62 protein-coding genes and 1 riboswitch (2 of these 63 only partly in view) are annotated in these 54715 nt (G+C 48.8%); of the genes, 29 read left to right on the forward strand and 33 right to left on the reverse strand.

The features are described 5' to 3' along the window. A protein-coding gene (locus ACWJJ4_RS10420) for an SDR family oxidoreductase (RefSeq protein ID WP_007610477.1) crosses the window boundary here: on the forward strand, nt 1-16 show its 3' end. It extends 842 nt beyond the left edge of the window; the window shows 16 of its 858 coding nt (coding positions 843-858); its start codon lies off the left edge, out of view; the stop codon is at nt 14-16. Nucleotides 17-46: 30 nt separating this feature from the next. Here the strand turns inward: ACWJJ4_RS10420 and ACWJJ4_RS10425 are convergent, their stop codons facing one another. Then, entirely contained in the window at nt 47-280 is a 234-nt protein-coding gene (locus tag ACWJJ4_RS10425) for an IDEAL domain-containing protein (protein ID WP_003155181.1), read from the reverse strand. Nucleotides 281-595: 315 nt separating this feature from the next. Here ACWJJ4_RS10425 and ACWJJ4_RS10430 point away from each other — a divergent pair, with 315 nt between their 5' ends. The 3 genes from ACWJJ4_RS10430 (at nt 596) to ACWJJ4_RS10440 (ending at nt 2086) form a co-directional block, all read left to right on the forward strand. After that, a complete protein-coding gene (locus ACWJJ4_RS10430) occupies nt 596-1174 on the forward strand; it encodes a competence protein ComK (protein WP_003155179.1) in 579 nt (192 codons plus the stop codon). 145 nt (nt 1175-1319) lie between these two features. Continuing rightward, the gene (locus ACWJJ4_RS10435) at nt 1320-1688 is read left to right on the forward strand and encodes an iron chaperone (RefSeq protein WP_063174179.1); all 369 of its coding nucleotides are present in this window, start codon (nt 1320-1322) and stop codon (nt 1686-1688) included. 26 nt (nt 1689-1714) lie between these two features. Next, entirely contained in the window at nt 1715-2086 is a 372-nt protein-coding gene (locus ACWJJ4_RS10440; protein WP_032874386.1) for an iron chaperone, read from the forward strand. 133 nt (nt 2087-2219) lie between these two features. Here ACWJJ4_RS10440 and ACWJJ4_RS10445 read toward each other — a convergent pair whose 3' ends face one another. Further along, nucleotides 2220-2930 (reverse strand): YrpD family protein, encoded by a 711-nt coding sequence (locus ACWJJ4_RS10445; RefSeq protein ID WP_003155170.1) that lies wholly within the window; start codon nt 2928-2930, stop codon nt 2220-2222. Nucleotides 2931-3125: 195 nt separating this feature from the next. Here ACWJJ4_RS10445 and ACWJJ4_RS10450 point away from each other — a divergent pair, with 195 nt between their 5' ends. Further along, nucleotides 3126-3395 (forward strand): excalibur calcium-binding domain-containing protein, encoded by a 270-nt coding sequence (locus ACWJJ4_RS10450; RefSeq protein ID WP_003155168.1) that lies wholly within the window; start codon nt 3126-3128, stop codon nt 3393-3395. 32 nt (nt 3396-3427) lie between these two features. Here the strand turns inward: ACWJJ4_RS10450 and ACWJJ4_RS10455 are convergent, their stop codons facing one another. The 4 genes from ACWJJ4_RS10455 to ACWJJ4_RS10470 form a co-directional block, all read right to left on the reverse strand. Then, nucleotides 3428-3745, reverse strand: coding sequence for a YbjQ family protein (locus tag ACWJJ4_RS10455; RefSeq protein WP_003155166.1), 318 nt, complete (start codon nt 3743-3745; stop codon nt 3428-3430). Nucleotides 3746-3785: 40 nt separating this feature from the next. After that, nucleotides 3786-5255, reverse strand: a complete 1470-nt coding sequence (locus tag ACWJJ4_RS10460; protein ID WP_069013558.1) for a sodium:solute symporter family protein — start codon at nt 5253-5255, stop codon at nt 3786-3788. Beyond that, nucleotides 5252-5452: a DUF3311 domain-containing protein gene (locus tag ACWJJ4_RS10465; RefSeq protein ID WP_003155162.1), complete on the reverse strand. Its 201-nt coding sequence runs from the start codon at nt 5450-5452 to the stop codon at nt 5252-5254. Before ACWJJ4_RS10465 ends, ACWJJ4_RS10460 begins: the two co-directional genes overlap by 4 nt. 120 nt (nt 5453-5572) lie before the next feature. Beyond that, nucleotides 5573-5932, reverse strand: coding sequence for a hypothetical protein (locus tag ACWJJ4_RS10470; protein WP_003155160.1), 360 nt, complete (start codon nt 5930-5932; stop codon nt 5573-5575). A gap of 153 nt (nt 5933-6085) precedes the next feature. Here ACWJJ4_RS10470 and ACWJJ4_RS10475 point away from each other — a divergent pair, with 153 nt between their 5' ends. The 4 genes from ACWJJ4_RS10475 (at nt 6086) to ACWJJ4_RS10490 (ending at nt 9462) form a co-directional block, all read left to right on the forward strand. Further along, nucleotides 6086-6712 carry a TVP38/TMEM64 family protein gene (locus tag ACWJJ4_RS10475; protein WP_003155159.1) on the forward strand — a complete coding sequence of 209 codons (627 nt, stop codon included), beginning with the start codon at nt 6086-6088 and terminating at the stop codon, nt 6710-6712. Further along, complete coding sequence (gene lepB / locus ACWJJ4_RS10480) at nt 6709-7224, forward strand: signal peptidase I (RefSeq protein ID WP_003155158.1); 516 nt, start codon at nt 6709-6711, stop codon at nt 7222-7224. Before ACWJJ4_RS10475 ends, lepB begins: the two co-directional genes overlap by 4 nt. A 145-nt stretch (nt 7225-7369) precedes the next feature. Then, on the forward strand, nt 7370-8851 hold the full coding sequence (locus tag ACWJJ4_RS10485) for a monooxygenase (protein ID WP_182068767.1): 1482 nt from the start codon (nt 7370-7372) through the stop codon (nt 8849-8851). An 89-nt stretch (nt 8852-8940) separates the two neighbouring features. Beyond that, nucleotides 8941-9462 (forward strand): MarR family transcriptional regulator, encoded by a 522-nt coding sequence (locus tag ACWJJ4_RS10490; protein WP_012117244.1) that lies wholly within the window; start codon nt 8941-8943, stop codon nt 9460-9462. Between the two features lie 36 nt (nt 9463-9498). Here the strand turns inward: ACWJJ4_RS10490 and ACWJJ4_RS10495 are convergent, their stop codons facing one another. The 5 genes from ACWJJ4_RS10495 to ACWJJ4_RS10515 form a co-directional block, all read right to left on the reverse strand. Further along, nucleotides 9499-10656 carry an AbrB family transcriptional regulator gene (locus tag ACWJJ4_RS10495; RefSeq protein ID WP_003155155.1) on the reverse strand — a complete coding sequence of 386 codons (1158 nt, stop codon included), beginning with the start codon at nt 10654-10656 and terminating at the stop codon, nt 9499-9501. A 167-nt stretch (nt 10657-10823) separates the two neighbouring features. Beyond that, nucleotides 10824-12020: an MFS transporter gene (locus tag ACWJJ4_RS10500; RefSeq protein WP_003155154.1), complete on the reverse strand. Its 1197-nt coding sequence runs from the start codon at nt 12018-12020 to the stop codon at nt 10824-10826. A gap of 15 nt (nt 12021-12035) precedes the next feature. After that, entirely contained in the window at nt 12036-12656 is a 621-nt protein-coding gene (locus tag ACWJJ4_RS10505; protein WP_070081597.1) for a TetR/AcrR family transcriptional regulator, read from the reverse strand. 250 nt (nt 12657-12906) lie between these two features. Beyond that, on the reverse strand, nt 12907-13416 hold the full coding sequence (locus tag ACWJJ4_RS10510; protein WP_014304752.1) for a ferritin-like domain-containing protein: 510 nt from the start codon (nt 13414-13416) through the stop codon (nt 12907-12909). Nucleotides 13417-13484: 68 nt separating this feature from the next. Then, the gene (locus tag ACWJJ4_RS10515) at nt 13485-14198 is read right to left on the reverse strand and encodes a DUF421 domain-containing protein (protein WP_021734194.1); all 714 of its coding nucleotides are present in this window, start codon (nt 14196-14198) and stop codon (nt 13485-13487) included. A gap of 141 nt (nt 14199-14339) precedes the next feature. On the opposite strand from ACWJJ4_RS10515, the gene addB reads away from it, so the two are divergent. From addB to ACWJJ4_RS10540, 5 genes are all read left to right on the forward strand, one after another. Beyond that, a complete protein-coding gene (gene addB / locus ACWJJ4_RS10520) occupies nt 14340-17840 on the forward strand; it encodes a helicase-exonuclease AddAB subunit AddB (RefSeq protein ID WP_326374958.1) in 3501 nt (1166 codons plus the stop codon). Next, on the forward strand, nt 17827-21531 hold the full coding sequence (gene addA / locus ACWJJ4_RS10525; RefSeq protein WP_265210164.1) for a helicase-exonuclease AddAB subunit AddA: 3705 nt from the start codon (nt 17827-17829) through the stop codon (nt 21529-21531). Before addB ends, addA begins: the two co-directional genes overlap by 14 nt. A 64-nt stretch (nt 21532-21595) precedes the next feature. Beyond that, entirely contained in the window at nt 21596-22768 is a 1173-nt protein-coding gene (gene sbcD / locus ACWJJ4_RS10530) for an exonuclease subunit SbcD (RefSeq protein ID WP_070081600.1), read from the forward strand. Beyond that, nucleotides 22765-26157, forward strand: coding sequence for an exonuclease subunit SbcC (sbcC, locus tag ACWJJ4_RS10535; protein WP_454021635.1), 3393 nt, complete (start codon nt 22765-22767; stop codon nt 26155-26157). Before sbcD ends, sbcC begins: the two co-directional genes overlap by 4 nt. Nucleotides 26158-26172: 15 nt before the next feature. Further along, a complete protein-coding gene (locus ACWJJ4_RS10540; protein ID WP_003155144.1) occupies nt 26173-26466 on the forward strand; it encodes a hypothetical protein in 294 nt (97 codons plus the stop codon). A gap of 43 nt (nt 26467-26509) precedes the next feature. On the opposite strand, the gene ACWJJ4_RS10545 is transcribed toward ACWJJ4_RS10540, so the two are convergent. The 7 genes from ACWJJ4_RS10545 to ACWJJ4_RS10575 all read right to left on the reverse strand — a co-directional run bounded on the left by ACWJJ4_RS10545 (nt 26510) and on the right by ACWJJ4_RS10575 (nt 28858). After that, entirely contained in the window at nt 26510-26728 is a 219-nt protein-coding gene (locus ACWJJ4_RS10545; RefSeq protein WP_003155143.1) for a spore germination protein, read from the reverse strand. Nucleotides 26729-26767: 39 nt separating this feature from the next. Continuing rightward, nucleotides 26768-27163: a spore germination protein GerPE gene (locus ACWJJ4_RS10550; protein WP_367069734.1), complete on the reverse strand. Its 396-nt coding sequence runs from the start codon at nt 27161-27163 to the stop codon at nt 26768-26770. Beyond that, complete coding sequence (locus ACWJJ4_RS10555; RefSeq protein WP_003155141.1) at nt 27163-27339, reverse strand: hypothetical protein; 177 nt, start codon at nt 27337-27339, stop codon at nt 27163-27165. The genes ACWJJ4_RS10550 and ACWJJ4_RS10555 overlap by 1 nt, the downstream gene beginning before the upstream one ends. Further along, complete coding sequence (gene gerPC, locus ACWJJ4_RS10560; RefSeq protein WP_031378472.1) at nt 27336-27953, reverse strand: spore germination protein GerPC; 618 nt, start codon at nt 27951-27953, stop codon at nt 27336-27338. Before gerPC ends, ACWJJ4_RS10555 begins: the two co-directional genes overlap by 4 nt. Nucleotides 27954-27988: 35 nt before the next feature. Beyond that, the gene (locus ACWJJ4_RS10565) at nt 27989-28225 is read right to left on the reverse strand and encodes a spore germination protein GerPB (protein ID WP_003155138.1); all 237 of its coding nucleotides are present in this window, start codon (nt 28223-28225) and stop codon (nt 27989-27991) included. A gap of 12 nt (nt 28226-28237) precedes the next feature. Beyond that, nucleotides 28238-28459 carry a spore germination protein gene (locus ACWJJ4_RS10570; protein WP_003155135.1) on the reverse strand — a complete coding sequence of 74 codons (222 nt, stop codon included), beginning with the start codon at nt 28457-28459 and terminating at the stop codon, nt 28238-28240. A gap of 189 nt (nt 28460-28648) precedes the next feature. Continuing rightward, nucleotides 28649-28858: an aspartyl-phosphate phosphatase Spo0E family protein gene (locus tag ACWJJ4_RS10575; protein WP_025649564.1), complete on the reverse strand. Its 210-nt coding sequence runs from the start codon at nt 28856-28858 to the stop codon at nt 28649-28651. Between the two features lie 215 nt (nt 28859-29073). On the opposite strand from ACWJJ4_RS10575, the gene ACWJJ4_RS10580 reads away from it, so the two are divergent. Further along, on the forward strand, nt 29074-29979 hold the full coding sequence (locus tag ACWJJ4_RS10580) for a fumarylacetoacetate hydrolase family protein (RefSeq protein WP_146283652.1): 906 nt from the start codon (nt 29074-29076) through the stop codon (nt 29977-29979). Between the two features lie 93 nt (nt 29980-30072). Next, nucleotides 30073-30429 (forward strand): YisL family protein, encoded by a 357-nt coding sequence (locus ACWJJ4_RS10585; RefSeq protein WP_105937889.1) that lies wholly within the window; start codon nt 30073-30075, stop codon nt 30427-30429. Nucleotides 30430-30466: 37 nt separating this feature from the next. Here the strand turns inward: ACWJJ4_RS10585 and ACWJJ4_RS10590 are convergent, their stop codons facing one another. Both ACWJJ4_RS10590 and ACWJJ4_RS10595 read right to left on the reverse strand, forming a co-directional pair. Then, the gene (locus ACWJJ4_RS10590; RefSeq protein ID WP_454021636.1) at nt 30467-30646 is read right to left on the reverse strand and encodes a hypothetical protein; all 180 of its coding nucleotides are present in this window, start codon (nt 30644-30646) and stop codon (nt 30467-30469) included. Between the two features lie 35 nt (nt 30647-30681). Then, nucleotides 30682-31224, reverse strand: coding sequence for a DUF2777 family protein (locus ACWJJ4_RS10595; protein WP_166460959.1), 543 nt, complete (start codon nt 31222-31224; stop codon nt 30682-30684). Between the two features lie 175 nt (nt 31225-31399). Here ACWJJ4_RS10595 and asnB point away from each other — a divergent pair, with 175 nt between their 5' ends. Continuing rightward, the gene (asnB, locus tag ACWJJ4_RS10600) at nt 31400-33241 is read left to right on the forward strand and encodes an asparagine synthase (glutamine-hydrolyzing) (RefSeq protein ID WP_454021637.1); all 1842 of its coding nucleotides are present in this window, start codon (nt 31400-31402) and stop codon (nt 33239-33241) included. Nucleotides 33242-33326: 85 nt separating this feature from the next. Then, entirely contained in the window at nt 33327-34067 is a 741-nt protein-coding gene (locus ACWJJ4_RS10605; RefSeq protein WP_146283650.1) for a squalene/phytoene synthase family protein, read from the forward strand. A 35-nt stretch (nt 34068-34102) separates the two neighbouring features. Here the strand turns inward: ACWJJ4_RS10605 and ACWJJ4_RS10610 are convergent, their stop codons facing one another. Continuing rightward, nucleotides 34103-35470 (reverse strand): MATE family efflux transporter, encoded by a 1368-nt coding sequence (locus ACWJJ4_RS10610; RefSeq protein WP_003155121.1) that lies wholly within the window; start codon nt 35468-35470, stop codon nt 34103-34105. Nucleotides 35471-35592: 122 nt separating this feature from the next. Here ACWJJ4_RS10610 and ACWJJ4_RS10615 point away from each other — a divergent pair, with 122 nt between their 5' ends. The 3 genes from ACWJJ4_RS10615 (at nt 35593) to iolG (ending at nt 38773) form a co-directional block, all read left to right on the forward strand. After that, a complete protein-coding gene (locus ACWJJ4_RS10615) occupies nt 35593-36456 on the forward strand; it encodes an AraC family transcriptional regulator (RefSeq protein WP_146283649.1) in 864 nt (287 codons plus the stop codon). 35 nt (nt 36457-36491) lie between these two features. After that, entirely contained in the window at nt 36492-37517 is a 1026-nt protein-coding gene (locus ACWJJ4_RS10620; RefSeq protein ID WP_265210064.1) for a LacI family DNA-binding transcriptional regulator, read from the forward strand. 224 nt (nt 37518-37741) lie between these two features. Then, a complete protein-coding gene (iolG, locus tag ACWJJ4_RS10625; RefSeq protein WP_156735216.1) occupies nt 37742-38773 on the forward strand; it encodes an inositol 2-dehydrogenase in 1032 nt (343 codons plus the stop codon). A 45-nt stretch (nt 38774-38818) separates the two neighbouring features. Here the strand turns inward: iolG and ACWJJ4_RS10630 are convergent, their stop codons facing one another. Both ACWJJ4_RS10630 and ACWJJ4_RS10635 read right to left on the reverse strand, forming a co-directional pair. Continuing rightward, nucleotides 38819-39313 (reverse strand): DinB family protein, encoded by a 495-nt coding sequence (locus tag ACWJJ4_RS10630; RefSeq protein ID WP_182068772.1) that lies wholly within the window; start codon nt 39311-39313, stop codon nt 38819-38821. Nucleotides 39314-39367: 54 nt separating this feature from the next. Further along, the gene (locus tag ACWJJ4_RS10635) at nt 39368-39976 is read right to left on the reverse strand and encodes a LysE/ArgO family amino acid transporter (protein WP_058906696.1); all 609 of its coding nucleotides are present in this window, start codon (nt 39974-39976) and stop codon (nt 39368-39370) included. Nucleotides 39977-40101: 125 nt separating this feature from the next. Between ACWJJ4_RS10635 and pdxR the strand changes: the two genes are divergently transcribed. Continuing rightward, entirely contained in the window at nt 40102-41544 is a 1443-nt protein-coding gene (gene pdxR, locus ACWJJ4_RS10640) for a MocR-like pyridoxine biosynthesis transcription factor PdxR (RefSeq protein WP_182068773.1), read from the forward strand. A gap of 7 nt (nt 41545-41551) precedes the next feature. On the opposite strand, the gene ACWJJ4_RS10645 is transcribed toward pdxR, so the two are convergent. The 4 genes from ACWJJ4_RS10645 to ACWJJ4_RS10660 form a co-directional block, all read right to left on the reverse strand. Further along, nucleotides 41552-42178: a pentapeptide repeat-containing protein gene (locus ACWJJ4_RS10645; RefSeq protein WP_071392012.1), complete on the reverse strand. Its 627-nt coding sequence runs from the start codon at nt 42176-42178 to the stop codon at nt 41552-41554. A 198-nt stretch (nt 42179-42376) separates the two neighbouring features. Further along, a complete protein-coding gene (locus ACWJJ4_RS10650) occupies nt 42377-42817 on the reverse strand; it encodes a GNAT family N-acetyltransferase (protein WP_007409151.1) in 441 nt (146 codons plus the stop codon). An 81-nt stretch (nt 42818-42898) separates the two neighbouring features. Then, nucleotides 42899-44740, reverse strand: a complete 1842-nt coding sequence (locus ACWJJ4_RS10655) for a bifunctional homocysteine S-methyltransferase/methylenetetrahydrofolate reductase (RefSeq protein WP_046559476.1) — start codon at nt 44738-44740, stop codon at nt 42899-42901. Nucleotides 44741-44829: 89 nt separating this feature from the next. Further along, nucleotides 44830-44952, reverse strand: a riboswitch (SAM riboswitch). A gap of 100 nt (nt 44953-45052) precedes the next feature. Beyond that, nucleotides 45053-45544: a YajQ family cyclic di-GMP-binding protein gene (locus tag ACWJJ4_RS10660; protein ID WP_012117263.1), complete on the reverse strand. Its 492-nt coding sequence runs from the start codon at nt 45542-45544 to the stop codon at nt 45053-45055. Nucleotides 45545-45643: 99 nt separating this feature from the next. Between ACWJJ4_RS10660 and ACWJJ4_RS10665 the strand changes: the two genes are divergently transcribed. The 3 genes from ACWJJ4_RS10665 (at nt 45644) to ACWJJ4_RS10675 (ending at nt 49335) form a co-directional block, all read left to right on the forward strand. Then, nucleotides 45644-46540 carry a CvfB family protein gene (locus ACWJJ4_RS10665; protein ID WP_196333667.1) on the forward strand — a complete coding sequence of 299 codons (897 nt, stop codon included), beginning with the start codon at nt 45644-45646 and terminating at the stop codon, nt 46538-46540. 171 nt (nt 46541-46711) lie between these two features. After that, nucleotides 46712-47689, forward strand: a complete 978-nt coding sequence (locus tag ACWJJ4_RS10670) for a BMP family lipoprotein (RefSeq protein WP_265210065.1) — start codon at nt 46712-46714, stop codon at nt 47687-47689. After that, a complete protein-coding gene (locus ACWJJ4_RS10675; RefSeq protein ID WP_454021638.1) occupies nt 47686-49335 on the forward strand; it encodes a methyl-accepting chemotaxis protein in 1650 nt (549 codons plus the stop codon). Before ACWJJ4_RS10670 ends, ACWJJ4_RS10675 begins: the two co-directional genes overlap by 4 nt. A gap of 60 nt (nt 49336-49395) precedes the next feature. Here ACWJJ4_RS10675 and ACWJJ4_RS10680 read toward each other — a convergent pair whose 3' ends face one another. Further along, nucleotides 49396-49518 (reverse strand): hypothetical protein, encoded by a 123-nt coding sequence (locus tag ACWJJ4_RS10680; protein WP_003155105.1) that lies wholly within the window; start codon nt 49516-49518, stop codon nt 49396-49398. A 48-nt stretch (nt 49519-49566) separates the two neighbouring features. Next, nucleotides 49567-50418: a DegV family protein gene (locus ACWJJ4_RS10685; protein ID WP_014304769.1), complete on the reverse strand. Its 852-nt coding sequence runs from the start codon at nt 50416-50418 to the stop codon at nt 49567-49569. A 124-nt stretch (nt 50419-50542) separates the two neighbouring features. Here ACWJJ4_RS10685 and ACWJJ4_RS10690 point away from each other — a divergent pair, with 124 nt between their 5' ends. Then, nucleotides 50543-51385, forward strand: coding sequence for a YitT family protein (locus ACWJJ4_RS10690; RefSeq protein ID WP_003155101.1), 843 nt, complete (start codon nt 50543-50545; stop codon nt 51383-51385). A 14-nt stretch (nt 51386-51399) separates the two neighbouring features. Further along, nucleotides 51400-51861: a BsuPI-related putative proteinase inhibitor gene (locus tag ACWJJ4_RS10695; protein ID WP_003155099.1), complete on the forward strand. Its 462-nt coding sequence runs from the start codon at nt 51400-51402 to the stop codon at nt 51859-51861. 37 nt (nt 51862-51898) lie between these two features. Here ACWJJ4_RS10695 and ACWJJ4_RS10700 read toward each other — a convergent pair whose 3' ends face one another. From ACWJJ4_RS10700 to ACWJJ4_RS10710, 3 genes are all read right to left on the reverse strand, one after another. Next, nucleotides 51899-52096, reverse strand: a complete 198-nt coding sequence (locus ACWJJ4_RS10700) for a DUF3813 domain-containing protein (protein ID WP_003155097.1) — start codon at nt 52094-52096, stop codon at nt 51899-51901. Beyond that, the gene (locus ACWJJ4_RS10705) at nt 52096-52245 is read right to left on the reverse strand and encodes a hypothetical protein (protein WP_003155094.1); all 150 of its coding nucleotides are present in this window, start codon (nt 52243-52245) and stop codon (nt 52096-52098) included. The genes ACWJJ4_RS10700 and ACWJJ4_RS10705 overlap by 1 nt, the downstream gene beginning before the upstream one ends. Nucleotides 52246-52330: 85 nt before the next feature. Continuing rightward, entirely contained in the window at nt 52331-53143 is an 813-nt protein-coding gene (locus ACWJJ4_RS10710) for a Cof-type HAD-IIB family hydrolase (protein ID WP_039252027.1), read from the reverse strand. A 120-nt stretch (nt 53144-53263) separates the two neighbouring features. On the opposite strand from ACWJJ4_RS10710, the gene ACWJJ4_RS10715 reads away from it, so the two are divergent. Further along, the gene (locus tag ACWJJ4_RS10715; RefSeq protein WP_007409140.1) at nt 53264-54031 is read left to right on the forward strand and encodes a prolyl oligopeptidase family serine peptidase; all 768 of its coding nucleotides are present in this window, start codon (nt 53264-53266) and stop codon (nt 54029-54031) included. Nucleotides 54032-54093: 62 nt separating this feature from the next. Continuing rightward, nucleotides 54094-54402, forward strand: coding sequence for a metal-sulfur cluster assembly factor (locus ACWJJ4_RS10720; RefSeq protein ID WP_003155088.1), 309 nt, complete (start codon nt 54094-54096; stop codon nt 54400-54402). Between the two features lie 107 nt (nt 54403-54509). On the opposite strand, the gene fosM is transcribed toward ACWJJ4_RS10720, so the two are convergent. Next, a protein-coding gene (gene fosM, locus ACWJJ4_RS10725; protein WP_070081612.1) for a FosM family fosfomycin resistance protein crosses the window boundary here: on the reverse strand, nt 54510-54715 show its end. The gene runs 217 nt beyond the window's last position; 206 of the gene's 423 nt are visible here — the last part of the coding sequence; its start codon lies beyond the right edge, outside the window — the gene reads right to left on this strand; the stop codon is at nt 54510-54512.

A 54715-nucleotide genomic window follows, 5' to 3' on the forward strand; every position in this document is an offset into this window, starting at 1 on the left:
CATCGTAAACGGATAATGTAAAAAAAGCCAATCCATATGGATTGGCTTATTCACTCTGTTTGAGAGCGGCATATTCTTTTGAAAGCGTGAGGAACGCTTCTTTATTTTTATCATCAAGCGCCTTATTAATCTGCATTGTCAGCATGGCGATCCGGCGTTTATACAAGGATTCATCAAGCACCATTTGAATGTAAATATCGGCCATTGTCACATCGAATTCGTTTGCTTTTTCCGTGTTGCGGGACTTCATGAGCTCAGTGTACGACTTTTTCTCTTTCATAAAGAATCCCCCCAATGCCTTTTTTATAGTATATGGATAACGGCCGGAAAAATCAATTAATTTTTATAATCTTTAGACAACTAATACTTGGAAATATATCGACATATCCTGCAAATTGACGAAAAAACGAAAATGATCATTGTATAAATGAGGTGAAATGAAAAAGAAAAATAATATTTAAATAGTAATTTAAGACTAAATTACAGCTTTAAAAGGTGATTTTTAGCTATATTCAAAAAAAACCTGTCGTTTTCCAATGACAGATGATAGATTATTAGTATAAATTTTCAAGAAAAGGATTGGAGGCTGCACATCATGTGCCAGAAAACACACGCACCCTTAGAAAGCTACGAAGTAAATCGTTCAACCATTGCTGTTTTGCCTGAGGAAATAGACGGTAAAATGGGGTCGAAGGTCATTGAAAAAGACTGCATTCTGTATGTCAGCATGAAGCCGATTCACATCATCGACAGAAGCTGCCGCTACTTTGGCTCCAGCTATGCCGGGAGAAAAGCAGGAACATATGAAGCGATTAAAATTTCTCACAAGCCGCCGATTATGGTGGACCCTTCAAATCACATCTTTTTATTCCCTACACTTTCTTCTGCAAGGCCTCAATGCGGCTGGATATCTCATGTGCACGTTAAAGATTTTCAACCGACGGCATTTGATGACACAGCGGTCACGTTCTCAAACGGCAAAACGATGGAACTGGAAGTATCCTATCATTCTTTTGAAAATCAGGTTTACAGAACCGCCTATCTCAGAACCACTTTTCAGGACAGGATGGGCAGTCATATCCCGAAGCGGCAGGAATTCATGCTGTATCCGAAAGAAGAGCGGACAAGAATGATCTACGACTTTATTTTGCGGGAGCTGGGGGAGAGATATTAGAGAAAGCTGTGATGTGAAGGGACGGGCCCTTTCCTTTTGGGAAGGGCTTTTTTCGATTTACATGCCCGGATAGAGTTGTATCGTGTCCGTCTGTTGGCTATGATGATGTAAAGAGTAATGATATTTCATTTTAGGAGAGATGGGCATGGATGTGTTTGCAAAATATGTATCAGAAATCGATAACCCGGATCACCGTCTCAAAGCAGAGGAAATTTTGTCGTGGACGGCTGACCAATTTCCGAACTTAGAAGCGCAGATCAAGTGGAACAAACCGACATTTACCGATCACGGCACCTATATCATTATGTTTGCCGCGGCAAAAAATCATTTGAGCATTTTACCTGAAAAAGAGACGATGGAGCATTTTGCCGATGACATCGCCCAAGCCGGGTACAGCGCTTCTTCACGCCTGTTCAGAATTCGGTGGACTGATCCGGTGCACGATGATCTGCTTAAGAAGATCATCGAATTTAACATCAAGGAAAAAGCTGAAAATCCGGGGTTTTGGCGCTAGCGGACGTGATGTTGAAGGAGGAAGACATGGACGTTTTCAAAGACTATTTATCAAGTATCGACAGCCCTGATCATCGTCTGCGAATGGAGGAAATCCTGTCGTGGACGGCTGAGCAATTCCCGGGTTTAACACCGCAGATCAAGTGGAACACGCCGATGTTTACCGATCACGGCACGTTTATTATCGGCTTTGCGGCAGCAAAGCATCATGTAAGTGTTTCTCCCGAAGAAGCTGGAATTGCGCATTTTGCCGACGACATTGCCCGTGCCGGCTACAGCGCTACTTCCCGTTTGTTCAGAATTCAATGGACTGAACCGGTGCATTATGAGCTGCTTGAAAGCATGATTCAATTCAATGTTCAGGATAAGGCGGACTGCTCAGCGTTTTGGCGGAAATAACGAAAGAAATGTTAAAAAAACAACCCTGAGGAGGGCTGTTTTTTTATTAAACGTAATCCGAAAAATAAGGGATTTGCGTATCCGGCAGACCCTCACAAACGCACGATGACAGAAATCGTGCGTTCAAAATTCTTTATTTGACGACAGACATGCTGACGCTGCTTCCTGACACTGTCAATTTGGCAAAATCCTGTGTATCAATCACAGGTGTGACTGCTTTATTGTCGATCGTGATGTTCGTAAAGGCTGTTGAGAAGTTTGATTTGATGTAAGGGCGCTGATCCTCTGATGTGACCGCGACGGTGGCGAGCGCTTTCCATTTTGAGACAGAGCCTACATTTGTTTGGGCGAGTTCTGAGATGATGCGGCCGGTGTATCCGTCATTATTCGTGCCCCAATATGTGGCGCGGGTATTGCCGTTCAGATTTTTGTAAATGGTCAGCTGTACGGTGCTGCCGGGCCGGAAGCCTTTCGTATAAGTGAATTGGCTTTCTCCTTCCAGATACCGGACCTGGCCTTGTCCCTTTGAACCGACTTTCATGATCGGTTTCCATACATGATAGGTGTCACTGTACTGAAGCCCGATATCAGCCTCTGTGCCTCCGGTAAATCCTGAGTAAATATAGGCTGTCCCATTTGACACCTGAATCGAGCTTGGAAGCTGAATTTTCGTGACGAGAACTGAGCCCGTGCTGTTCAGATAGGCCCTTCCGCCGATTCCTTTACTGAGCTGGGACGCCGCTTCCGCCGTATTTGGACTGATCACCCCCGGAATATCCGCCGTACATGCGCCGAATAGAACGGCTGTAGTGAGAACACCCGCAACAAGCCCTTTTTTCATCATCATTTCTCCTCCTATCATCATAGTCAGATAGCGCTATCAATTCATATTATAAAAGGTTTTGGGAAAAATTCCATAAAAGATATACGGGCGGACGTAAATTGAAACTATTTTCCTATTTATCTTGTAAATGGAGATTATTTGAACTATGATATGTTCAGTCACACAACATGATTCAGGAAAGGGGATAGGATAGAAATGAAAAAGACGGCAGCTGTGCTTTTGTCTTTCGGCCTGGTATTCGGTTGTTCATACGGAGCGGGGCAGACGGCAGAAGCGAAAACAAAGGTAAAAACGTATCAAAACTGTAAGGCGCTGAATAAGGTGTATAAGGGCGGCGTGGCCAAATCGTCGAAAGTGAAAAACAAGGGCGGCAGAACAAAGTACAAGCCGTATGTATCAAAAGCGCTTTATAATGCAAATAAAAGACTTGACCGGGATAAAGACTATATCGCATGTGAGAAATAAAAAAACAAGCCTCTTTAAAGAGGCTTGTTTTTTTAAATGGATTCGGCGGTGACGGCGGTTCCGTATCCGATTAATTCGGATGTGTTCTGTCCTGCGGTCAGTTCGAACCGCAGGCCGACGATGGCGTTCGCTCCGAGCTGCTCCGCCTCTCTGATCAGCCGCTCTTTCACCGCTTTTTTGGAGTCTTCCAGCATTTCGGTATAGCTTTTCAATTCGCCGCCGACGACAGATTTTAAGCCTGCAAGCAAATCTTTTCCGATGTGACGGGACTGGACGATACTGCTTGTCACCAAGCCTTTTACTTCCGTAATCTGTTTTCCGGCGACGGTTTCGGTCGTTGTCATGATCATGCGGCTTTCCCCCTTCATGTGTCTTACCGCTATTTTATCATTAAGCCGCCTTTTCGGCTGCGCTGATTTGTTTTTTTCTGACTGCGGCGCTGACGGCAAACATGACGGCAATGTTCAGAACCAGCGCGATGATGCCTGTATTCATATCCTTAATGATCTGCGGAAGAAACGGAAAGAGGGTTCCGACGGTTGATTCGGTCAGCGTAATGAAGGCCACTGTTCCGACCCCGGCCGTTATGCCGGCAAAAGCGCCGTGGCTTGTGATGAAACGCCGCTTCGGCAGGCTGAATAAGAGGGCGGGGAAAAGCTGGGTGACAAGGCTGTAGCCCATTAAAAGCAAGGTGACGATGGTATTTCCGCCTTTCAGCGTAAAATATACAGAAATCAGCGCGATAACGGGTACGGCGTATTTTGCGAGCCGTGAGACTTTTTCGTCAGTCGTGCCGGGCAGAATGGCTTTGTACACATTTTTGGCGAACAGCGTGCTTGAGGCCATTAATATCATTGAACCGGGTACAAGCGCCGTCAGGATGCCCGCCGATCCGATCAGCCCGACAAACCAGGGATCAAATGTTTTCACAGACAGCTTTAATAAGGCGAGATCCGTGTCCGCCCCTTTTAAACCGGGCACCTGCAGAATCGCCGCAAATCCGGTAAAGATGACAAACAGCAGGACGAGCTGATAAAGAGGCATGATGATCGCGTTTTTCCGAAACACCCGCGGATGCTCCGCCGAATAGGAAGCGGCAAAGGTATGAGGCCACATATAAAAGCCGAGGGCGGTCAGCAAAACCGTTGAGCTGAACCAGGAAACGCTCTGTCCGGTTTCCGGCAGCGTGAGAAAACCGGGTTTTGCGGCGTCAATTTGTTTGAACATCTCCGTAAACCCGCCGTAATAATGAATGGGCAGATAAATACCTAAATACAGGACGATGCCTAAAATCATGATATCTTTGACGACGGATATCCACGCTGAACCGTGGATTCCTGAAATCATCACATAAATCGTGATGGAGACAGCGCCGATCCAGACAGCGGCGGAGGGCGGAATCTGTCCGTATGACGTTGCTGAAACAATTAATCCGAGCCCTTTCAGCTGCAGGACGAGATAGGGGATGAGGGATGCGATGCCGACGAGCGATACGAGAATGCCGAGGAGCGGGCTGTTGTATTTTGAAATGAAAAAATCTGATTGCGACATCAGTTTGTGTTGTTTGGCGTAAGTCCACACGGCTGGCAGAAGCCAATATGACAAAATGTAGGCAAGGCAGCCGTACGCGATAATATAAAAGGCCGGGCCTCCTTTTCCGTAAGCCCATCCGCTTCCGCCGAGGAATGTAAAGGTCGTGTATATTTCTCCCGCCATTAATAAAAAGACAAACATCGTGCCGAAGCCGCGTCCGCCCACCGTCCATTGTTCAAGGTCCATATGTTTTCCTTTTCGGGCCCGGATTCCGAGATATACACAAAACAGGAGCACGGCGGCCATTACGGGAAATGCTGCATTCATTCCGTCTCACCCGCCTTGTTTTCTTTGTCCAATTTGTAAACGGCGGCCATCAGAACGGAAGTCAGCACCGCCCAGATGACGACATATGCGAGAATGAAAGGCATTCCGAAAACATAAGGCGTCACCCGGTTGGCAAATGGAATGCCGGCGAGAATTCCGAAAAAGGGCAGGGCGGCGAGAACATGAATCAGTTTCATAACATTCCTCCTTTTCATTGAAAACAGCGTGTCCCGATTATAAAGAAAATCATGTCGAATGTATAGTGTGAATAGTCTGAATTTTATTATCTGAAAAGGAAAAGCAGGCCCGGCTGCTTTTTAAATGGTCGCAAGAGACAGGTAATATTCCAATAAGGCGGTGACCTGTTCCCGTATTCTCGGGTTGAAATAACGGTGTTTTTCTTCATAGCCGTTAATGGTGCATATATAAAGCGTAAATGCTTCGTCTCTTTCCGCTTCGTATATTTTAATTTTACGCTTTCTTAATTCTTTTCGAACATCACTCAAATCCTTTTGTGCTAATTTTAAAGAGCAGCTGATAAGCTGTTTATAGGGTTGTTTTAATTTGAACGGGCACGAATCAAGCGCTTCGAGGTCCCGGTTCAGGATGGCGGCCGCCATGGGCAGAAACAGCCCTTTTTCGATGAGATCGCGGGAGCCGCTCCGAATGTCAGGCATAAATACTCCTTCTTTCTTAAAAAAAGAGAACGTTTGTTCTTATTTTATACTCGCTTACACGATATTTCAAGACGGAAAATCTCGTAAACATTTTCGTTTTTTGGAGATAATGTGTAGAATAAGGATAGACAAACTCGTTAAGGAGTATAAACGTTGGAGCAATTTTTATCATATTTGACTGAGGAACAGCTGACGGAATGGTTCCAAAGCTATAGAGCTTTCGGCCCGGCGGCTGCGGCTGTATTGCCTTTTATTGAAGCGTTTCTTCCGTTTTTGCCGCTCGTTGTATTTGTGGTGGCGAATACGAATGCATTTGGTTTGTGGGAAGGTTTTTTTCTGTCATGGCTCGGGTCTGCGTCAGGATCGATGCTGATGTTTTATGCCGTCCGCCGTTTCGGACAGAAAAGAGCTTTCGGTTTCATCCGCAGGCATCAGACCATAAGGCGGATGATGCTCTGGGTTGAGCGGCACGGTTTCGGTCCGCTGTTTATTTTACTTTGCTTCCCCTTTACGCCGTCCGCTGCGGTTCATATCGTTGCCGGTCTGTCACGGGTAGGGGCGCTGCAGTTTATATCAGCAGCCGCTATGGGGAAAATGGTTATGATCTTTATGATCAGTTTTATCGGGTATGATCTTCACGCACTCATTACACAGCCTTTCAGGATGGCGGGCGCCATAATGGTGATTGCGGTGCTGTGGTATGCCGGAAAGCATATCGAACGGCGTTTACAGACGAGAATCAGTCAGCATGAGAAAGACGGAGGGAGACAGGAATCTTGAAAAAACGATTTTGGTTTATAGCCGGCGTGCTTATCGTTGTTTTGGCCATACAATTAAAGAATGCCATTTTTATTGATTATAAAGTCGAAGGAATCAGCATGAATCCGACCTTTAAACAAGGAAATGAGCTGATGGTCAACAAGTTTTCCCATCGTTACAAAACGATCCGCCGTTTCGATATTGTTCTGTTTAAAGGCCCGCACCGCAAAGTGCTGATCAAACGTGTCATCGGGCTCCCCGGCGAGTCAATCGCATACAGGGAGGATCAGCTGTATGTGAATGGAAAACGGGTGGCGGAACCGTTTTTAAAACCGTTAAAGTCATCATTGTCCGCCGGGAGCCATGTGACCGGTGATTATACGCTGAAGGAAACGACCGGGCGCAAAAGCATACCGAAGGGACAATACTTTGTTATTGGCGACAACCGCATATACAGCCTCGACAGCCGTCATTTCGGTCCGATTAAGGATAAAGACATTGTCGGAGTCATCAGTGAATCAGACGCCAAGTGAACGGCGTCTTTTTTTCGGAAATGATTGTCAAAAAGCAGAGGAAAGACTATAATGAAAATTGTTACGCGTGAAACAAAAAAGAAGGCGTTTATTTTTTAGTGGTTTTGTTACGTGTGAAACAAAAATACGAAAGAGGGCTGATGAAATGAAAACACAGGCTGCCATTATCGGGGGAGGTCCGGTCGGGCTGATGCTTGCATCAGAACTGGCGCTGGCCGGAGTGAAAACGACTGTCATTGAACGATTGAAGAAGACGGTGCCATATTCCAAAGCGCTTATCATGCATCCGCGCACACTTGAGCTTTTTGCCATGAGAGGCATATTGGAACGCTTCTTGGAAAAAGGGACGAAGGTGTCTTCCGGCCATTTTTCCATGCTGGATACACGGCTGGATTTTTCTCGGCTGGATACGAAGCAGAATTATTCGTTAATGCTTCCTCAGGCAGAAACGGAGCGGATGTTGGAGGAGTATGCATCAAGTCTCGGCGCAAATATCATCCGCGGGGCGGAAGCGGTGGCTGTCACCCAGACGGATGACGGAGTGGAGACGGTGTTCCGGGACGAAAGCGGAATCCGCACTCTTCACAGCTTATATGCCGCGGGTACAGACGGAGCGGGGAGCATTGTCCGGAAACAGGCGGGCATCGCTTTTTCGGGCACTGATGCCGACTTAACAGGAACCCTTTGTGATGCCGCTTTGAAACATCCGCCCGAATCTTCCTTTTTTTCAACGTGCCGCCTGGAGGGATCGGTTGTGATTATCCCTCTTACGGACGGACTTTTCCGCGTCCTCATCGTTTCTCCGCACGTCCTGCAAAAGCGGAAGGAAGAGCCGGTCACCGAAAATGAGCTGAAAGAAGACCTGCGGCGGATATGCGGCACTGATTTCGGATTGAGTGATCCGGTATGGATGTCGCGGTTCGGCAATGCCGAGCGTCAGGCTGAGCAGTACCGCTCCGGCCGGGTTTTTGTGGCTGGGGATGCGGCGCACATTCATTTTCCCGCAGGCGGCCAAGGCCTGAATACGGGGCTTCAGGATGCCGTCAATCTCGGCTGGAAGCTGGCGGCGCAAATGAAGGGAAAAGCGGCGCCTCATCTTCTGGACAGCTATCATCAGGAAAGGCACAGCACAGGAAAAGAAGTGCTGCACAATATCAAAACGCAGATCAAGCTCATGGATTTTACCGAGTCGGGGATGGCATTAAGAGAAACGATGACCGCTTTGCTGGATTTTCAGGAGTCCAACCGTTTATTGGCGGGAAAAGTATCCGCGCTTGATCTGCATTATGAACCGGATGCGGAGCTGCCGCCGCATACCCTGAACGGAAAACGCCTGCCGGATATCGAACTGACCCTTCATGACGGGCGGCCGGCCCGGCTGTATGATTTTCTCCGCAAGGGCGGCTTTGTGCTTCTGTCATTAAGAGGGAGCATTCCCGCCGGTATTGATACGGACAGCGTGGCGGCAGTCAGGGCGGAGCTTGCTGAAACACGTGCCGATTGGAATGACGTCCACACCGTTTTAATCCGGCCGGACGGCCATGCGGCATGGGCAGCCGGCGGCTCGGGACGTGAAGCGGAAGAAGCTGTCCTGGCCGGTTTGGAGAGATGGGGATTATTCATCTGATAACCTTTTTATGCGCCTGTGTGATTGTTTCTTGTGTAACAAAACGTTATAGTAAAAGAAACAATCAATATGGAAGGGTGACTCAGCAGTTGGACAGAAGACAGCCAGACCATGCAAAACACATGATTCTTGAAGGGCTGACAGATATTTTTCACGAGCAGGAGAGGTGCCAGGAGGATATCAGGGCGTCGTTGGCCGGACGGATGGATGAACTCCGTGAAGAAAATGGGAAAAAGTTACAATTGACCTTGACGGAAATTCACATTTTGTCGTGTATCGGAGATCATGAACCGATCAATGTCACGTCAATAGCGGAAAAAATGAAGACGACAAAGCCGACCGTGTCGAGAAGCTGCGCGAAGTTTTTGGAAGCCGGCTTCCTGCGCAGAACCCGGCTGAGCGACAATAAAAAAGAAGTCTATTTCCGGCTGACTCCTGCCGGGAAAGAGCTGCATTCCCTTCATCATGAATATCATGAATTGATAAAAAAGCGGCTCTTGGCGTTTTTAGACCGCTATACAGATGAAGAACTGTTATTTGCTGAACGGCTGTTCCGTGATCTTTCAGCAAACTGGCGGTCTGTAAATGGCGGCGGAGAGCTGTTCAAATAAAAAACACGCATATGGATGCGTGTTTTTTTATTCGGATCATGTTCCTCTTTCTGCCCGGCCTCTTTCGCCGTGTGCCCGTTTCAGCTGAGAAAGGTGGTGCAGCAGCCGATAGAAGGGCGGAAGCATGGCGATGACGAGAACGATCCGGATGACCTGAACCGCGACGACGAAAGTCGAGTCTTCGTGCAGGGTGATCGAAGTCGCCGCCATCTCGGCGATCCCGCCGGGAGAAAAGGCGAGAACAGATGTAATCATGGAGATGCCCGTTAATTTAGAAACCGCAACCGCGCTCAGAATCATGGCGGCGATTAATCCGACGGAAGAAATAAACCCGACGGTCAGCACTCTCGTCACACCGGTGAACATGCTTTTGTACATTTTTGATCCGATTGTGGCGCCGAGAAAAATTTGTGACAGCTGGTTCGCTTCCGGCGGCCACCAGGCCAGCATGTCTTTGCCCGCCAAGGCGGACACGCCGATTTCTGCAGCAGCAACGCCGATCATGCTGCCGAGCAGCCAAGGGGCGGGGAATTTCAGCCGTTTTGCGCCTTTACTTGCAAGCCAGGCAGCTAAAATAAATCCGGCCGTTAACAAGACGGGAATAAGGCCCGGATGTGAAGCTCCTGCTGAAACGGCTCCGGCTGGTGTCTGAGCCGCACCGTTTTGTTTGGTAAATAAGAAAATGACGAGAAACGGTATTGTCATGACGACCAAAAGGACGCGCGTCAGCTGAATAAGGCTTACAATCGCGGTGTTTGCGCCGACTTCCTGGGCGATACCCGGCATGGCGGATAAACCGCCCGGCGCCGTTCCTACAAAGCTTGTCATCATGTCCGTCCGGCTGAACCGAAAGAGCACATATCCGGAAACAAGCGCCATCACGATAGAGAAAATCAGCATGAAGCCTACCGGAAGCCAATGCTCCCGTAAAACCGACAGAACGGACAGGTTCAGTTTCTGGCCGAGTTCGATGCCGAGGATCATTTGTCCCGCTGCAAGCCATCTGCGGTGAATCCCTCTTCTGTCAGGCGCCATGAACAGCCAGCGGGGCCTCGTCATGGAGAGGATGCAGCCGGCGGCCAGCGTTCCGAGCATCCAGGCGATCGACATCCCTGTAAGCGAAAGAAGAAACCCCCCTGCCGCACTGATGAGAATAAACCAGATATCTGTAAGGAGATGTTTGTCTTTCTTCAATGAAAACCCTTCTTCCTGAAACATTCATATTAAATTGTTAAGCTCGTTAACCTTACTATTACTATAGTATAGATTTTGAGATAAATAAATAATGAATTATTTCTCATAATCCATTCATTTTTCTTATCGCAAACGCAAAAAAAGCTCCGGAGATGGGTGAGTGCACCCTACTCCGAAACCTCGCCCGCTTTTCCTTTCCACACAAGCGTCAATCCCAGACCGAGAAATAAAACCACACCTGCGAACAGAAACGGGAAGTGAATATTCATATCAAATAAAATACCGCCCAGAGCCGGGCCGAAAATGGTGCCCAAACTCGTGTATGTTGAGTTCATACCGGCAACAAACCCCTGCTGATTTCCTGCGATTTTCGATAGATAAGTAGTCAGTGCCGGGCGCAGTAAATCAAACGCAAGGAAAATGATGCAGGTGACAGCGAGCACGGGCAAAAACCCTGACATCACCGTAGAAACGAAAGCCAGCACAGCGCCGATGATCAGACAAAGCTGAATGACTTTTTTCTCTCCGAGGAAGTTGACAAGTCTGCCGAACGCGAGCACTTGAATGAGGACTGCCACAATGGAGCTGAACGTAATAATAATGGCGATATCCTTTGGCGTGAAGCCGAATTTATGGTTTGTAAATAAGCTGAATACCGTTTCGTACGCCGACAGCCCGAATGCCAAAACAAAAACGATGATAAAGGCGATCAAGTAGCTTGGATGAATCGACTTTTTCAAATCTTTTAAGAAGGTTGATTCTTTGGCGCTTTCCATCTGCTTTGCGCGTTCTTCTTTAGTTAACGGCTCTTTCAGCATAAAGACAGAGGAAATCACTGCGATAAATGCAATTCCCGCCGCAAAGAAAAACGGCATACGAACGCCGTGATCGGCAATAAATCCTCCTATGCCGGGCCCGATGATAAACCCTGTGCTGATGGCGGCAGATACATAGCCCATCGCCTTCGATCTTTCCTGCACCGTCGTAATATCTGCGACATACGCTGTAACAGCGGGCATGATAAAAGCGGCACTGATGCCCCCCAGCACCCTTGCGAAATATAAAATGGAGACATGTGTGCCCAATCCGAAGGTCAGTTCGGATAATGCGAACAAAAACAGTCCGGCGAGAATCATGATTTTTCTGCCGAAGCGGTCAACCCATCTCCCCGCAATGGGGGATGCAATTAATTGCGCGACGGCGAAGGCAGCGACAAGGTATCCCATTGTGCTGCCCGTCAAGTGCATCACATTCATAAACAGCGGCATAACGGGAATGATCAATCCGATGCCTAAAAACGCAATAAATATGTTGCTTAATAAGATGATGAGTACAGCCTTTTGTTCTCTGATCGGTTTTTGCATGTTGTTTCTCCTTTGTCAGCTGTCATTCTGTTTATCAGCGTTGATCGACCCGTGAATAAACACGGAGATGGCTTCTTTTTGCAATTCGATTCTTTGCTGAATGGTATCGTTTTTATATAACACATCTAAACCGTAGAAGACGGATAGCAGGATTTTTACTTTTGATTCGACATGAGGAATGGACCAGCTGCCGTCTTGATTTCCCTCTTCTAAGATCTCTCTCATCACATCGTCATATTCAATATCAATTTTGTTGAGCCGCTTTACGACCTCCTCTGACGTAAACGCACTCGCATAAAACTCTTCACTTGCTCTCATAAGCGGGTAATTGATGCTCATCCGGCTCAGCAGCTCCGCAAAGCCCGTCAGCTTTTCGGCAGCATCTTTCAGATCGGATTCCATTTCCCTCCACGTCTCGATCATCACGCGGTGATCCTCTTCCATGATATGAAGAAACAGAAACTCTTTTCCTTTAAAATGGTGATATAGATTGCCTTTACTGATCTCGGCCGCTTCTAAAATATCCCGAATTGATGTTTCTGAATATCCTTTTTTTGCAAATAAGTCACGCGAAGCGGATACGAGCCTGTTCTTCGTCTTTTCGCTCTTTCCGGCACCGCCTTTTGTATTTGTCACTTCACACAGATCCTTTCCGCCTCATTCATATCGTTGTCCCGGCAAAGCGGGTTCGGGTCGTTTAAAACCGACCAGTTGGTTTATTTTATTATAAAGGGTTTTTGCTGACTATACAATGAAGAAGTTATCCATTGTTTAGTGGAAGTATAAAAACGGCTCGAAAAATAAACCCCATTCTCTCCTGTTGAAAGAACGGGGTTTGTCAGCCGTCTGAAGACTCCCGGCGGGGGAGCGTGATCTGCCTGAATCGTTATTTTCCGGTATTTACCTCGGTGTAGCTTGTGTTCGGCGCGTTTGATACCGTTCCCCCTGTATGGTGGAAAGGAGAGTGGGCCATATCGTATAAAAACCAGACGGCATGACGCTGCTCGTCAAATGCCGTGCGGGCAAATAACCGTTTCGCTTCCGGATGCACCGCTCTATCGGATGCCTGCAAATAAAAATCATTCGTTTTCTGCTCATCATAAAACGCCGCCCTCAGTCCTTCTCTGTATGTGTGCGGACAATGCTCCGTCTGTTTCGGCGTCAACTGTTTTCCGGTAATTGACGTATACAGTGAAGAGAAAGCGTGCATGTGGCGCACTTCTTCCTCTCTGATATGTTCGATTCGTCTTCTGATTTCTGCGGTCGGCGCTTTTTCGGCTAATATTGAGTAGCAAATCACAGCGCTGTATTCACCGTTTATGGATTTTACCAGATCCTTTATAAGCACAGAATCGTCACTGCAGATGGCTGTATAATGAAAAAAATTCTCGTGCATTGGACTCACCCCCGGATGTTTATAGGGTATTATACGGCGGCAGCCCGTGACATGTGCGGATGTCATTTTTATTCTTGATCCAGCGGCGATGTAATATGGTCGTCGTATGTGTCGACAAAAAGCCGGCCGTTGCTTCCGCGCACAGCGTATACGACGTCTTCCGGTTTGAGGTTTCTCTTATCCAATTCTTCTCTCAGCCATTTTTCCGATACGTGGTTTTCTTCCAGATTTTTCATCACCAGCCGGCCGTCCATAATCAGCTCAACGGCAAAGTTCTTTTCATGTCCGGCAAAGATGCCGAGATCCTGTCTTGTAACGGGCGCAAATTCCGGTTTGACCTCCACTGACATGCTGCCGTTTGTTTCAATGATGGCAGTCTGAACCTGAGAAATGTCAAATACATCATTTTCACGAAGCTGCTGGTTCAAGTAGTCGAGGGTATAGCGCATCTTTTTCATATTATGCTCAAGTATTTTTCCGTTTTGAATGATAATGGTCGGTTTGCCTGCAAAGAAACCCCTGGCAGTTCTGTTTTTCATAGAAAGATATGCGACGAGATAAATAATGACCACGAAAATCGTGTAAGCACTGACAGTAAAATGAATCGGCAGTTTTGTATTAAACGACAGATTGGCTGTGATGGCGCCGAGCGAGATGGCCGCAATGAAATCAAAAAGCGTCATCTGTGAAATGGTTTGTTTTCCGAGTATACGGGCGCCGATAAACAGAATGCTGAACGACAGAATCGTTCGCACAATCACTTCGGGATATTCTGACATCATATTTAATCCTTTTTTTCTTTAATTTGGTCAAAAACGATATGTTTTAAAACAGTCATCCCGTTTTTACCAGCAGATGAGATTGGTCATTTTCGTCAACTTTCGATAAAATGTAGAAAGATAAAAAGAGAGGGGTCTTCTAATTTGGGTGTTGAGTTTTTAGTAGGCAGATCGGGGAGTGGGAAAACGAGGCTGATTATCGACAGCATTCAAGATGAACTGCGCCGGGAGCCGTTCGGGAAACCGATCATTTTTCTAGTCCCGGATCAAATGACGTTTTTAATGGAATATGAGCTTGCTAAAACGCCGGATATCGGAGGCATGATACGCGCTCAAGTGTTCAGTTTTTCGCGTTTGGCGTGGCGCGTGCTTCAGCATACCGGGGGCATGAACCGTCCGTTTGTGACGACGACGGGTGTGCAGATGCTTTTAAGGAAACTGATTGAAGAACATAAGCACGATTTTAAAGTGTATCAAAAAGCGAGTGACAAAGCCGGATTCACTGAGCAGGTGGAACGGATGCTGACAGAGTTTAAGCGATACTGTATTGAGCCTGAAGACGTCCGCCGCATGGCGGAAAGCGGAACGGCGTCAGAGTATCGCGGAGAGCGGATGTTGTCTGAAAAACTTCATGATTTAGGGATTTTATATCAGCAGATGGAAAGAAGCCTCGCCGGACACTATTTGCATTCAGAGGACTATTTGACGCTGCTCGCTCAGCAGATTCCTTTGGCGGACGTTGTAAAAGGCGCCCGTGTTTACGTCGACGGATTCTATCAATTTACGCCGCAGGAATTAAGGGTGCTGGAGCAGCTGATCATGCATGCTGAACATGTCACATTCTCGCTGACGGCGGACAGCCCTTCGGCGGAACAGGCACCGGATGAGCTCGATCTGTTCAGAATGACGGGAAGCACATACTATAAGCTTTATCAGACGGCAAAGGAATTGAATGCCGATATTTCCTGCAAGGAACTGCATGGCACGAAGCGGCATCGGCATGTGCCGGAGCTTGCCTGTATAGAGTCGCAGTACGATGTGCGTCCCGCCGCGTCGTATACCGGCGGACAGGAAGCTTTTACCGTCATGCAGGCGCAAAACAGAAGAGCTGAGCTCGAAGGTATTGCCCGGGAAATTCAATCGCTTGTCCGGGACGGAGGATACCGGTACAAAGATATGGCGATTCTCATCCGTCAGCCGGAAGATTATAAAGATTTGCTGAAGGAAGTGTTTGCCGATTACGGGCTTCCTTATTTTATTGACGGAAAAGCTTCTATGCAGCATCACCCGCTTATTGAATTCATCCGTTCAAGCCTGGATGTCGTGAAGGGGAACTGGAGATATGAAGCGGTGTTCCGCTGTGCGAAAACCGAACTGTTATTCCCGCTTGATCAGCCGGAGCAGAAAATAAGAGAGCAGGTTGATCAGCTTGAAAATTACTGTATCGCCTACGGCATTAAAGGGGAGCGCTGGACGAACGGCGAGCGGTTTGTATACAGGCGCTTCGTATCGCTCGATGAGGATTTCGCGCAGACGGATCAGGAAATCGAGATGGAACACATGCTGAATGAGACGAGAGAGTGGATAGCTGCACCCCTTGTCCGGCTGCAGAACCGGATGAAAAAAGCGAAAACGGTTCAAAGTATGGCGGAGGCTCTTTATCTCTTTTTGGAAGATACCGATGTTCCCCTGAAGCTGGACCGGAAAAGGCAGCGGGCCGAAGAGGCCGGAAACATGATCGAAGCGCAGCAACACGGCCAGGCGTGGGATGCCGTTATCCAGCTTCTCGAGGAGTTTGCCGGCATGATGGGTGAAGATGAAATATCTTTAGCGCTGTTCCAGCAAATGCTTGAAACGGGAACGGAATCGCTTCATTTTTCTTTAATTCCTCCTGCGCTTGACCAAGTATTTGTAGGGAATATGGATCTCTCAAGAATATACGGCACGTCCTGCACATTCGTCATCGGGGCCAATGACGGCGTTCTTCCGGCGCGCCCGGATGAAAACGGCGTGCTGTCTGATGATGACCGGGAGTGGCTGAAAGCAGTCGGAGTGGAGCTGTCTTCCGCGGGGCGTGAGCGGCTGCTTGATGAGCATTTTCTCATCTATATGGCGCTGTCGAGTCCGTCTGACCGTCTCTATGTGTCATACCCGATTGCCGATGCGGAAGGAAAAACGCTCCTGCCGTCAATCGTTGTAAACAGGCTTGGCGAGCTGTTTCCCGATCATCAGGAAAAGCTGTCAGCGGCTGATCCCGAGCAGGTAAGCGAAGAAGAGCAGCTTCAGTATCTCGTCAATAAACAGGTGGCTCAGACATATACGGCAAGTCAGCTCAGGCTGTGGACAAGAGAGTACGAGATCAGTGACGTATGGTGGAGCGCATACAATGTGCTGATGAAAGAGTCTGATCACCAGCGTGCGAAAAAGCTGTTTTCAAGCCTGTTTTTCCGAAATGAGGCGAAGCGTCTTGAACGGCCTGTTTCGCGCCAGCTTTACGGCGAGCATATTAAAGGAAGCGTCTCCCGGATGGAGGCGTTTAATGCCTGCCAGTTTTCCCATTTTGCATCTCACGGGCTGCAATTAAAAGAGCGGCAGTTTTTCAAGCTGGAAGCGCCGGATATCGGCCAGCTGTTTCACTCCAGTCTGAAGCTGATTTCAGACCGGCTTCGTGAGCAGAAGCTGGAATGGCGCGATCTGACGAAAGATCAGTGCCGGAATTTCTCCTATGAAGCGGTGGAACGGCTTGCGCCAAAGCTGCAAAAAGAGATTCTGCTCAGCTCAAACAGACACTTCTATGTGAAGGAAAAACTGCAGAAGATTGTCACGCGTGTTTCAGGCATATTAAGCGAGCATGCGAAGGCGAGCGGTTTCGTCCCGGTCGGTCTTGAACTCGGTTTCGGCGGAAGCGGACCGCTGCCTCCGCTCACTTTCACGCTGAAAAACGGCTGTACGATGGAACTCGTCGGACGGATCGACCGCGTGGATAAAGCGGAAAGTTCAAAAGGCCTGCTGCTGAGAATCGTTGATTATAAATCAAGCGACAGGGGGCTTGATCTGGCTGAGGTGTATTACGGGCTCGCTCTGCAAATGCTCACATATCTTGACTTATCGATTACACATTCCGCGGATTGGCTCGGCATGAAAGCGACCCCGGCAGGCGTTTTGTATTTCCATATCCATGATCCGATGATTCAGGCCAGTCTGCCGATGGGGCTTGATGAAATCGAGCAGGAAATTTTTAAGAAATTTAAAATGAAAGGCCTTCTCCTCGGTGACCGGGAGGCGATCAGCCTGATGGACACGACTTTGGAGGAAGGGCGTTCAAATATCGTCAATGCCGGTTTGAAAAAGGACGGGTCTTTAAGATCCGACTCAGCCGCGGTCAGCGAACAGGACTTTCATCTGCTGACAGACCATGTGCGGCGGACATTTGAACAGGCGGGCGAAGCGATAACGGACGGGCTTGTGTCCATTACCCCGTATAAGCTGAAAGATAAGACGCCTTGTACGTACTGTGCGTTTAAATCGGTGTGCCAGTTTGATGAGTCGCTGAAGGAAAATGAATACCGCAGCCTGAAAGCGGAAAAAGACGGCACCATACTGGATTGGCTGAAAAAGGAGGCGGATGATGATGCAAATTCCTAAACCGAAAGACAGCATATGGACGGATGACCAATGGAGCGCAATCGTTTCTTCCGGCCGCGATATTCTTGTCGCTGCCGCAGCCGGATCAGGTAAAACGGCCGTGCTCGTGGAACGGATGATCAGAAAGATAACCGCGGAGGAAGATCCGGTTGATGTTGACAGGCTCCTTGTGGTGACCTTTACAAACGCCTCAGCAGCAGAGATGAAGCATCGGATCGCGGAAGCATTAGAAAAAGAGCTCGCCAAAAATCCGGGATCTCTGCATATCAGACGGCAGCTCTCTCTATTAAATCGGGCGAGCATTTCGACGCTTCACTCTTTCTGCCTGCAAGTGCTTAAAAAATATTATTATATGATTGATCTTGACCCCGGTTTTCGGATGGCTGACCAGACGGAAGGCGAATTGCTCGGAGACGAAGTGCTTGATGAGCTCTTTGAAGATGAATACGCAAAAGGGAATCAGGCGTTTTTTGAGCTTGCGGACAGATATACGACAGACAGGCATGATCTGGATCTTCAAGACCTTGTCAAACGGGTGTACGAGTATTCCCGGTCGCATCCTGACCCGGAAGCGTGGCTGCAAAGCTTTGTCCGCCTGTATGACGTGACGGAAGAAAGCAAAATGGAAGAGCTTCCGTTTTACCAATATGTGAGAGAAGATGCTGAAATGGCGCTCTACGGGGCGAAACAAAAGCTTGAGAAGGCGCTTGAACTGACAAAAGCGCCCGGCGGGCCGGCCCCGCGCGCTGATCATTTTCTGGATGACCTTCAGCAGATAGAAGAGCTGATCAGCTGCCGGCATGACTTCGATGCGCTGTATGAACGGGTTCCCGCAGTCTCATTTAAGCGGGCGAAGGCGGTAAAGGGTGATGAATTTGACAAAGCGCTTTTGGACGAAGCGACCGATTTGCGAAACGGCGCGAAGAAACTGATCGAAAAGTTAAAGACCGATTACTTTACAAGAAGTCCGCAAGATCACTTGAAGAGTTTAACAGATATGAAGCCTGTCATCGAAACGCTCGTTCAGCTCGTGATATCGTACGGAAAACGATTTGAAGCGGCGAAACAAGAAAAATCAATTATTGATTTCTCAGATTTGGAACATTACTGCCTGGCGATTTTAACTGCGGTTGATGAAGAAGGCCGGCGGGTGCCGAGCGAAGCGGCCGTTTATTATCAAGACCAGTTTCATGAAGTTCTGGTTGATGAATATCAAGATACCAATCTTGTGCAGGAGTCTATCCTGCAGCTTGTTAAAAGCGGGAATGAAGAGGCGGGAAATCTGTTTATGGTAGGCGACGTCAAACAATCGATCTACCGTTTCAGACTTGCTGAGCCGCTGCTGTTTCTCGGGAAATATAAAAGGTTTACAGAAAGCGGGGAAGGCGCGGGGCAGAAAATTGACCTGAACCAAAATTTCCGCAGCCGCTCCGATATTTTGGACAGTACGAATTTCTTGTTTAAGCAGCTGATGGGCGGAAAAATCGGCGAAGTGGACTACGATGAACAGGCGGCATTGAAGCTCGGCGCATCGTATCCGCCGAATGACGCGGCAAAAACGGAACTGCTGCTGATTGACAGCGCTGATGACGCAGACAGCTCCGAGGATGCCGAAGACTTTGAAACCGTGCACTGGGAAGCGAAAGCGATAGCCGGGGAGATCCGAAAGCTTGTCTCGTCTCCGTTTAAGGTATATGACGGGAAAACAAAAACACACCGGAATATCCAGTACCGGGATATCGTGATTTTGCTGCGCTCCATGCCGTGGGCGCCGCAATTAATGGAAGAGCTGAAAAACCAGGGCATTCCGGTGTACGCCAATTTGACGTCGGGTTACTTTGAAGCCGTGGAGGTGGCTGCGGCGCTTTCAGTCTTGAAGGTGATTGATAATCCGTATCAGGATATTCCGCTTGCTTCCGTGCTGCGCTCGCCCATCGTCGGCTGTGACGAAAATGAACTTGCGCTGATACGCCTTGAAAAGAAAAAAGCGCCGTTTTATGAAGCGCTGAAAGCATATATAGCGAACGGTGACAGGCATGATGAACTGTATCAAAAACTGAGAACCTTTTATGACAGTCTGCAAAAGTGGCGGTCATTTTCGACGAATCATTCGGTGTCTGAGCTGATTTGGGAAGTATACCGCGATACCGGATATTTTGACTATGCAGGCGGCATGCCCGGCGGAAAGCAGCGCCAGGCCAATCTGCGCGTCTTGTATGACCGGGCGCGCTCGTACGAAGCGACGGCGTTCCGCGGGTTATTCCGCTTTTTGCGGTTTATTGAACGGATGCAGGAGCGCGGCGATGATCTGGGGACCGCCCGTGCGCTCAGCGAGCAGGAGGATGTCGTTCGGCTGATGACGATCCACAGCAGCAAAGGACTTGAATTTCCCGTCGTTTTCACCGCCGGACTCGGCAGAAGTTTTAATATGATGGATCTCAACAAATCATACCTGCTTGATAAAGAGCTCGGTTTCGGCACGAAGTATATTCATCCGGAACTCAGAATCAGCTATCCGACTCTTCCGCTTGTGGCGATGAAGAAAAAGATGCGCAGAGAGCTCTTATCCGAAGAATTGCGCGTATTGTATGTGGCGCTGACCAGAGCGAAGGAAAAGCTGTTTCTCGTCGGTTCCTGCAAAAACCGGGAAAAACAGCTGGCCAAATGGCAGGCGCAAGCAGACCGGGCCGATTGGCTTCTTTCTGAATTCGACCGCTATCAGGCGTCATCTTATTTGGACTTTATCGGGCCGGCGCTCATCCGCCACCGTGACATGGAGGCGCACAGGACGCCGGGACTTTCTTCGACTGAGGATATCGCGCGCGACCCGTCGCGTTTTCACATCCGGATGCTGCAGCAAAGTGAATTGCTGGAAGAGAATCCAAAAGAACGTGCTGAAGAAAAGAGCAAACGTCTCAAGGCGATACAGCAGGGCGAGCCGATTCCTGGTTCGTTTTCATTTGATGATCAGGCGCGCCGTCTGCTTGAATGGGAATATCCGTACCGAGAGCTGACGGCTATCAGAACGAAGCAGTCAGTTTCTGAGCTGAAGAGAAAGCAAGAGTACGAGGATGAATACAGCGGCCGCTCTCTCATCAAACCGTCAGGAGACACGCTTTTATACAGGCGTCCCGGTTTTATGATGAAAAAAGGGCTGACAGCCGCCGAAAAAGGGACGGCGATGCATACGGTGATGCAGCACATACCGCTGACGCACATTCCGACTGCCGAAGAAGCAGAGCGGACGGTCCGGATGCTTTACGAAAAAGAGCTGCTGACAGAAGAGCAGCAGGAAGCCATTGATATAGAAGAAATTGTCCGGTTTTTCGGAACTGAAATCGGTAAAGACCTTCTCGGGGCGCTGCGGATTGACCGGGAAGTGCCGTTCAGTATGGCGCTTCCGGCCGGCGAGGTGTACAAGGATGCCGAAACGGCCGGTGAACCGCTGCTCGTACAAGGGATTATTGACTGCCTCTACGAAACTGCGGACGGTCTCTATTTGCTGGACTATAAAACAGATCGGATAGAGGGGAAATTCCGGAGCGGATTTGAAGGCGCGGCTCCGATTCTGCAAAAAAGATATGAAACACAAATCGAATTGTATACAAAAGCGGTTGAACAAATTACAAAAACGAAAGTAAAAGGGCGTGCGCTCTATTTCTTCGATGGAGGTCACGTTCTTACACTGTAACAAGATCCGAAGCTCCTTTTTGGAGCGGATCTTTTTTTCTATCAAAAAGTGAGGTGAATGCGGTATGCGCATTTTACATACAGCTGACTGGCACCTCGGCAAAACGCTGGAAGGCAGAAGCCGGCTGAGCGAGCAGGCCGAAGTACTGGAAGAGCTGAATACCATTGTCAAGGAAGAAAACATTGATGCGGTCATTATGGCAGGGGATGTATTCGATACGGTCAACCCGCCTGCGCTCGCTGAACAATTGTATTACGAAAGTCTTTCCGCGCTTTCTGACGGCGGAAAACGCCCGGTTGTCGTCATTGCCGGAAACCATGACAATCCCGACAGGCTGGCGGCGGCTTCTCCGTTAACAAATGAGCGCGGCATTCATTTAATCGGCTATCCGCGGACAGAACCCGTGCATATTGAGGTGCCGTCGGCGGACGAGCTGTTAGCCGTAGCCGCGCTGGCATATCCGTCAGAGGCGAGATTAAACGAAGTGCTTTCTGATACGTTTGAGGAAAAGCTTCTTCGCGATCATTACGATGTGAAAATCAGAGAGGCGTTTGCTCACATGTGCGGACTGTGCCGGAACGATGCCGTGAAAATCGCGGCGAGCCACATTTATGTCGCGGGGGGAAATCAGACTGATTCAGAGCGTCCGATTGAAGTCGGGGGCGCTTACACGGTCGCCGCTGACAGCCTGCCGGCTGATGCGGCTTACGTGGCTCTCGGCCATCTCCACCGTCCGCAAACGATCAAGCGCGCCAAGACGGCTGCCCGTTATTCAGGCTCTCCGCTCGCATACAGCTTTTCGGAAGCCGGTTATGCCAAATCGGTGACAGTGGTAGAAGCGAAGCCCGGCGGAGAAGCGAAGTGGGAAGAGATTTTCCTGTCTTCCGGTAAACCGCTCGTCAAATGGAAAGCGCAGGGGCTGAGCGAGGTTCACGGCTGGCTTGATGAAGGGCGTGACCGGAATGCCTGGATCGATCTTGATATCCATTTGACGGATCAGCTTTCTCTCGAGGAAATTCATCGGCTGAGAAAGGCGCATCCCGGCTTTATCCATATCAGGCCGGTTTTTGAAGAAAAAGAGACCGAAAATGACCGGATTGAAGTGAGACACATATCAATTGAGGACCGATTTAAGAAGTTTTATGAAAAACAAACGGGCGGCGGTGTGCCGGATGAGGAGATGGTCAAGCTGTTTTTAGAGCTTGCGTCAGCAGATGATGAGGAGGATGCGACATGAGGCCGATTCTGTTAACGATAAAAGGGCTCCACAGCTTCAGGGAGGAACAGACCATTGATTTTGCCGGACTGTCAGGAGCCGGGGTGTTCGGGATTTTCGGGCCGACCGGAAGCGGAAAATCGTCGATCCTTGATGCCATGACACTCGCTTTATACGGAAAAGTGGAGCGCGCCGCAAATAATACGCACGGCATCCTGAATCATGCCGAAGATCAGCTTGCCGTCTCATTTACATTCGCGCTTCAATCCGGCCACCGGGTTTCCTACAAGGTCGAGCGCGTTTTTAAGAGGACGGATGAAACGAAAGTAAAAACCGCCCTCTGCCGGCTGATTGAAATCAAAGATGAACAAACGGTGCTGGCCGATAAAGCGAATGAAGTGAACAAAAAGGTAGAGGAGCTTCTTGGCCTGACCATTGACGACTTTACAAGAGCCGTCGTGCTGCCGCAAGGAAAGTTTGCCGAGTTTCTGTCGCTAAAAGGCGCGGAAAGAAGACATATGCTCCAGCGCCTGTTTAATCTGGAACAGTACGGGGACAGGCTTGTCAAAAAATTGCGGCGGCGGGCGCAGGAAGCGGCAGCGAAAAAAAATGAAATGCTGGCCGAACAATCCGGCCTCGGAGACGCAGGAGAAGATGCGCTGAAGCAGGCTGAACAGCAGTTTCACGAAGCGAACGAACGGCTTGAAGCAGCTGAGAAGAAACGGGTCCGGGCAAAAGAGCGTTTTGAAAATCACCAGGAAATTTGGAACTTGCAGACAGAAAGAGATGAATATGAGCGCCGGGAGAAAAAGCTTGAGGAAAGACGCCCGTACATCACGGATTTGACTGAGCGTCTTAAAGAGGCGGAAACAGCTCTCGCCCTTGAGCCGTACGCAGACCGCTGCACAGAAGCCGTCCGCCGGAAGCAGCGCGCCGAACAGGAACACGAACTGGCCAAACGGAAATCAGAGGCGGAAACCGTTTCATTTACCCGGCAAAATGAAGCCTATGAAGCATGGCGGGCCCATAAGGCCGAACAGGAGCCGAAACTTGTCAAGGAAGAAGAGCTGTATCAAAGACTTTCAGCCATTGAACAAAAACTGCTTGAAGCGAAAAAAGAAGCGGAAAAAACAAATGCGGAGCACAGCAAAAAAGAGGAAGAATACGAAGCCGCCTCGAAACAGCTGGCCGCAGTGAAAGACCGCCTGACCCGCGGCCAAAACAGGCAGAATGAGCTGAAAGAAGAGCTGAAAGCAGTTCAAGTGACCGCCGATGAACGGAAAAAATGCCAGACCGCAGCACAGCTGGCGGCAGGCTTTCAGCAGACACAGGAACAAATCACGAAAGAACGGGCCAATCTGACAACGCAGCTGAAAAACGTGGAGAAGCTCAACGGAGAAAGCGAGTCGCTCACAGAGAAAGCGAAAACGGAAGAGGAAGACATTACGCGCGCTTATCAAACGCTGCAAACCGTTTATCATATGGTCTGTGAAACGGAACGTTCACTGAAAGCCGCAGCCGAACGGGCTGAAAAAAAGCAAGCCGATCTCCGCAGGCGCTCAGAGGAAGCGAGAACGGCTGCATTAACAAAAGAATTATCGGAAAAACTGATCGAAGGAAAGCCTTGTCCTGTATGCGGCTCGACGCAGCATGACCGCCCGCGTTCCGCTCATGAAACATTCTCGCCTGATACGGCTGTGCAGGAACATTTGCAGCAGGTGGAAGCGCTGCTTTCTGAGGCGGCGGCTCTTTCTCAGGAAGTGCTGACAGCCAAGGTTGCATTAGAAGAACAGTCGGGGCGTTTTACCGAAGAATGTCCGTTTCTGCAAAGCGCCCGGGTTCCGGAGCTGGAAGCCGCTTCTTCCATCAGCGGACGCCCGCTTGATGAAGCGTTCAGCGCCGTCCGCTTGGAATGGAAACAAATGAAACAGGATATGCTGTCGGTAAAAGAGAAGGTCACAAGACTGATCAGCGCGCATCAGCAGACGGTAAAACAAGCTGAGCAGCTTGCCGAACGAATCCGCTACGAGGAAAAAGAAGCCGACCGTCTCAGACATTCATTAGAAGAGCTTGAATCGCTGTCAAAAAGCCGATTGAATCAGTACAACGAAGTCTGCGGTGATATTCCGCCAAACCGGATTGACGCCTGGCAGGCTTCGATAGATGAGAAGGACAGGCAGGCAGAAGAATGTGAGAAGCGCATTGAAACAAGCATCGCATTCCTCAAGGAACATGAAGAGGAGAAAGAACGCCTGCAGGAGATGAAGCATCGGCTTGAACGGGAACGGCTTGAGCTTCACTATGCGTCTGAGCGCCTGCAGCAGGTGATTGACGGATATGAACAAGAGCTCGGAACAGCAGCTGAAGAAACATCAATTTCCGCAAAGCTTGAAGCGGTGCGGCAGGAATTACAGCTGTTAAAATCGAAAGAACAGTCCCTATTCGATGCGCTGAAGCAGGCGCAGCAATCACTGAATGACGCAAAAGGCAGGGAATCCGGGAGTCTCATGTCACTCAGGGATGCTGAGACCTCCCTTGAGAAAGCGCAAAACGACTGGCGCGTGAGGTCAAAAGACACCGGGTTTACCGAGCCGGACCAAGTTAAAAAAAGTCTGCTTCCGCAAGGGCGTGCAGAGGAAATGAAAAAAGAAATTGATGAGTTTCTGGACACCTCAAAACAGCTATCGGCAAATATCAGCCGTGTTACTGATAAATTAGCCGAGCGCCGGATATCGGAGGAAGAATGGACAGCATCGGTTTCTCTGCTGAAGCAGGCAGAGGCTGAGTCAGGCGCCGCCATGGAGGAAAAAGGGGCACAGGCAAAAGCCTTCGCGGTTATGCAAAAACAGCATAAGCGCTTTAAAGAAATTGAAGCCGAGCTGAAAAGCTGGCAGACACAGATTGACAGGCTTGATAAGCTCCAGTCTGTATGTAAAGGCAATACATTCGTCGAATTTTTAGCGGAAGAACAGCTGGAAAGCGTGGCTCGGGACGCCTCTGCCCGTCTCGGAGCGCTGACAAGGCAGCGGTATGCCATATTAGTCGATTCAGAAGGCGGTTTCGTCATGCGTGATGACGCGAACGGAGGCGTCAAACGGCCCGTATCAAGCCTTTCCGGCGGGGAGACGTTTCTGACATCGCTGTCGCTTGCGCTTGCCTTGTCCGCCCAGATTCAGCTGCGGGGGCAATACCCGCTGCAATTCTTTTTCTTAGATGAAGGATTCGGGACTCTTGACCAAGGGCTCTTAGACACCGTTGTCACAGCGCTCGAAAAGCTGCAATCGGACAACTTATCCGTCGGAGTGATCAGCCATGTGCAGGAGCTGAGAGCGCGTCTGCCGAAAAAATTAATCGTTCATCCGTCCGAATCGGGCGGGAAAGGCACCCGGGTCACATTGGAGATCATGTAGAAAGGAGAAGGAATTATGGCCGATTCTGCCGAGGGCACATGTGAATTATGCGGCCGCCATCATGTGCGGCTGACGGAGCACCACTTAACGCCTAAGGAAGAAGGCGGGACATTCCTTCCGACCGCAATGCTCTGCATCCCTTGTCATAAACAAGTTCACGCGCTCTATACGAATCAGGAGCTTGCGGCAAGGCTCGCGGGAATAGAAGAGCTGCGGCGTGACCCGAAACTCGCGCGGTTTGTGAAATGGATCAGAAAACAGCCGCCGGAAAAGCTTGTAAAAACAAAAAAAGCAAATGAACGAAAATAACGCTGAACCAAAAGCAGCCCTCTTCTGAAAGAGCGGCTGCTTTTTAGGCGTTTCCGACCACATTTTGATCGCTGACATCGGGGTCTATATAGTTTGTCGCATTGACAACGTTGTTTAATAACAGGAAATCTCCGGTATTGCCTGCTCCCGAACCGAGCGCAGATTTAGAAGAGCTTTTTGGAGAAAGGTAAAAGGAATCACCAAAGTTTACGACTCCGCCCGATATGGAATTGATAGCTATAGGTCCGGTAATTGCTGGCATAAACGACACCCTTTATAGAAGTCTCACCGTCATTATATGTCAGGGCTGCTGTGATTGTGAGCTTGGCGTGAAGATCTGCCTAATATGTTTCAGCCGCGAATCTCCCAGAACGACCGACGTCGATCCGATTTGAACCACGGACGCTGACGATATCCCTTGAACTTTTACATTTCTTACCCGAATTGAAGGGTTTTCATGGCAGAATGCGCTTTGGACTCCTGTTTCCGGTAACGGCATGACGGCCGGCTGCCGAAAGATCTGGTATTCTTTTTTGTTAAATGAGCCTTCATCATCTCTGTATACAGCAAGACTACGCTGATCGGCCAATACTTTGATCCGCATATTGATTTCATTCGTATCGCCTGCTTGAAAGACACTCGCAATCCCGACTGAATTGATTTTGGCGTTTCGGAGGCGTGAAATGCGCTTTAACATTATTCCGGCGCCAGCGGCACATAAGGCCCGATAATAAGAGATTCCGGAGGCGTGTCAAAGATGGAGGACAGATAGACGGAATCGGTGTCGCCGATTAATAATAAGGAAGAACTGGATACACCGGTAGACCGGATGTCGCCGACTTCAATATTCCGGTTAATCACTGTAAAAATCATGACGGATCATCACCTTTCATTTCACCAGGTATGTGTTTAATAAAGTGCTCGACGGCCCTGACAATATCACGCTTCACATGTTCGGCAATCTGCTCGGCATATTGCGCGGGCGCCGTATTTTCTTCTTTCGGGACATGGGACAGATAATACTGAATCCGGCTGTCCATCTGCTTTCTGATATCTTCAATAATATGATATTTGTTCGCTTCGTCCAGCCTGCTCTCATACTGAGTTTCGAGCTGCTCTAAAAGCGCGGGGATTTCTTCATTCAGGTACATATCGACGTTTTGACGGATTTGCTGCATTTGCTGGCCCGCCTGTTCCTGCTGCATCATTCCGACCTGCGGAGATGTCTGGCCGACTTCGAAGTTTTGCACGGCATTCGGATCAGTCGGATTCAACCCGATATTCAGCGTTCCTTCCAGCCGTTCAATTTTCAGCTGATCAAATTTATACTCGAGCCGATCGATTCTTGTAGATGGCTGCTGCTTCAGCGTTGAAATTTCATTTTGGAATTCTTTCAGCTGCCGTTCGAGCTCCTGAATCTGCTGCGCCTGCTGCTGGACGAAAGAATTTAAATTCTGCAGGTAGGATGAAACGGATTGATCATACATGACATTCACCTCGCGTCTCGTTTCCTTCATTAAAACTACCGGCTTGGCGGCTGGAGCGGTACAAATGATGAGGTGCCGGGACCTCCCCCTGTTGTTACAGCCTGCTGCCCCGCGGTGACAGGCGGCGCCGGCTCAACATAACTCCCTGTGTTGTACAGATTGGAAAGAGATTTAATTGAACCGGCGCTTCCGATTTGCAGTATGGAGGAATTGCTGACAGATTCTACACGCATGTAATTGATATGGATCGACTGATTGACGTAAAAATTCATACGGCGCCTCCTTTATGCGTTTCCTGCCATCGGCTGATCGATTACATCATTATCGTACACATTCGTTGAATTCCTGTAATTCGTCAGTGTGAGATTGTCTCCGGTATTGAAGCTGCCCGCTCCGGCAAATGTCTTAACCTCTGCTTTTGGAGAAATGGTGATGCAGTCGCCAATATGAACGACTCCGCTCGTACCGACGGCATTAATTTTAAACGCTCCGACAATTGCGGGCATACGAGCACATCCTTTTCGTGAAGATTTTCATGACTGCACTCCAGGAGCTTATCTGGGCTGCCTGCCTAAAATAGCTTATGACAAATGCACATTTTTGTGAGCGGAAAAAACTTTAGACGTAAAAACACCGGCGCTTTACGCATGCCGGGTCTTATACATAAATGATACAGATTTATATACATATCACGTTTATGAGAAAGCCTCTTTTTTTTCGCGGCCGTGCTGAATCTGTGCGGCCGGGTTCGGCCCGCTGTCTTTCGTTTGTTGGATGAGCCCGCCCCGGCACCCGTTTAAAAGGCTGTCCAGCTCCTGGCTGCACCTGATGGTCTCCGTCGCATTGATTCCGAATTTTTGCGCTGTCTCGAATAAAGTTAATCTTTTTTCTTCAATTTTGTTCATCGTGTGATCTCCAATTCTCGATTATTTTGGAAAACATAGGATGATAATAGTATAACCCATTTTGGCCAAGAAGGTTTTATTTCGTCAATATGACTAAAAAAGTGACAATTTTTGATACTCTTTTACACTTATTTTCAGCCTGTTTAAAAGAGGGATTTCCCGCCCGGAGGAAGAATACATAAAGGAATGCCATTTAAAAATGATGGGGGATTAACATGAAATTTGCGACAGGGGAACTGAACAGCCGAAAATTTGTCGGTCTGATTATTGATGATGACAAAATCTTAGATCTGCAAAAGGCTGAAAAAAAATTGTTTGAACTTGAGACGATTCCGGGTTCGCTGATCGAGTGCATTCAAAAAGGAGATAAGTTTGTCGCGCATGCCGGACAGCTTGCGGAATGGGCGAAAAAACCGAATGACGAATCGGGTTCATTTATGTATGCGCTGTCTGACGTAAAGCTTTGCGCGCCTATTCCGAGACCTTCAAAGAACGTGATCTGCATCGGGAAAAATTATCGTGATCATGCCGTTGAAATGGGGAGTGAGGCGGATATACCGGAGCATCCCATGGTTTTTACGAAAGCCCCGGCTGCCGTTACAGGACACGGAGAAACAGTGAACAGCCACTTGGATGTAACGGAGCAGCTTGATTATGAAGGGGAGCTTGCGGTAATCATATCAAAAAGCGGATCGCACATCTCCAAAGAACATGCGCTTGATCATATATTCGGCTATACAATTGTAAATGATATCACAGCGCGCGATCTGCAGAAAAAACATAAACAGTTTTTTATCGGCAAAAGCCTCGATACGACATGCCCGATGGGCCCGGTCATTGTACATAAGTCGGCCGTCGGCGATCCGCAAAGCCTGAAAGTTGAAACGCGGGTAAACGGTGAACTGCGCCAATCAGGATCAACGGGTGACATGATATTTCCGATAGCTGAATTAATCGAGACGCTGTCAAAAGGAATGACGCTTGAAGCCGGTGACATTATAGCGACGGGGACGCCGTCCGGTGTCGGAAAAGGATTTAAGCCGCCGAAATTTTTAAAGCCGGGGGACCGTATTGACATTACAATTGAACCGATCGGCACGCTGTCGAACCAAATCGGATAATTGTGTGTCTTTCGCACGATTGATAATGCTCCGAGCGGCTTGTTGTGGTACCATAAGTGAGGCAGATTGATCTGATAGGGGGAATTGAACATAATGACACATTGGCATATTACTTCATGGGTCGTTGCGCTTATCCTGATGTTTGTCAGCTACGGGCTGTACGGTTCCGGAAAAGCGAAGGGCGCAAAAATTACGCATATGATTCTGCGCTTATTCTACATTATTATTATTCTGACCGGAGCTGAGCTTTTTGTCCGTTTTGCGAATTGGAACGGAGAGTACGCCGGAAAAATGCTGCTCGGCATCATTACCATCGGACTGATGGAAATGCTCGTCATCCGTAAGAAAAAAGGCAAATCAACCGGCGGACTGTGGATCGGTTTTATTATCGTGCTCGTCCTGACGGTGCTGCTCGGACTTCACTTGCCGATCGGCTTTCACGTATTTTAATCAATCGCTTGAAAAACCCGGATGCATCCGGGTTTTTTTAGTTGCGCAACTGTGCCGCTGAATGAAAAATGCCGTGACAGGGGGATGTTGATGAGGCGAAGGAGATGTGCAGGATGCCAAAAGCATCAATCACTCTTGTTGCTGTAAAAGCTACGGCTGTGAAGGGTAAAAGCAAACGCCGGCCGTCAATCAGCGTGAAAAACAAAGCTGGATACATCAGGCGGCACCTATTTAAAAGGTGCCGCCTGTTTGTTACGCGGTGCCGTCTTGTTTTGCCGCTGAATACATAATGGAGCGCCGCCCGTCAGATGCCGTCCATTCAAATCTGTCGTGTTTACCCGGGCTGCCGCGATGATGCTGAAGGGCGCATTGTGCGTCATCCGCCGAGAAGTGATAAAACGAAACGCCTTCACCGGAAAACAGCGCCTGATTGTAGGAAAATACGCAATCATATACAGACAGGCCGAACCCGTGCAGATGGCTGAGAAACAGCAGAAACGTTTCATCGTCCAGCGAATCGAGCAAGGTTAACAGCGGCCGTTTGACCGCTTTTTCATAACGGATTTCTTCCCCGCCGAGCAGGGGGATGGTGTCTGCGCCGATTTCGGCCGCACCGCCGCAAATCCGTGCCGGCTGCCATCGGCCGTCGTGTTTCATCAATACGGCTGCGTTTCCTAGACTGTCTGCAAGCAGGATATCGCCTTCATCGTTTTCGACGAGGCAGATGCCGTCCTCTATCATCAGGGTGCCGCGCCCCCATTTGTTTTTTTCTGAGAAAAGCTGTTTTCGTTTCATAACCGTGCCGGTCTCCTTTGTTTGTTTCTTCTCTTCCGTTCTTTCCAAATCGGGCTTGTCTCATACAAGTCTTAGTGGGACAAATCAACTATCTGCGTTTCTTTGCATAAACTGGGTAAAGTGCTGATAGAAACGAATTTGAAACCGACAGAAACGGGATTGGAGCTGATATCACATGTGTGGAATTGCGGGTTGGGTCGATTTTCAAAAGCAGCTCGTCCAAGAGAAACATATTATGAACAATATGATAGACACTCTTTCAAAACGAGGGCCTGATGATTCAAACGTCTGGGGAGAGCCCCATGTTTTATTCGGACATAAAAGACTTTCGGTCGTTGACATTGAAGGCGGCCGCCAGCCGATGGCCTGCACGCATCAAGAGGAAACGTACACCATCATTTATAATGGCGAGCTGTATAACACGGAGGAATTGCGGAAGGAGCTTCAGGCGAGGGGCCACCGTTTTGAGAGGACCTCTGATACAGAAGTGCTGCTGCACAGCTATATTGAGTGGCGGGAGGAGTGCGTGGACCGCTTGAACGGTATTTTCGCTTTTGCCATCTGGGATGAAAAGCGAAAGCGGCTGTTCGGGGCAAGAGACCGGCTCGGCGTCAAACCGTTTTTTTATAAAGAACACGGCTCTTCCTTTCTGTTTGGGTCGGAATTGAAAGCCATCCTTGCTCATCCTGATGTGAAAGCCCGCACAGACAGCGGCGGACTTGCGGAAGTATTCGGACTCGGGCCGTCCAGAACTCCGGGCTGCGGGGTGTTTAAAGGAATTCACGAGGTGCGTCCCGCCCATGCGTTCACTTTCTCAAAGGACGGTTTGTCCATATGGCGTTATTGGAATGTAAAGAGCGAAAAGCATACAGACAGCTTCGATGAAACCGCCGCTCACATTCGGTACTTATTTCAGGATGCAGTGACACGCCAGCTCGTATCTGACGTGCCGGTTTGCACGTTTTTATCAGGGGGGCTTGACTCGAGCGCGATAACCGCGATAGCCGCCGCTCATTTTGAGAAACAAGGAAGAGATCCCCTTCATACTTATTCAATTGATTATGAGGAGAACAGCAAATTTTTTAAAGCGAGCGCCTTTCAGCCGAATGATGACGGCCCGTGGATCGATAAAATGACAAATGCATTCGGCACACAGCATCATAAATGCGTGATTACGCAGGATCAGCTGGTTGAACATCTGGAGGAATCCGTTCTCGTCAGAGACCTGCCGGGCATGGCTGATGTTGATTCATTGCTATTATGGTTCTGCCGGGAAATTAAAAAAGATTTTGTCGTGAGTCTTTCCGGAGAATGCGCGGACGAAATTTTCGGCGGATATCCGTGGTTTCACACCGCGGCAGAAGAAGACGGATTTCCTTGGATGAGGTCGACTGAGGAGAGGGTCACGCTCTTGGATGAAAAGTGGCAAAAACGGCTGAATCTTAGAGAATACGTGAATGCGAGATATGAAGAAACCATTGCGGAAACGCCGCTGTTAGACGGTGAGACGGGAACAGATAAAGCGAGACGGCAGCTGTTCTACTTAAATATGCTTTGGTTTATGACAAATCTGCTCGACCGCAAAGACCGCATGAGCATGGGCGCAAGTCTTGAAGTACGGGTGCCGTTCGCCGACCACAGACTTGTGGAATACGTTTGGAATATTCCTTGGGAAATGAAAATGCATGGCAGCCGGGAAAAAGGCATTTTGCGGAAAGCGCTTGAAGGACTGCTTCCTGAAGATATTTTGTACCGCAAAAAAAGCCCTTATCCGAAAACGCATCACCCGAAATACACGCAGGGGGTTACAGAATGGCTGAAAACGATTTTGCAACAGAAAGATTCCGTGCTTCACACCCTGCTTGACAGAAAGAAGCTGGAAATGCTGCTGGAGACAGAAGGTTCATCTTTTCAGGTGCCGTGGTTCGGCCAACTGATGAAAGGCCCGCAGCTGATCGCCCATCTTGCCCAGATCCATACATGGTTTGAGGCGTACCGTATCGATATAGAAGAATAACAGTGCCGCGACCGGTTTCCGCTGAAGGATATCGGTCTTTTTATTGTGAAACATATGGTACACTAAAAAACAGAGGAGTGATACCATGACCGAATATGAAACATGCGCCCAGCTTGCCGAGGCGCACTTTCCTTTATATAAACGGACTTTCTCATCCCTGCCGCCAAAAAACAGGCGGGCCGCATGGGCGGTGCTTGCTTTGTTTCACGAAGCTGATCGGCTTGATGTGCAGGAACTTGGAGGATTTGAACAGGCGGCACAAGACTTTCTGAACGGGGCACGCGCCGACGGCTTTTTGTGGGAGGCGCTCACTGATGTGCGGCAGCAATTTGCGCTTGAAGAAGAGCCGTTGCGTGAGTTTATCGCCGGCCACATCTCTGACAGAGAAAAAGTAACGTATCAAGAGTTTGATGACCTGCTGATGTACGCGGGCCAAACAGGCGGAGCCATCGGCCTGCTTCTGCTGCCGGTTTGCGCGCGCCGGAACCAAGAGAAACTCCGCCATGCAGCCGTTTCATTAGGAGCAGCCATTCAGCTGACCCGGGTGCTTCTGGGGGTCCATACGGATGAGCGGTCGAAAAAGCGTCTCCCGCGCCAGGTGATGATGCAATTCGGCTATACGGAAGAAGAGCTGGAGAGCCGTACTGTCAACAAAGCTTTTATGAATGTATGGGAGTACATCGCATTCGAGGCTGAGGCGTATTTCGAGGAGGCGTCTGAAGAGCTGGAGCTGTTTCCGTTATACTCAAGGCCCGCCGTTACCGGTTTGCTGGCACATTACCGGTCAGAGCTCGGTGACATGAGAAAACGGCTTTCGCAAGCATAAAAAAACGCCCGGCTTCTTAACGAAGCTCCGGGCGTTTATGCAATCCCTTTTTGAATCCAAATCCGCGACCGCCATCTTCTGTACATAAGAATGCCTCTGACCCATTCATCCGCGATAAATGAAATCCAGATGCCCATAAGCCCCAATCCGAAATGGATGCCGAACAGATAAGCGAGAGGCAGTCCGATACCCCACATGGAAATCATCGCCATGTAGACGGGGAATTTTGCATCTCCGGCAGCCCGCAGCGAGTTGATGATAATGACATTAAATGAACGGCCGGGCTCAAGAATGATCGTCATGGCGATCAGCATGCTCGCCGTCGCAATAATGTCAGGGCTGCTTGTGAAAATTCCGATCAGCTGCTTTGAAAACAAGGTCATGATCACGGATGTCAAAGCGGCAATGCCAAGCGCCCAGTACAGACTTTTCATGCAGCGGTCATAAGCGTCGTCAAACCGTTTGGCGCCGATATATCTGCCGATCAAAATCTGTGTGCCCTGGCTGATCGCCGTTCCGAACAGCAGGATAAACATGGTGATGTTTTGTGTATAAACCTTTGTTGTAAGCGCCTGAGCGCCCATAATGGCGATAAAATAAGTGACAACCATTTGTGAAATGTTGTAAGACAGCTGTTCGCCGGCAGACGGAATCCCGATTTTCAGGAGTTTCCGCAAGTGCTCTTTATGGACGTGAAAAATCTTTTGCCATGTCAGACCGAGTCCGATGCGTTTTTTGACGATCACAATCATCGCGATCAGCCCGATGATCCGCGCAAAGGACGTTGACATCGCAACACCGGCGACGCCTAACACCGGAAGGCCGAGCGGCCCGAAAATGACAAGAAAGTTTCCGGCAATATTTAAAATATTCATCCCGATCGTAACGAACATCGTATCCTTCGTATGACCGTAGCTTTTTAAAATGGCGCTGAACGTCATAATCAAAGCCTGAATGAAGGACAGCCCGCCGACCACCTGCAAAAAGACTTTGGCATCCGGCATCAATTCATTGGAAAGACCCATCACATGAAGCAGCGGAACGGCCGCAAAAAATATGGCGGCGCTGATGGCGAGACTGATGACAAAGTTCGCTCCTATTGATACATAAGCCACTTCCTGCGCCTCTTTTTTCTGTTTAGATCCTAAAAACTGTGAAATCACAATTGTCGTACCCGTTGCGATAAAGCTGAACATCACGATAATTAAATTTAAAATCTGATTGCTGACACCCACGGCCGCCACACTGTTGTCAGAGTATTGGCTAAGCATAAGAGTGTCGGCGTTTCCCATAAACATATATAATGAAACCTCAATAAATATCGGCCAAGTCAGCGCGTATAATGAGAGTTTGTGATCAGAGGATTGTTTGAATGCAGCCCGTTTTAAAATCGCTTGTTTCATTTCTTTTAACCCCTTTCCTGAAAAAATCAACGTTTAAAAGTGTACCTCCATTTTCTTATAATAAAAAGGGAGAGAAACGAAACTTCTTGCAAAAATCCGACTTAAAAAGGAGGGCCGGAAATATGTCCTTTCTCGAGTTCACAGTCCCTCCGTTCCCGGTCTTTATCGCTGCGGGAGAAGGAGTGTTCAAAAAAGGCGAAACCCATGTGAGACGGGTCTTCCCGGTGTTTGATCTGCTGTATGTGAAAGAAGGCGTCCTCTACATTACAGAAGACGAAAACGCCTTTTCCGTTGAAGCGGGAGAATACATTCTGCTTTCTCCCGGTCTTGAACATTACGGAACAAAAGGCAGTGAAGAAACGACATCTTATTCGTGGCTTCATTTTGAAGGAGCGGATTATGAGATGACGGAAACAACCGGGAACAACTGGTCGGAGCTGAGGCGAAAAAAAGGGAGCTTTGAAGAGCCGTCCCGCTACCGGCTGTCCCTGCCGCAAAAAGGGAAGGTGAGACGCCCGCAGTTTATGGCCGGGCAATTCAGTGTGCTGACAGATGACAGCGCCGAGAACTCCGACCTGCCGCTCAGAAAGCAGATTCTGTTTGAAGAGCTGCTGCTCCATCTTCAGAAAGAAGCGTTCCAAATCCCGTCCGCAAAGGAAAGAGTCGCATGGGAGGCCGCCCGGTACCTGCAGGAGCACTATCAGGAGAAAACAACCATCAAAGCGCTCTCTTCGGCACTTCATTACAACCAAGACTACGTGACCCGCTGCATGCAGCAGGTGCTCGGCGTCACGCCCGGCCAGTATACGAACAAAGTCAGAATGACGGAGGCGAAACGTCTTTTGTCCGCAACCAATGACAAAATGGGGACGATCGCGGACGCCATCGGCATGGAAGACCCGACTTATTTTTCCAAACTGTTTAAACAGATTGAAGGCATTTCGCCGCTTGAATACCGCAAATTCGTAAGCCGGAAAACGGACTGACCTAATACTAGAGAACAGAAGAGGGATCGGTAAGCATGAAAATGACAATTTACGACGTGGCCGAAAAAGCGGGCGTCTCCATCTCGACCGTCTCGCGGGTCATCAACAATACGGGGAGGATCAGTGACAAAACCCGCCGGATGGTGCTCCGTGTCATGGAGGAGATGGACTATCATCCGAATGTTCACGCATCCGCTTTGACGGGCAAAAAGACGAATATGATCGGCCTGATCACCCCGGACATTTCAAACCCGTTTTTCGGGGAACTGGCGAAAAGCATTGAAGACAGCGCCGGTGTACTTGGGTTTCATATCATTATCTGCAGCACCGATTATCAGCCTGAAAAAGAAACGAAGTATTTTTCGATGCTGCGGCAGAAGCAGGCGGACGGCATTATATTCGCGACGGGACTTGATCATGATGACAGCGTCACGGCGCTTGATGATATTGTGAAATCGGGCATCCCGCTTGCGATGATTACGCAGGATAAACCGCTCGCGCCGATGGACGTCGTCATTATCGATGACTTTCTCGGCGGCTATACGGCGGCTGAGCATCTCATATCTTTAGGCCATGAAAGAATCGCCTGTATCGTCGGAAACGGCTCGACCACGGGTGAAAGAGACAGAATCAAAGGTTTTCAAAAAGCGATGCGGGAAGCGGGGATGACACTAGATGAATCGCTGATCATACCGACGGAATATTCGCTGGAAAGCGGAAAACAGGCAGCGGGCGAGCTGTTTGACAGAGACCTTCCGACCGCCGTTTTCGCCTTTAATGATGTCTTGTCATGCGCGGCGATACAGGCGGCGCGCTCCCGGGGCATTCGAGTGCCGGAAGACTTGTCCGTCATCGGCTTTGACAATACCATTCTCGCTGAAATGACGGCACCGCCGCTCACGACGATTTCTCAGCCCATCCGCCAAATGGGGCGGCGTGTCGTTGAACTTCTCATTGATGAGATTCAAGGGAAGAAAAAAACAAAAAGCAAAATCATTTTATCTCCGGAACTCGTCATCAGGCATTCTACGGCACCGGTAAAAACGCGCCCTCAGCGATAAGGGCGTTTTTTTCTGTGAAAAACATTGTCAAACGAGCGAAAAGCATTGTAAAATTAAAACAGCTTTTGAGAAAGCGCTTGCGCAAATACTGCGGATTGCAAGCAAAGAAAGCCAACAGCTTGAGTTATAAATAAAGCGCTTTCAAAATAATAATTTCTGTTTAATAAGGGAAACCGCTTGCGCCATTGCGGCATGCGGCCTCAAGAAAAAAGGAGCGGTGATAGATGACAGATCAAGTCAGATGTGCGGTGCTGGGATTAGGACGATTAGGGTATTTTCATGCGAAGCATTTAGCCGGCGAAGTTCGGGGAGCCGAGCTTGCGGCCGTCTGTGACCCGATGAAGGGGAAGGCGGAAGCGTGTGCGAAAGAATTAGGAATCGCCAAATGGACGGAGAGCCCGTATGAACTGCTGGAAGATCACACGATTGACGCCGTCATCATTGTCACGCCGACAAGCACACATGCGGAAATGATCATGAAGGCTGCTGAAAACGGCAAGCACATCTTTGTTGAAAAGCCGCTCACCCTGAGTCTTGAGGAATCGATTAAAGTCATGAAAAAAATCGAAGAAACGGACGTCATCTGCCAGGTCGGTTTTATGAGGCGGTTTGATCCGGCATACGCCGACGCGAAAAGAAGAATCGACGCCGGGGAAATCGGCAGACCCATTTATTATAAAGGATTTACAAGAGATCAAGGCGCACCGCCCGCGGAATTTATCAAACATAGCGGAGGGCTTTTCATTGACTGCTCGATTCATGATTACGACATCGCGAGATATCTCATGAATGCCGAGGTTACGTCTGTGAGCGGGCACGGGAGGGTTTTAAAGCACCCGTTCATGGAGGAGTGCGGCGATGTCGATCAGGCATTAACGTATCTTGAGTTTGATTCAGGCGCGGCCGGCGATGTGGAGGCAAGCCGAAATTCTCCGTACGGCCATGACATCCGCGCCGAAATAATCGGGACGGCGGGAAGCATTTTAGTCGGCACGCTGCGGAACAGCCATGTCACCATTTTAACGGAGTCAGGCAGCAGCTACGAAATTATTCCGGATTTTCAAGCCCGCTTTAAAGACGCTTACCGTCTGGAGCTTGAGCACTTTGCCGAATGTGTGAAAAAAGGGGAAACGCCGATTGTGACAGACATCGATGCCGCGATTAACTTAGAAATCGGGATCGCCGCGACGGAATCTTTTAAAACCGGAAGGCCTGTAAAGCTTACACCGGGCGCCCCCAACTATGCCGGATTATGATAGATTCGAAGTGAAAAAGCAAAGGCACGGGAGGCCTTTGCTTTTTTATGATTCGTATGAGAAAAAAATGTAGTCAGTCGGCACGCCTTTATAGCCCATTTGGTGAAGCATCGCGCTTATATTGCCGCGATGGTATGTGCCGTGGTTCACAATATGCCGGATCACATCGGCATATGTCGTCTGGAGCGTTCCCATGCGCGGATGAGAAATGGAGATCGGGCCTTCCATGTTCTCCAAGTCTCTTAAAAATTCGCTGTATTCTTTGTCCAGTTCAGTCATTCTATGTTCAACCGCCTCAAAATCTCCGTCAAGCTTTTCAAATTGATCAAATTGCGAGACGATTTGTTCGTAAGTTTCTCCGTAAAGCACGTGAAGCCAAATGTAATCCGCCCGGTATATATGCACAAGCACGGCGTTCACAGTCGGAAAAACACTATCCAGTTTCTGCTGTAAGCTTGCCGCGGGCAGGCTCTTCAGATGCTGAATAACTTGCTCATTTGCCCATCTGTGGTAGTGATACAGCTTTAAAATGTCTGACATTCCAATTCCCCCTCTTCCTACCGGTACATTCAACATGACCTGGCCGAATTCCTTTTATCGAAACAAAAGCGCCGCAAAATAAAAAGCAGCACCCCACATCACCAATGCCGAGCATTGATTCAGGATGCCGAGGAGCCGGCCGCCTGTATCCGCCGTTTGGACGAGCCGTCCCGCGAATGCCAGTCCGGCGAACCATACCCAGGAAACCATGATACAAGCACCGGCAAACAGCCATTTATCAATTCCCGGATAGGCGGCGGAGCTTGTGCCGATGACACTGACAGTATCCAAAATCGCATGCGGGTTCAAAAGGGATACCATGGCGGCCGTGACCGCCTGTTTTTTTGCCGTGAAAACTGTTTTTTTCGCCTGTTCGGCCTGCGGTTTGCTTCTCCAAGTCTGCCAGCCTAAAAAACTGAGAAACAAAAAGCCGCCTATAAGCATGACGGTCTGAAAAACGGGAATCTCTGCAATAATCATTGACACGCCTGCGACGGCCGCGCTGATGAGAATCGTATCGCATACCGCCGCGGCAATCACTGCGGGAAACGCCTGCCACACATGTTTTTGCCAGGCTCCCTGCTGAAAAATAAACACGTTTTGCGCGCCCAATGGCAAAATAAGGCCGAAAGCGAGCATCACTCCGTGAAGAATGGCATTCATATCGTAAAACCCTCCAATCGTCAACTACATCTCATTGTAGCCGCACTGTGTGCTGATGTCTCCGGCCATTTGGCTGGTACTTGAACCAGCCAAATGTATAATAAATAAAGAAGGAGGGATGACGTATGAACAGCTGGCGTCCGGATCGGGAGTCGCACATACCGCTTTATCTCCAGATCGAACAGCATATAAAAGAAAAAATACTTCATGGCGAATGGACCATTGGCACGAAAATTCCCTCACAAAGAAAGCTCGCCGAGGAGCTTCAGGTCAACCGAAGCACAGTGACGGCAGCAGTTGATGAGTTAATCGCCCAAGGTCTTCTGGAAGGAAAAAGAGGGGGAGGCACAAAGGTCGTCAACAATACGTGGAGCATCATGGCAGCGGCTAAGCCCCTTGATTGGAGCACGTACGTTACATCGGGGAGTCATCAGCCGAATTCATCCTTGATTCAGGCCATTAATCAAAACGAGCCGCGTCCGGATCTGATCAGGCTGGGGACGGGTGAGCTGAGTCAACAGCTGCTGCCTGAGCAGGAGATGGCCGAACTGTTCCGTGAAGCGGGAACTAACATTTTTGCGCTCGGCTATGAAGAACCGAAGGGCAGCCTGCAGCTTCGGCAAAGCGTCGCGGAACATTTGAAAACAAAGGGGATTCACGCGTCCCCGGCATCCATCGTAATCGTCTCAGGGGCGCTGCAGGCGCTTCAGCTCATTTCAATCGGGCTGCTAAAACCAAACTCCGTCATGCTGGCTGAAAACCCGTCGTATCTCCATTCCCTGCGTGTGTTTCAATCAGCGGGCGTCAGGCTTAAGGGAGTGCCGATGGATGGGAGCGGAATCAAAACGGATCATCTTCCCGCTTACCGTCGGCAATACGAAGCGGGGCTGCTGTACACCATTCCGTCATTCCATAATCCGACCGGAACGGTAATGTCACTCAAGCGGCGGAAGGAACTCATCGCGCTTGCAAGAAATCACCGTCTGCCTGTCATTGAAGATGACGCATACGGTGATATATGGATCGATAAAGAACCGCCGCCTCCGTTAAAATCCATGGACGGTGAGGGGAATGTACTGTATATCGGCACGCTGTCAAAAACCGTAAGCCCGGGTCTGCGCATCGGATGGGTCGTCGCCCCTGAGCCGGTTGCAGACAGGCTCGCCGATATTAAAATGCAGACGGATTACGGCTCCAGCGCTTTATCTCAATGGGCGGCATGTCAATGGCTGTCAAGCGGCCGCTATGAAGAGCGTCTTTTGCGTCTCAGAAAGGAACTCAAAATCAGGAGAGATGCGGCATTGCGTTTTCTTGAAAGATACGCGGGAGATATTGCGGAGTGGCGTGTGCCGGAGGGGGGCTTTTATATTTGGGTCACCTTCCATAAAGCATTCACCGTTCAGACGCTTTTCATCCGTGCCTTGGAGGCCGGCGTGCTGATCAATCCGGGAGCTCTCTATCTTCCCGAAGACCGGCAAAGCCTGCGTCTTTCCTATTCGTACGCATCTTTACCGGACTTGGAAAAAGGCATTCAAACGATAGCGGACATTGCCCGCCGTTTCGTTTAATAAAAGATCACGTCACAATGGCGCCGAGCGCTTCTGCGAATGTAACGGCATGCGCCGGAGAGATGCGGCATCCTTTCAGCTTATCAAGCGAGACATGCAGATGATCAAATGTGCACGTGCTGATATCCATATTAAAAAGAGACGTGCCGATGAAGTTTGCGCCGTTCAAATCACAGACGTCAAGATCTGTGTATTCAAGAACGGCATCATTCCACTCACTTTCTGAAAGGCCGCACGAGTCAAAACGGACATGCTTCATATTGGAATAGCTGAAGGAGCTGTAATTTGCGAGGCAGTCTTCAAACCGTACATGACGCATGGCGGAATCCGCCAGATTCAAGCCGAGAAGTTTTGAATGCTGAAACGCCGTTCTATGGATGATGCTTCCGCTGAAATCAGCGTTTGAGACATCGCATTTGTCAAACAGGACATCCGTACATTCCATATGTCTGAAAGAGATATCCGTAAAAACGATGTTTCTGAAAATGACTTTTTCGGCACGCAGGCCGTCCAGTTTGCCGTTTACGATGCCGTTTTCAATGATGACTTCTTTGAGCTCCTCATCCTGAAGCGCTTCAGTGAAAGAAAGCACCGGCAATTCTTTCGGGATTTTCGGTTTTTGGATCGTATTCATCTCATACTCCCTTTTCTAAACATAATAGCTGAAATCGGCAATTGGCAGATATCGCTTTCTGCCTGCCATCCTTGCTGTTGCGTAATGTACAAAGGGTATTAAAAAAGCGGGAGGGCGTCAATAGTGTCGCATATAAAAGCAGACGTGACATTCAAGGTAATACCCTTAGAGACATGTCCCCAAGGGCTTTTGTCTGTTTCAGGCGAGTTCTTTATACATGATCACATGCGGGCCGATGCCGGGTATGTCAAAGGGGCTGCCCGTGCTTTTCCAGCCGAGCTTTTCGTAATATCCCTTCACGTGGCATCTGGCGTTGCACCAGACAAGCGCAGCCCCCATATCTGCCAGTTTCCGTTCCGCATAGGCGATTAACGTGCTTCCCGCTTTTTGCGTCCGGTATTCTTCAAGCGTTGCCATGCCGCGCAGCTGGTAGGCGGGCGCCGCCTGTAAAGCCTGCTGGTTCTGCGGGTAGAAAGAAGCGATGCTGATCAATGTCCCGTCGTAAAAACCTCCGAGATGAAATGCTCCTTTGACGCTGTCCTGATCATATTTACAATCCTCAATCGTCTGATGGGGGCGCAGCACGCTGTGTCTGATGGCGTATGTGTCTTCTGCGGTGATGGGTTTTACTTCAACCATAAAAAATCCTCCTTTGTTTGATTCTTTTTCTGTATCGTACCATGAAAAAGCCGCCTGTCATATCAGGCGGCCTCTTCCGCGTCAATGCAAATATACATCAGCCCGCTTTTCATCCTTTTGCTTAATATAAGCTGCAAGCTCTGATGTCAAATCAGAACGGAGAAACGGGGTGATTAAATAAATTCCGTTAAACAGTTCGCACGCCGTGTCGAGAAGCGACTTGGCGATGGCGAGGCCTTCGGCTTTCTGCTTTTGCTTGTCTTCGCCGGCGAGCGCCATTTTTTCCCGGATGCTGTCTGACAGCTTAATGCCCGGGATCTCATGATGAATGAACTCTGCATTGCGGCTGCTCGTTAACGGCATAATTCCGATATACACCGGTGTTTTGAGGTGTTTCGTTTCATGATGAATGTCAATGAGCTGCTGCTCCGAGTAGACAGGCTGGGACACGAAGTAGTCAGCTCCGCACTCGATTTTTTTCTCCAGCCGTTTTACTGCTTTATCAAGATGGCGGACATTCGGATTAAATGCTCCGGCTACGGAAAAGTTCGTTTTCTTGCCGAGCGGTTTCCCTGATAAAGAAATGCCCTCGTTGAATTGCTTAATCAGCCTGATCAAGTCAAAGGACGTTAAATCATAGACGGAGGTAGCCCCCGGAAAGTCGCCGATTTTTGAAGGATCACCCGTGATGGCTAAAATGTCGGTAAGCCCGAGCGTATCCAGCCCCATTAAATGTGACTGAAGGCCGATGATGTTGCGGTCTCTGCATGTAATGTGAACGAGAGAACGGATATCAAGGCGCTCTTTCAGCAATGAACCGCAGGCGGCATTGCTGATCCGCGGTGTCGCCAATGAATTGTCGGCGAGCGTCAGCGCTTCTATGCCGGTTTCTTTTAATTCAGCCGCCGCTTGCAGAAATTTGTCAAAATTCAATTTTTTCGGCGGGTCAAGCTCTACGATAATTGACCGTTTTTGAGCGGCGATTTCGTTTAAACCCGGCTCGGTCCGTTCGTTCCGGACGGAGATGACTTCTTCTTCCCGTCTGATTTTCACTTCTTTATCAGTGACGGGAGAAAGTCCGCGGACCGCTTCAGCCATGGCTCTGATATGGTTTGGCGTCGTACCGCAGCAGCCGCCGATAATGCGCGCGCCCTGAGTGCGGAACTGTACGGCGCTCTCCCGGAAATAGGCATCGTCCGTATCATACACAAGCCGGCCTTCTTCTAAAGACGGAAGGCTGCTGTTCGGGTAGACCGATAAATAAGCGTCACGGAAAATCGGCACTTCGGTGAGCGCTTCAATCATGTGGTACGGGCCGAGCCGGCAATTGATTCCCGTTATGTCAGCGCCGAGATCGGCAATTGACCTGAGGGCTTCCCGAAGCGGCGTTCCGTCCTGCAGCACGCCCTGTTCGTGCATGGATACGTTCAGCATAATCGGAAGTTCCGTTTCTTTTCTCGCTATCTTCAGCACTTCGCGCGCCTCTTCTAAATCATAGTATGTTTCCAGGAGCAGACCGTCCGGCTCTTCGTGAAGCAATAAATAAAGCTGCTCCCGAAAGCTGCGTTTAATCTCCTCCAGGCTGTAGGCGTTTTTGTTAAAGGTGCGGATGCCGCCCATCGTTCCCAATACATAAGCGCCGTCTGAGGAAGCGCGCGCGATTCTGACCGCCTCCTGATTGATTTTTTTTGTTTCATCCTCAAGTCCGTATCTTGAGAGCTTAATAAAATTCGCGCCGTACGTATTTGTCTGGATGATGTCTGCCCCGGCTTCGACGTAAGCCTTATGTATCCGCTTGATTTCCTCGGGCTTTGATACGTTCAGTTCCTCAAAACATCTGTCAATGCCGTAGGAATAGAGGAGAGTGCCCATCGCGCCGTCCCCGATTAAAATCCGTTCTTTTAAGTCTTGTAATAGTCCCATTGTTTGCCTCCTTCGTCACATTCAGCAAGGAAAAAAGAGAAATAAAAAAAGTCTTCTTAAGAAGAAGACTTTGTAATCATTTGTCTCTCTTCTTATCTTCCAAGCTGTTTTTAGCTTGCTGGATTTAGCACCTTGGTCATGGTTTGGGTTAAACCATTACACCGGTTGCTGAAGCGTCGTCGGGCCAGTCCCTCGGCTTCTCTTGATAAGAACGTTCATATAATTGTCATGGGTTTCCAAAACTTAACTGTGAAAATCCCTTTCTCCAAATTTACCGAAAATAGAGACAATAATCAATAGGAATCACATAATTTATCTAAAATTAATAAATTGAACGTCAATCGGCAGGTCTGCCCCGCGGACGGCTGCAATAATCTGCTGCAGATCATCTTTATTTTTTCCGGTGACGCGCACTTGGTCGTCCTGAATCTGTGACTTGACCTTCAAGCCGGAGTTTTTAATCACAGCGTTGATTTTTTTGGCGTTGTCTTTATCAATGCCCTGTACAAGCTTCGCGCGCTGGCGCACCGTGCCCCCTGAGGCATTTTCGATTTTACCGTATTCAATGTTTTTCGTCGGCACGTCCCGTTTGATCAGCTTGCCGCTCAGCACATCTTTGAGCTGATTCAGTTTAAACTCGTCATCAGAAATCAGGACAAGTTCTTCCTTTTCTAAAGTTACATCGCTTTTCGATCCTTTAAAGTCATAGCGCGTGCCGATTTCTTTCAGCGTCATCTGAATCGCATTCTGCACTTCGGGAAATTCAACTTTGGATACAATATCAAAAGAACTTTCTTTTGCCATGAGAAAACCTCCTATAACATTTCACTTATGAGTTGATTATAGTAGAATAAAGAGAAATGTCCAACAGCATAAAGCATGAATTTATGCATATTGGAAAAAATGAGAAAAACATCAGCCTCATACGGGCGAATCAGGAAGGACGATAACATGAGACCAGGGCAGCAGCTCACGCTTAGTATAGATCACCAAACCGATTTCGGTTATTTTTTAACCGACGGCGAGGATACGGTTCTTTTACATAACAGTGAAATTACAGAGGATATTGAAGACAGAGATGAAGTGGACGTATTTATTTACGTCGATCATCAGGAAAGACTCGCGGCGACGATGAAAAAGCCGCTTATCAGCTTTTATGACTACGGATGGGTGGAAGTGACGGACGCTGTGGAGGATATGGGCGTATTCGTCGACGTCGGTCTGTCAAAAGACGCGCTCGTCGCAACGGAGCACCTGCCTCCGTACAAATCCGTCTGGCCGCAAAAAGGCGACAGACTGTATTGCATGCTGAAGGTGACAAGCCGCGGACGCATGTTTGCCAAGCCGGCGCCTGAGGATATCATCAGTGAATTATTTACGGATGCAGAGGAAGACGTCATGAATAAAGACCTGACAGGCACGGTGTACAGACTGATCGCATCAGGCTCTTTTCTGATAACCGATGAAGGCATCCGCGCGTTTATTCACCCTTCAGAAAGAAAAGAAGAGCCGAGACTCGGCAGCCGCGTGACGGGGCGTGTCATCGAGGTGAAGGAAGACGGCTCCGTCAACATGTCCCTGCTGCCGAGAAAGCAGGATGCGCTTTCGGTTGACGCGGAGGAGATTCTGACCTATCTGAGATCAAGAAACGGCGCGATGCCTTACGGAGACAAAAGCGATCCTGACGATATCCGCGAACGATTTCATTTAAGCAAAGCCGCCTTTAAGCGGGCGCTCGGGCACCTGATGAAAAACGGCAAAGTGTATCAGAAAGACGGCTGGACATACGAAAAACAATAAATTTTCTGCAAAAACATCGGTGAACCAAAACCGGTGTTTTTTATTTTCTCAAAAGCTCCTATATCCCTCATTTGTTTATCAACCTGCCGAACATACATATTTTATTGAAATAAAATATTCTGACATCCGAACCGATATATAACTATAGAAAAAAACAAAAGGAGAGTTTCAATGAGAAAAATGGCGATATTTGCGGCTGTACTGCTGCTTGCGCTCAGCACGGCGGGATGTGCCGGCAAATCCGAGGAGACGGCGGCCGAAAAAACGAAAACAATCGGCATCATGCTGACAGACAACGGCCTCGGCGACCAATCATTTAATGATTCAGGCTTTCAAGGTTTGATGAAAGCAAGAGACGAGCTCGGCATCACATTTGATTACAGAGAAATAAAAGACACCGGTACGTACGAAAAAGGACTGACCCAGCTTGTCCGGGAAGGCAATGATGTTGTTGTGGGGCTCGGTTACAGCATGCAGGCGGATTTAGAAAAGGTCGCCAAAAAATATCCGAAGCAGCGGTTTGTGCTGATTGATTCCGTATCAGACCTGGATAATGTCACCTCCGTCACGTTTAAAGAGGATGAAGGAAGCTTCTTAGCCGGAGCGCTGGCGGCTATGACGAGCAAAACCGGCACGATCGGATTTATCGGCGGTTCAGATGCCGATGTCATTAAACGGTTTAAGAAAGGCTATCTGAAAGGCGCGGAATCAGTCAAACCGAACATCCGCGTGCTGTCGGAAATCAGCGGTACGTTTGATGATGATAAGCTCGGGAAGCGCATCGCCCAAAACATGATCCGAAAAAAAGCCGATGTCCTGTTTACGGCGGCCGGCTTCACGGGTGTCGGCGCACTGAAAGAAGCGGAGGCGCGAAAAGTATACGCCATCGGTGTTGACAGCGATCAATATTACACCGCCGAGCACGCCGTTATCTCTTCTTTAGTGAAAAACGTCGACCATGTCATCTATGAATTGGCGAAAGATTTAAAAGACAACAAGGAGATCAAAAGCGGTGAGATCGTTTACGGACTGAAGGAAAACGGCATGGACTTAGCCAAGATCAGAGTTGTCAAAAACGCAGGCGGGCTGACGAAAAAGATCACGGATATGAAAAACAGTCTGATTGAAAAAGGAGGCGATCTGAAGTGACATTACGGACAAGGCTGCTCGTTAACGCAGCCGTTACGATGATTTGCTTCGCCGCCGTCATCGGCTTTACCATCGTAAACATGATGAAGATTCAGGCTTCAAATGAAGATGAAGTGGACACGCTGTTAAACGTCCAGGAAGCAAAAGCTGACCTTAATACGTTAAAAGAAAGCATCACCGGCTATTCCTATACGCTCGCAGACGCCCAGAAAGAAGATGTACGAAGCTATATGAAAAGCAGCTCAGACAAACTGGCGGCGCTCAAAAAAACGATGAGGGACGATGCGGACAAAGCCGCTTATGACAAACTCGCCAAAAAATACGAATCATGGCAGGCGGAGGCGGACGCTGCCCTTGATTCGAAAAGCCCGGCTGAAGCGACAAGGACGGCGGCCCGCATCAACGGTCTCCTGAATGATATTTATATGCTGAATCTGAAAAGCCGGGATCACTATGAAGACATGCAGAAGCAGACGGCTGACCAGATTCAGTTTATCGTTTACAGCGCAGCCGTGCTGACCATCGTGATACTTGCCGTCACCGTCATATCTTCCATCAGGCTGACGAAGAGAATTGCAGGGCCGATCCGCCGCATGGCTGAAAATGCCCGCCGTATTGCAGGAGGGAACCTTGCTGTTGAAATGCTTGATTATAAAGGGAAGGACGAACTGAAAGAGCTGAATGACTCATTCGGAATGATGGCTGAACAGCTCCGCACCTTAATTCAGGCGATCGGAGAAGTCGGCCGTGAAGTCGAGACTTTTGCGGAAGGTTTGACGAAGGAAAACCAGACGCTGAAGGACATGACCGAGCAGGTGTCCGTATCGACGGAAGAAATGGCGCAAGGCTCCCAAACCATTTCAGAAGATCTGCAGCATGCGGTGCAATTCATTGAACAAATGGATGATCATTCAAAGGCGAACGCCGAACGTTCAAAACAAACGACGAGAAGCAGCGAAGAGACGATTGCTGCGGTGGCTGCGGGGCGAGGTGCTTTAGCCGAGACCAAGCAAGCCATTGATAAAAGCAATGAGACATCAAAAGAGATTTCCGAAGCCGCCGATCTCTTCATAGAGCATGCGGCAGGCATCAGTATGATGGCGCAGACCGTTTCCGACATTGCGAACCAGACCAATCTGCTGTCCTTAAACGCCGCAATCGAGGCGGCCAGAGCAGGCGAGGCCGGAAAAGGATTTGCCGTCGTTGCCGAGGAGATAAGGAAGCTCGCAGACGGATCAGCCAAAGCGACCGCGCAGATTTTCGATATGGTAAAGCAAATTGAAGACGGCATCACATCCATTACCGGAGCTGTCACGACCGGCGTCGCTTTAGCGGACAGACAGCAGGAGCTGATGGAGAAAACGTCAGAATCATTCGCCCATATTGAACAAAAAGCCGCCCATATTAAGGCGGAGCTTACTCAATTGGACGGACGGATCATCGAATCGAAACAGCTTGGTGAGCAAGTGCTGCATCATGCCGAAAGCATCAGCGCCGTCGTTCAGGAAACGGCTGCAGGAAGCGAAGAGATTTCTGCCTCCGCGCTTGAGCAGCTGTCTTCTTTTCATAAAATGGCGGAAAGCGTCAATAATCTGGTGAGCCTGACAGAGCGGTTAAACGATCAGGTCCGCCGGTTTACTTTGTAACGGACATCCGTGCGCAAAAAACAGCCCTCTTTCTTCTAAGACAAGAGGGCTGTTTTGCTTTTACAGATGGTCCGGTTTTTTGGAATTCTGGTTTTTTCCCGCCTGCCGGTTTTTTTCGGCAAGCCGGTTCTTTTTCTGATTTACGGCGTTATTGTCCAACGGTTTTTTGTCATCATCTTTCATGCGGCAAAGCCTCCCTTCTGTCCGTTAGGATGCCCGCCCGCATTGAAATTATGGCTTCAGGAAAAAAATCGCGAGCGTGCCCGGCCCGGAGTGGGCGCCGATCGCAGAGCCGATTGAATGAAGAATGATCTCTTTCGGATGGAACGCTTCTTCAATCATTTCCTTCATCCCAATCGCCGTCTCTTCATTATCTGCATAGCTGATTCCCACGGTTTGATCCGCCCAATCGCCGCCTTCTTCCTTCATCATTTCTATAATCCGTTTAAACAGTTTCTTTTGTCCGCGCAATTTTTCGAGCGGCACGAGCCTGCCGTCATCCACATGCAGAATCGGTTTGATGTTCAAAAGCCCCCCGACAAAAGCGGACGTTTTTGAAATTCTGCCGCCCCGCGCGAGATAGGCGACGTCATCGACCGTAAATATATGTTTCATCCGTGCGCAAAAGTTCTTTACAGACGTTTCGATTTCTTGTATTGTATTCCCGTTAACACAGAGTGTTTGCGCGTGCATCACCGCGAGGCCGCATCCCAGTGAAGCGCATTTGGAATCTACAATCCGTAAATCAAAATCGGGAAATTCCTCTTTTACTTCATTGGCGATCATTACGGCCGTCTGATAGGTGCCGGAAAGACCTGAGGAAAAGGCGATGTATATCGCCGGTTCTCCCAGTTCCGCGTATTGTAAAAATACTTTTTTTATCGTATCCGGTGATGCCTGGGATGTTTTCGGAACTTTCCCGTCCCGCATCGCTTGAAAGATATGATCCGCCTGAATGGTGACCGCGTCCTCATATTCGTTTCCGTCAAGTGTTACGTGCAGCGGAATGAACCCGATCCGGTTTTCTTCAATATAAGATTTCGGCAGGTCAGAGGCGCTGTCAGCAATAAGGTGAACTGTCATCATAATTCCCTTCTTTCCGGTTGGTGAGAGTATGCCAACTATATCATATAAATTTGGCAAAATAGTGTTCAAAACTTTATTTTAAGGGAAAAGCTAATAATGAAAATGAGCGGAGGAGCAAGCCATGGTACTAGAACAAGTAAAAAAATTAGCAATCGTCGTCATCGGCGCGTTTCTGTATGCGGCGGGACTGAATTTATTCCTGATACCGGCGAATGTATATGCCAGCGGTTTTACCGGTGTCGCCCAGCTGCTGTCAAGCGTCGTTGATCAATACGCCCCCTTTTATATTTCGACAGGAGTTCTCATGTTCCTCTTAAACATTCCCATCGGTGTGTTAGGGTGGCTGAAAGTCGGCAGATCATTCACCGTATACAGCATATTAAGCGTAGCGCTGACGTCCGTCTTTATGGGGATTCTCCCGGAAATGAGACTGTCGCACGATATTCTTCTGAATACCGTATTCGGAGGAGTCATCTCAGCTATCGGCATCGGTTTAACGCTGAAATTCGGCGCTTCGACAGGCGGTCTTGATATCGTGTCGATGGTGCTGGCCAAATGGAAGGATAAACCGGTCGGCACATATTTCTTCATTTTGAACGGGATTATCATTTTGACGGCAGGATTATTGCAAGGATGGGAGAAAGCATTATATACCCTTGTCGCTCTGTATGTCACAACAAGGGTGATTGACGCCATTCACACCCGCCACATGAAACTGACCGCCATGATCGTTACAAAAAAAGCTGATGAAATCAAAGAAGCGATTTACGGGAAAATGGTCCGAGGCATTACGACGGTGCCGGCAAAAGGCGCTTACACAAACGAACAGAAAGAAATGATGATCATCGTCATCACGCGGTACGAATTGTATGACCTTGAGAAAATCGTGAAAGAAGTCGACCCGAAAGCCTTCACAAACATCGTGCAAACGACGGGGATCTTTGGTTTCTTCAGAAAAGACTGATAGGAGCGGATAGAATGAAGTGGCTGTTTGGCCTGTTATTACCGGTCATTTTATTGATCGGATGCAGCAGTCAATCCGGGCAGAAGGAGCCCGCTGAGGAGGTATCCGGAGAGATGAATGAACAGCAAGCGGAATTAGCCGTAAATCCTGTGCAGACGGATCAGCAGATCGAATTTCAAATGTCTTTAAAAAACAAAAGCGAAAGCCCGATCGATTTCACATTCAGCTCAGGGCAGAAATTCGAACTGACCGTACATGACCAACATCACAAAGAACTGTACCGCTATTCCAAAGACAAAATGTTTACTCAGGCGTTTCAGACCGTGACCTTAATGCCGAATGAAACGTATGACTTTTCAGATGTGTGGAAGAACGTGCCCGGTCCGGGAACATACACGGTGACGGTGACGTTTTTAGGGAAGTCCGATCAGATCGGAAAAAGACTGAAAACGGTAAAAACATTTGAAGTAAAATAAAAAAGCGGCGCCCTCATCTCAAACGGGGCGCCTTTTTTTATTGCAATTTCTCCAGCTGATCCTGAAATTGGTGCAGCTGCTGACGTTCTGCATCCGTCGAATTGGCGTACGCGGAAGACACGGCATTTTTGGCGCGTGAGACAGCTTTTTCCTGGTCGCCGTCCTCGAAACCGTTAGCAATCATGACGGCCTGCTGGACAAATGACTTGGCTTGAGAAAACAGTTCGTTTCTCATTAAAAGTCAACCTGCCTTTCAGCCGAATCTTTTGCTGCATCATGCTGTGCTTCCTCTAATGTAGACCGATATGGAAATCTTGCGTCATGAAGACTGACAGAGTCCTTGCCTTGCTGAATAAACCGTTTTGATTTGTTTCGTTTACCCATTGCAATGTCCCCCTTCCATATTTAGACGAGATGAGTCGTCTGTTTTAGTATGGGCGGAAGGCTTTTTGTTATGAGCGGGAAAACCTCACAGGGAGAAATAGGATTTTAAAAATTCGGCGATTCCGTCCGCTTCATTTGAACCCGTGACGCGATCGGCGGCCTGTTTGACTTCATCCGTGCCGTTTCCCATCGCTACGCCGCACCCGGCAAATCGGAGCATTTCAAGGTCGTTGTCTTCGTCGCCGAACGCGATGATCCGTTCTCTCGGCACTTGGTAATAGTCGCTGATTTTCTTCAGGCCGACCGCTTTATTCATCCCGTGTTTAATAATTTCAATCACATGCCAAGGAGCCGCCCATCTTCTGTGGTCAATGACCTCGGCGTGCACATCGGATAAATGCGCGCGTATGTCCGCGACGTCCTCTTCCTTCGCGTGAATCAATACGGACGTCACATCCTCTTTGACCGTTTCGCGCAGATCGCCGAATGTGACATTCGCCGTATTCATATGAAACGCCTCAATTAAATGCTCATCATGATAATGGAAGTACACATCATCAATGATCTCAGCGAGCACATTATGTATTTGGTAGGTCTCTGTAAGTTCGGCAAGCTGTCTGACCACATCGACAGATAAAGACGTGTGGTAGCGTCCCCATGACTCGTCTTTCGGGTGGTGGACAAACGCTCCGTTAAAATTGACAATCGGCGTTGTCAGCCCAAGCTCGTCATAATACATCGAACTGGAACGGAAAGGGCGGCCGGTTGAGATGCAGACATGATGGCCCGCTTCTTTCAGCGTCTGAATCGTCCGTGCCGTTTCAGGGGAAATGGTTTTATCATCTTTTAATAAGGTTCCATCCAGATCTAAGGCGATGAGGTAAGGTTTTGTCTCCATAAATAACTCCTTTTGTCATATAATTTGCTGTTTTTCTCTTATGTACAGTGTAGCTTTTTACCATCTTTATTGTCTACATGTTACACTTATGATTATGGTTATCCTAAGGAGGGAGTCAACGTGATTCTTATTGATCATCAAACCGTATCAGGCATTCCGTTTTTACATATTGTAAAAGAAGAAAATCGGGACCGTCCCGCTCCCCTTGTTTTCTTTATTCACGGTTTTACAAGCGCGAAGGAGCATAATCTTCATTTCGCTTACCTGCTTGCTGAAAAGGGTTTCAGAGCCGTGCTGCCGGAAGCTCTTTACCACGGTGAACGCGCTGAACAGCTGTCAGCAGAAGAGCTCGCCGTCCATTTTTGGGACATTGTCTTAAATGAAATCGAGGAGCTTGACGTGCTGAAAAAGGATTTTGAAGCGCGCGGTCTGATTGAAGACGGGCGGATCGGTCTTGCGGGCACCTCAATGGGCGGAATTACGACATTCGGCGCGATGGCCGCGTATGATTGGGTCAAAGCCGGCGTCAGTCTGATGGGAAGTCCGAACTATACGGCATTTTTTCAGCAGCAGATTGACCATATTCAAAAGCAGGACATCGACATTGACGTCACAAAAGAACAGGTCGATGAACTGTTTGCGCGGCTCAAACCGTTCGATCTCAGTCTGGAACCGGAAAAACTCCGCAGCCGCCCGCTGCTGTTCTGGCACGGCGTTCAAGACAAAGTCGTTCCGTATGCACCGACCCGCGGTTTTTATGAGACGATTAAACCTCATTACAGCAGCCGGCCCGACCATCTTCAGTTTCTGAAAGACGAACGGGCTGATCATAAAGTCCCGAGATACGCCGTTTTAGAAACCGTCGCCTGGTTCGATAAGCATTTATAAAGCACAAAGGTGTTAACAAAAGCCGCTTTTACGTTATACTGAGGAAAAAGGAGTGATGGAACGTGGAAGAAGCATTAAAAGAAAACATCATGGGCGCCTTGGAGCAGGTTGTTGACCCTGAGCTCGGCGTCGATATCGTCAATCTCGGCCTTGTATACGACGTTGATATGGATGACGACGGCCTGACGCACGTTACGATGACACTGACATCAATGGGGTGCCCGCTCGCTCCGATCATCGTCGACGAGGTGAAAAAAGCGCTCGCCGACATTCCGGATGTAAAAGAGACGGAAGTCCACATCGTCTGGAATCCGCCGTGGACAAGAGACAAAATGTCACGCTACGCAAAAATCGCATTAGGGATTCAGTAATAAGAAAATGCACCCCGGATTTTAGGTACATCCTAAAATCCGAGGTGCTTTTCTTTTGTCTGCATATAAGCGACAGTGAGGGCTTGTTTTGGATTGCAAACAAACCTTTATATATAAAATTTCATATGAGGTTTATCTTTTTTGTAATAGGACAGTCTGTCTTGGAGTGTACCTGTGTGGAATTCAAATTTATGTCCATCGGGATCAGTAAAATAAATTGACTTTTGATCTTGCTTATCCCTAGGACGCCCATTTAATATATTTACATTTAGATTTTTTAACCTTTGAAGTATTGCATCAAAATCTTTTGGGT

The organism is Bacillus sp. JK62 (assembly GCF_053663455.1).

Bases quoted from the DNA above. Each gene is read 5' to 3' on its own strand.
- ACWJJ4_RS10695 (WP_003155099.1), top strand. From the start codon at position 51,400: ATGAAGTGGCTGTTTGGCCTGTTATTACCGGTCATTTTATTGATCGGA.
- ACWJJ4_RS10450 (WP_003155168.1), top strand. From the start codon at position 3,126: ATGAAAAAGACGGCAGCTGTGCTTTTGTCTTTCGGCCTGGTATTCGGT.
- ACWJJ4_RS10680 (WP_003155105.1), bottom strand. From the start codon at position 49,518: ATGAAAGATGATGACAAAAAACCGTTGGACAATAACGCCGTAAATCAG.
- ACWJJ4_RS10575 (WP_025649564.1), bottom strand. From the start codon at position 28,858: ATGAACAAAATTGAAGAAAAAAGATTAACTTTATTCGAGACAGCGCAA.
- ACWJJ4_RS10455 (WP_003155166.1), bottom strand. From the start codon at position 3,745: ATGATCATGACAACGACCGAAACCGTCGCCGGAAAACAGATTACGGAA.
- ACWJJ4_RS10650 (WP_007409151.1), bottom strand. From the start codon at position 42,817: ATGGTTGAAGTAAAACCCATCACCGCAGAAGACACATACGCCATCAGA.
- asnB (WP_454021637.1), top strand. From the start codon at position 31,400: ATGTGTGGAATTGCGGGTTGGGTCGATTTTCAAAAGCAGCTCGTCCAA.
- ACWJJ4_RS10710 (WP_039252027.1), bottom strand. From the start codon at position 53,143: ATGGAGACAAAACCTTACCTCATCGCCTTAGATCTGGATGGAACCTTA.
- ACWJJ4_RS10510 (WP_014304752.1), bottom strand. From the start codon at position 13,416: ATGCACGAGAATTTTTTTCATTATACAGCCATCTGCAGTGACGATTCT.
- ACWJJ4_RS10670 (WP_265210065.1), top strand. From the start codon at position 46,712: ATGAGAAAAATGGCGATATTTGCGGCTGTACTGCTGCTTGCGCTCAGC.
- ACWJJ4_RS10605 (WP_146283650.1), top strand. From the start codon at position 33,327: ATGACCGAATATGAAACATGCGCCCAGCTTGCCGAGGCGCACTTTCCT.
- ACWJJ4_RS10590 (WP_454021636.1), bottom strand. From the start codon at position 30,646: ATGTATCCAGCTTTGTTTTTCACGCTGATTGACGGCCGGCGTTTGCTT.
- ACWJJ4_RS10580 (WP_146283652.1), top strand. From the start codon at position 29,074: ATGAAATTTGCGACAGGGGAACTGAACAGCCGAAAATTTGTCGGTCTG.
- ACWJJ4_RS10645 (WP_071392012.1), bottom strand. From the start codon at position 42,178: ATGAATACGATCCAAAAACCGAAAATCCCGAAAGAATTGCCGGTGCTT.
- ACWJJ4_RS10585 (WP_105937889.1), top strand. From the start codon at position 30,073: ATGACACATTGGCATATTACTTCATGGGTCGTTGCGCTTATCCTGATG.
- ACWJJ4_RS10620 (WP_265210064.1), top strand. From the start codon at position 36,492: ATGAAAATGACAATTTACGACGTGGCCGAAAAAGCGGGCGTCTCCATC.
- ACWJJ4_RS10550 (WP_367069734.1), bottom strand. From the start codon at position 27,163: ATGTTAAAGCGCATTTCACGCCTCCGAAACGCCAAAATCAATTCAGTC.
- ACWJJ4_RS10545 (WP_003155143.1), bottom strand. From the start codon at position 26,728: ATGCCAGCAATTACCGGACCTATAGCTATCAATTCCATATCGGGCGGA.
- ACWJJ4_RS10595 (WP_166460959.1), bottom strand. From the start codon at position 31,224: ATGAAACGAAAACAGCTTTTCTCAGAAAAAAACAAATGGGGGCGCGGC.
- ACWJJ4_RS10485 (WP_182068767.1), top strand. From the start codon at position 7,370: ATGAAAACACAGGCTGCCATTATCGGGGGAGGTCCGGTCGGGCTGATG.
- ACWJJ4_RS10460 (WP_069013558.1), bottom strand. From the start codon at position 5,255: ATGAATGCAGCATTTCCCGTAATGGCCGCCGTGCTCCTGTTTTGTGTA.
- ACWJJ4_RS10565 (WP_003155138.1), bottom strand. From the start codon at position 28,225: ATGAATTTTTACGTCAATCAGTCGATCCATATCAATTACATGCGTGTA.
- ACWJJ4_RS10660 (WP_012117263.1), bottom strand. From the start codon at position 45,544: ATGGCAAAAGAAAGTTCTTTTGATATTGTATCCAAAGTTGAATTTCCC.
- ACWJJ4_RS10570 (WP_003155135.1), bottom strand. From the start codon at position 28,459: ATGCCCGCAATTGTCGGAGCGTTTAAAATTAATGCCGTCGGTACGAGC.
- sbcD (WP_070081600.1), top strand. From the start codon at position 21,596: ATGCGCATTTTACATACAGCTGACTGGCACCTCGGCAAAACGCTGGAA.
- ACWJJ4_RS10425 (WP_003155181.1), bottom strand. From the start codon at position 280: ATGAAAGAGAAAAAGTCGTACACTGAGCTCATGAAGTCCCGCAACACG.
- ACWJJ4_RS10615 (WP_146283649.1), top strand. From the start codon at position 35,593: ATGTCCTTTCTCGAGTTCACAGTCCCTCCGTTCCCGGTCTTTATCGCT.
- ACWJJ4_RS10610 (WP_003155121.1), bottom strand. From the start codon at position 35,470: ATGAAACAAGCGATTTTAAAACGGGCTGCATTCAAACAATCCTCTGAT.
- addA (WP_265210164.1), top strand. From the start codon at position 17,827: ATGCAAATTCCTAAACCGAAAGACAGCATATGGACGGATGACCAATGG.
- ACWJJ4_RS10555 (WP_003155141.1), bottom strand. From the start codon at position 27,339: ATGATTTTTACAGTGATTAACCGGAATATTGAAGTCGGCGACATCCGG.
- ACWJJ4_RS10540 (WP_003155144.1), top strand. From the start codon at position 26,173: ATGGCCGATTCTGCCGAGGGCACATGTGAATTATGCGGCCGCCATCAT.
- ACWJJ4_RS10470 (WP_003155160.1), bottom strand. From the start codon at position 5,932: ATGCCTGACATTCGGAGCGGCTCCCGCGATCTCATCGAAAAAGGGCTG.
- ACWJJ4_RS10635 (WP_058906696.1), bottom strand. From the start codon at position 39,976: ATGAATGCCATTCTTCACGGAGTGATGCTCGCTTTCGGCCTTATTTTG.
- ACWJJ4_RS10500 (WP_003155154.1), bottom strand. From the start codon at position 12,020: ATGCAAAAACCGATCAGAGAACAAAAGGCTGTACTCATCATCTTATTA.
- ACWJJ4_RS10515 (WP_021734194.1), bottom strand. From the start codon at position 14,198: ATGATGTCAGAATATCCCGAAGTGATTGTGCGAACGATTCTGTCGTTC.
- ACWJJ4_RS10700 (WP_003155097.1), bottom strand. From the start codon at position 52,096: ATGAGAAACGAACTGTTTTCTCAAGCCAAGTCATTTGTCCAGCAGGCC.
- ACWJJ4_RS10705 (WP_003155094.1), bottom strand. From the start codon at position 52,245: ATGGGTAAACGAAACAAATCAAAACGGTTTATTCAGCAAGGCAAGGAC.
- ACWJJ4_RS10430 (WP_003155179.1), top strand. From the start codon at position 596: ATGTGCCAGAAAACACACGCACCCTTAGAAAGCTACGAAGTAAATCGT.
- ACWJJ4_RS10465 (WP_003155162.1), bottom strand. From the start codon at position 5,452: ATGAAACTGATTCATGTTCTCGCCGCCCTGCCCTTTTTCGGAATTCTC.
- ACWJJ4_RS10440 (WP_032874386.1), top strand. From the start codon at position 1,715: ATGGACGTTTTCAAAGACTATTTATCAAGTATCGACAGCCCTGATCAT.
- pdxR (WP_182068773.1), top strand. From the start codon at position 40,102: ATGAACAGCTGGCGTCCGGATCGGGAGTCGCACATACCGCTTTATCTC.
- ACWJJ4_RS10690 (WP_003155101.1), top strand. From the start codon at position 50,543: ATGGTACTAGAACAAGTAAAAAAATTAGCAATCGTCGTCATCGGCGCG.
- ACWJJ4_RS10685 (WP_014304769.1), bottom strand. From the start codon at position 50,418: ATGACAGTTCACCTTATTGCTGACAGCGCCTCTGACCTGCCGAAATCT.
- ACWJJ4_RS10630 (WP_182068772.1), bottom strand. From the start codon at position 39,313: ATGTCAGACATTTTAAAGCTGTATCACTACCACAGATGGGCAAATGAG.
- ACWJJ4_RS10445 (WP_003155170.1), bottom strand. From the start codon at position 2,930: ATGATGAAAAAAGGGCTTGTTGCGGGTGTTCTCACTACAGCCGTTCTA.
- sbcC (WP_454021635.1), top strand. From the start codon at position 22,765: ATGAGGCCGATTCTGTTAACGATAAAAGGGCTCCACAGCTTCAGGGAG.
- gerPC (WP_031378472.1), bottom strand. From the start codon at position 27,953: ATGTATGATCAATCCGTTTCATCCTACCTGCAGAATTTAAATTCTTTC.
- ACWJJ4_RS10435 (WP_063174179.1), top strand. From the start codon at position 1,320: ATGGATGTGTTTGCAAAATATGTATCAGAAATCGATAACCCGGATCAC.
- iolG (WP_156735216.1), top strand. From the start codon at position 37,742: ATGACAGATCAAGTCAGATGTGCGGTGCTGGGATTAGGACGATTAGGG.
- ACWJJ4_RS10665 (WP_196333667.1), top strand. From the start codon at position 45,644: ATGAGAAAAACATCAGCCTCATACGGGCGAATCAGGAAGGACGATAAC.
- ACWJJ4_RS10655 (WP_046559476.1), bottom strand. From the start codon at position 44,740: ATGGGACTATTACAAGACTTAAAAGAACGGATTTTAATCGGGGACGGC.